Origin of the sequence: Nocardiopsis sp. NPDC049922, assembly GCF_040660275.1 — a bacterium.
Taxonomy (GTDB): Bacteria; Actinomycetota; Actinomycetes; order Streptosporangiales; family Streptosporangiaceae; genus Nocardiopsis.
Genome location: NZ_JBFAME010000001.1, coordinates 738,831 through 794,316, shown reverse-complemented (window position 1 = coordinate 794,316; position 55,486 = coordinate 738,831). Strand labels below are relative to the sequence as shown.

Sequence of the window (55,486 nt, the reverse complement as noted above, 5' to 3'; positions counted from 1 at the left end):
AACAACACCGTCCGCGAGTTCGGCGGGTCCCTGGGCATCGCCGTGATCAGCACGGTCTTCGTCCTCTTCCACCCCTCCGGCGCCGAGACCGACGCGGGTTTCGTCGCCGGACTCCGACCGGCGGTCCTGGTCGGCGCCCTGGTCACGGCGGCGGCCGCGGTCGCCGCCCTGTTCATCGCCCACCCCGCCCGCCACCCTTCGCAGTCCCCCCTTCCGACACAGGAGAGCGAGGTCCGCAGATGACGGACAGACCCGTAGCGATCGTCACCGGAGGGTCCCGCGGCATCGGGCGCGCCGTCGCCCTGCGGCTGGCCTCCGACGGCCACGACATCGCGTTCTGCTACCAGAGCGCCGGAGACGCCGCGGCGACCACCGCCGAGAAGGTCCGCGCCACCGGAGCGGCGTGTTTCAGCGCCGCCTGCGACGTGTCCGACCTGGCCGCCGCGCAGGAGTTCGTCGCCGCCGCCAAGGCGGAGCTCGGCGACCCCGAGGTCCTGGTGAACTCGGCGGGCATCCTGCGCGACGCCCCCGTCGCGATGATGGACGGCGCCGACTGGAACGCGGTCATCGACACCAACCTGACCGGTACGTTCAACCTCTGCCGGGCGACGGTGTTCGACTTCATCAAGAACAGGCGCGGCAGCGTCGTCAACATCTCCTCCGTCATGGGGGTGCACGGCAACGCGGGCCAGGCCAACTACTCCGCCGCCAAGGCCGGGATCAACGGCATGAGCAAGGCGCTGGCCAAGGAGACCGCGCGGTACGGCGTGCGCGTCAACGTGGTCGCGCCCGGCTTCATCGAGACCGACATGACCCGCTCGCTGCCCGAGAAGGTGCGCGCCAGCGCCCTGGACAAGGTGGCCCTGCGCCGCCTGGGCACCCCCGAGGACGTCGCCGACCTCGTCGCGTTCCTCGCCTCCGACCAGGCCTCCTACATCACCGGCCAGGTCGTGCAGGTCGACGGCGGCGTGGTCATCTGACCCGCGCCGCGATCCCCGCCCCCCATCCCCTTCCCCTTCCCCACCACCACCCGAGGAGACACCCCATGTCCGAGACCGGCACCGCCCTCATCGACCAGCTGCGCGAGATCGTCGCCGACGTCCTGGAGGTCGAGCCCGAGGAGATCACCCCCGACGGCCTCTTCTCCGAGGAGCACGAGGCCGACTCGCTCCAGGCCATCGAGGTCCTGGCCCGCATCGAGAAGGACCTGAAGGTCACCGTGCCGCAGACCGAGCTGCCCAACATGGGCAGCCTCAACGGAGTCCACGGCGTCGTCGCCCAGTACACGGGGGCGAACGCCTGATGCGCCGGGTCGTCGTGACGGGCCTGGGGCCCGTGTCCAGTGTGGGAACGGGGGTGGAGCCGTTCGGCGCGTCGGTGCGCGCCGGACGGTCGGGGGTCTCCCCGATCTCCTCCTTCGACGCCTCCGGGTTCCCGCACCGCAACGCGGGCGAGGTCAAGGGCTTCGCCCCCGCGGAACTGCTGGAACGGCTCGACCCCGCCGAGTGGGGACGGTCCAGCCTGTTCGCGGCGGCGGCCGCGCGGCTGGCCGTCGCCGACGCGGGGCTGGAGCCGGGGGAGCTGGCCCGCGCCGGGGCCGGGTCCGTCCTGGGCACCACCAGCGGAGAGTCGCAGATCATCGAGCGGTTGACCGAGCAGGAGGTGGAGCACGGCTGGGAGAACCAGGACGCGGGTCTGTACGGCCGGATCCCCGCGTCCCGGCTGGCCTACGCGGTCAACCGGGAACTGTCCCTGACCGGTGAGGCGATGACGCTGGCGACTGCCTGCTCGGCGGGCAACTACGCCATCGGCTACGCCTACGACCTCGTCCGCCTCGGGGACGCCGACATCATGCTGGCGGGCGGCGCGGACTCGGTGCTGCGCTGGGCGCACGCCGGGTTCCACCGCCTCGGCGCCGTCGCCGAGGACGTCAGCTCGCCGTTCGACCGCGACCGCTCCGGCATCATCACCGCCGAGGGCGGGGCGGTCCTGGTGCTGGAGACGCTGGAGAGCGCCCGTGCCCGCGGCGCGCACGTGTACGCCGAGGTCCTGGGGTACGGGCTCAACTGCGACGCCGACCACATGGTCTCCCCCAACCCCGCCGGGATCGCCGAGTGCATGCGCCGCGCGCACGCCAACGCGGGCGTCAAGCCGGAGGACGTCGACTACGTGTGCGCCCACGGCACCGGCACCCCGGCCAACGACCTGGCCGAGGCGACGGCGCTGCTGGAGGTCTTCGGCCCGCACGCGCCGCCGATCAGCTCGGTCAAGTCGATGCTCGGCCACACCATGGGCGCCTCCAGCGCGTTCGGCGCGATCGCGTCGCTGATCGGGATGCGGGACGGGTTCCTGCCGCCCACGATCAACTTCACCCACCACGACCCGGCGCTCGGCGGGATCGACCCGGTCCCGAACGAGGCGCGGCCGGCCGACCTGAACGTGGTGCAGAACAACGGGTTCGCGTTCGGCGGCAACAACGCCATCACCGTCTTCGGGAGGGTTTCATGAGCGAGACGCGGACGGCCCGCCCCGCGCTGGCGGTCACCGGATGGTCCGCGGTGTCGCCGATCGGCACGGGTGCGGACGAGTTCAGCGAGGCGGTCCGCCTGGGCCGCTCCGGGGAGGCGGACGTCGCGGACGTCGCGGCGATGTTCGACGCGCCGCTGCCGCCCCTGCGGGCGCACGCCATCCCGGGTTTCCGGGCCGCCGACCACGTGGGCCGCAAGGGCACCCGCCACCTGGACCGCAGCACCGCGCTGGCGGTGGTCGCGACCAAGCTGGCCTTGGACGCGACCGACGCGGTCGTGGACGAGGAGACCGACGCCCGCGTGGGGATCGTGCTGGGCACGACGGCGGGCAGCGTCCGCACCACGAGCGAGTTCAGCCGGGACACCCTCGTCCAGGAGCGGCCGTACCTGGTCAACCCGGTGATGTTCCCCAGCGCGACGATCAACTGCCCCGCCGGGCGCAGCGCGATCTGGCACGGGCTGCGGGGCGTCAACGCCACGGTGGCGGGCGGCCAGCTGTCCGGGCTCAACGTGCTGCGCTACGGCTCCGTCCTCATCGCGGGCGGGCACGCCGACGTGCTGCTGGCCGGGGCGGTGGAGGAGTTCAGCCCGCACACGGCCTGGGGGCACCGGGCCCGCACCGCCGGGCACGACGTGCCGGTGGGCGAGGGTTCGGCGGTGTTCGCGGTGGAGGACGCCGAGCGCGTCCGCGCCCAGGGCCGGACCCCGGAGGCGGAGGTCCTGGCCTCGGCGTTCGGCACGGGCGCGCCCGAGGACGCCGCGCGCACCCTGGAGTCGTGCCTGAACCGCGCGCTGCGTTCGGCGGGCGTGCGGCCGGACGAGGTCTGGGGCGCGGCGACGGGCGAGCACGGTGTCGAGGCGCTCGACGCGGCCGAGGACGCGGGCGTGCGCGCGGTGCTCGGGGACGGGCCCGCCCGGATCCGGATCAAGCCGCTGGTCGGCGAGTGCGAGAGCGCCTCGGGCCCGTTCCAGCTGGCGGCGCTGCTGGCGCACCACCGCGCCGACCCGTCCCTGGACGGGCGCGTGGGCGTGCTCACCTCGGTCTCCGCCGAGGGGGCCGTGGGCGCGGCGGTCGTGCGCGGCCACCGCACCGCCCGGGGAGGCGCGGAGTGAGGAAGCCGCCCCGCCTGTACTTCGCGTTCCGCAGCCCGTTCTCCTGGATGGCGCTGCGCCGCCTGGAGGAGCTGTACCCGGAGTCGGCCGAGACCGTCGAGTTCCACCCGTGGTGGGAGCCGGACGAGGACCTGCTCGCGCGGCTGCGCGCCGAGGGCGGCGAGTTCCCCTACACGCCGATGAGCAGGGCCAAGCACCTGTACATCCTCTACGACACCAAGCGGCTGGCCGCCCGGTTCGGCTACCCGATGTCCTGGCCCGTGGACGTCGACCCGTGGTGGGAGGTCCCCCACCTGGCGTGGCTGTACGCGCGCCGGGAGGGCAGGGAGCGCGCGTTCTACCGCGCCGTCACCGAGGCCCGGTGGGAGCGCGGCGAGGACATCTGCGACCCGGCGCTGGTCAAGGACCTGGCGGCCGGGGTGGGGTTGGACGGCGAGGCCGCCGCCACCGCCGCCTCCGACCCGGACCTGCGCGAGGAGGGCCTGCGGGCCCTGCTCGACCTGTACCGGGACGACGCGTTCGGCGTCCCCTACTTCCGGGTCGGCCGCCACCGCTTCTGGGGGCTGGACCGGCTGCACGGGTTCGTCGACGCGATGGGCGGGAGCACCCCCGACACGCCCGTGGCGGACCTTCCCGTCCCGGAGACCGCCCTGGACACGGACACCGCGGGCGGCTGCGGCTAGGGACGCCCGCCCCGCGCCCAGCCCCCCAGAGACCAGGAGGACGACGTGACCACGACCAGGACCGACCCCCGGACCGACCCGGGCGGGGAGACGCGGTGGTCGCTGTGCCCGGACTGCGGCTGCTACCTGTACCTGCCCAAACTGCGCCGCGACCTCGGCGTGTGCCAGGAGTGCTCGCACCACCTGCGGCTGGGCGCGGCCGAGCGGATCGAGCTGCTGCTGGACCCGGGCGGCTTCGAGCCGCGCGACACCGACCTCACGGCCGGTGACCCGCTCGGGTTCACCGACAGCAAGCCCTACCCCGAACGGCTGGCCTCGGCGCGGCGCGGGACCGGCCGCGCCGAGGCCGCCGTGTGGGGCACGGGCGCCGTCGGCGGCTGGCCCGTGGTGCTGGCCTGCCTGGACTTCGCGTTCATGGGCGGGAGCGTGGGCGGCGCCACCGGGGAGCTGATCGCCCGGGCCGCCCGGCACGCGGTGGCCACGCGCACGCCCCTGGTGCTGGTCTCGGCCTCGGGCGGGGCGCGGATGCAGGAGGGCGCCCTGTCGCTGATGCAGCTGGCCAAGACGGCGCAGGAACTGGGGCGGCTGCGCGAGCACGGGGTGCTCAGCGTCAACGTCAACACCGACCCCACCTACGGCGGGGCCACCGCGTCCTTCTCCGTGCTGGGCGACGTGGTCATCGCCGAACCCGGGGCACGGGTGGGGTTCGCCGGACCGCAGGTGATCCGGCAGACCATCCGCCAGGACCTGCCGCCCGGGTTCCAGACCGCCGAGTTCCTCCGGGACAACGGGCTGGTGGACCTGGTGGTGCCCCGGCACGAGCTGCGGTCCACCCTGACCCGCGTGCTGGCCCTGCACGCGGGCCGGGAGCCCGAACCCGCCGGCGCGGACGCCCCGGTCGTGGCGGCCCCCGCGCCGGAGGCCCGGGGCGTGCCCGAACGCGCTCCGTCGCGGATCGTGGCGATGGCCCGCGACATCGGCCGCCCCACCGCCCTGGACTACTGCGGACTGGTCTTCGACGACTTCGTGGAGCTGCACGGCGACCGCGCCACCGGCGACGACCCGGCCGTCGTGGCGGGGGTGGCCACCCTGGACGGCCGCTCCGTCGTGGTCCTGGGCCACCAGAAGGGCCACGACACCGCGGAGCTGGTCCGCCGCAACTTCGGCATGCCGCAGCCGTCCGGGTACCACAAGGCCCGGCGGCTGATGGACCACGCCGAACGGCACCGCATGCCCGTGGTCACGTTCGTGGACACCCCCGGCGCCCATCCGGGGATCGAGGCGGAGGAGCGCGGCCAGGGCGTGGCCATCGCCGAGTGCATCCTGCGCATGTCCCGGCTGACCGTGCCCACGGTGGCCGTGGTGACCGGCGAGGGCGGCAGCGGGGGCGCCCTCGCCCTCGGGGTGGGCAACCGGGTGCTGATGCTGGAGAACGCCTTCTACTCGGTGATCAGCCCCGAGGGGTGCTCCACGATCCTCTTCGGCTCCGCCGCCGAGTCGGGGCGGGCCGCCGAGGCGCTGCGGATCAGCGCCCCCGAACTGCTCCGGCTCGGCGTCGTGGACGGCGTCGTCCCCGAGCCCGCCGAGGGCGCCCACACCGACCGGGTCGCGACCGCCGACCACGTCGGGGCCGCCCTGCGCTCCTCCCTGACCGAACTCAGCCACATGACCGCCGAGGACCTGCTCGACCAGCGGTACGACCGGTTCTCCCGCTTCGGAATCCCGACGGAGGCAACGCGATGACGACCGACCGCGACGGCGCCCGTGACCCGGGCCGCACCCTGACCGCGGCGCTGCCGCCCGACCCCGAGTTCACCTACGCCCAGCTGACCCTGGGGGAGCTGCGCGAGGAGGCCGAGCGGCTCATCGCCGGGATGGGGCGCCCGGTGCGCAGGGTCCGCCTGCACACGGGCGTCAGCTCGGTGGAGGTCGACTGGGACGTGCCCGCCGACGCCCCGGTCGCCGCGCCCGCGGCGCCGGCGCCTTCGGTGGGCGCACCGCCCGAGGCGTCCGAGACGCCCGCGGCCGAGGCCGCGTCCACCGCGCACACCGTGCGAGCGCCGCTCGTGGGGACGGTCTACCTGGCCCCCGAACCCGGCGCCGCGCCGTTCGTCTCGGTCGGCGACCGCGTCCGCGAGGGCCAGCAGCTCGCCATCGTCGAGGCGATGAAGCTCATGAACCCGATCGTCGCCGACCGGGACGGCGTCCTCACCCGGGTCGTCGCGGTCGACGCCGAGATGGTGGAGTTCGACGCCGTCCTCTTCGAGCTGGGCGAGGGGTGACCGTGTTCCGCACGATCCTGGTGGCCAACCGCGGGGAGATCGCCCTGCGCGTGATCCGCGCCTGCCGCGAACTGGGGATCCGGTCGGTGGCGGTGTACTCGCGCGCCGACGCGGACTCCGCCCACGTGCGGGCCGCCGACGAGGCCGTGTGCGTCGGCCCCGCCGCCCCCGCCCGCAGCTACCTGCACATCCCCAACATCGTCGGGGCCGCCCTCAAGACCGGTGCGGACGCCGTCCACCCCGGCTACGGTTTCCTGTCCGAGAACCCCGACTTCGCGCGCGTGTGCGCCGAGGAGGGGCTCGCGTTCATCGGCCCTCCGCCCGACGTCATGGCGGCGCTCGGCGACAAGTCGAGCGCGCGGCGCCTGATCGGCGCGGCCGGGCTGCCCCTGCTTCCCGGCACGGTCGAGCCGGTCGCCTCGGCCGAGGAGGCGGCGGCCGTCGCGGATCGGATCGGGTACCCGGTGATCCTCAAGGCGGTCGCGGGTGGCGGCGGTCGCGGCATCACGGTCGTGCGCGACCCCGCCGACCTCCCCCGTGCGCTGCGCACCACCCGGGCCGACGCCCAGGCCCTGTTCCGCGACCCGTCGGTCTACCTGGAGCGCTATCTGGAGGGGGCCCGCCACATCGAGGTCCAGGTGGTGTGCGACGACCACGGGAACGCCGTCCACCTGGGCGAGCGCGACTGCTCGGTCCAGCGGCGCAACCAGAAGCTGGTGGAGGAGTCGCCCTCGCCCGCCGTGGACGACGCGCTGCGCGAGCGGATCGGACAGGAGGCCGTGCGCGCCTGCCGGGAGGTCGGCTACCGGGGCGTCGGGACCATGGAGTTCCTCCTGGACGCCGAGGGCCGCCACTGGTTCATGGAGATGAACACGCGCATCCAGGTGGAGCACCCGGTCACGGAGATGGTCACCGACATCGACCTGGTCGCGGAGCAGATCAGGGTGGCCGCCGGCGCTCCGCTGTCCTTCGCCCAGGACGACGTCCGGCTGCGCGGGCACGCGATCGAGTGCCGGATCAACGCCGAGGACCCCGACCGCGGGTTCGCCCCCGCACCCGGTCGCCTGGACCGGTTCGAGCCGCCCGGCGGGCCGTGGGTCCGCGTCGACACGCACTGCGTCGCGGGGAGCGAGGTGCCCCCGTACTACGATTCGATGATCGCCAAGGTGATCGTGTGGGGCGAGGACCGGGACGCCGCCGCCGACCGGATGCGCCGGGCGCTGGAGGAGTTCCGCGCGGAGGGGCCGGGGACGCGCACCACCCTGGGGTTCCACCTGCGGCTCATCGACCACGCGGAGTTCCGCCGGGGCCGGGTCACGACGGACTTCCTGGCCCGCCACACCGTGTGAACCGGGATAGGCTGCGGACCATGCCGGTCCCGGACTTCATCGTGGAACTGCGCCGACACGTCGGCCACGGCCTGCTCCCCCTCACCGGGGTGACGGCCGTGGTCCTCGGCGACGACGACGACGTGCTCCTGCACCAGCGCCCCGACGACGGGCGGTGGTGCACCCCCGGCGGCATCCTGGAACCCGGCGAACAGCCCGCCGTGACCGCCGTCCGGGAGGTGTGGGAGGAGACCGGGCTGACCGTCGAGGTCGAGCGGCTGACCAGTGTCGTCGCCCAGGAGCCCTACACCTACCCCAACGGCGACGTCGTGCAGATGCTCGACATCGCCTTCCGCTGCCGCTACGTCAGCGGCGAACCGGACGTCTCCGGGGACGAGACCCTGGACGTGCGGTGGTTCCCCGTGGACGGCCTGCCGGAGATGCCGCGCCGCATCCTGGACCGGATCGCCTGGGCCCGCGAGGACCGGACCGAGCCCTACTTCCACCTGGCGGCCTCCCTGCCCTGAGGGCCGGGCCCGCGGGTCGGCCCGGTCGGCCGCCGCCCACCGCGCAACACGCGACCGCCCCTCCCCCGGACGGCGGGAGGGGCGGTCGCGACGGGGTTGCGCTGCCCCGGTCTCAGTGCCAGTGGCGACGCATCGTCCAGTGGTCGGAGGAGGCGTCGCGGGTGATGTCGATGATGCTGGGCTCGCCGGCCTCCGACTCCGCCGAGACGCGCAGGAGGTGCGTCTGCGTGGCGGGCGCGCCGGGCGTCTCGGGGCGCGCGGGCCAGTCGCCGATGATCCTGCGCACCCGGTAGGTGTGGCCCCGCCACGTGAACCTGGCGGGGTGATCACCGCTCGTGGAGCGGACGTCGATCCGTTCGTTCAGAAGACTCACACGTACAGTTTATCGAACGTGTGTTCGATCCCGTCAAGTCCTTTCGGACACCGACCATCGGTCTCGGAGTCAGAGGAACACCCGGCCGCGCCGTGTGCGGTCGCGCAGCGCCGCCATCCGCCGGGTGTTGCTCGGCCGTCGGCTGAGCAGGTGGTACAGCAGCAGCGACCCCCCGCGGTCGGTGCGCGCCCGGTCCGCCATCTCGCCCATGTTCACCCGCGTGTACAGCTCCGGACCCCCGGCGAAGAGCCGCACCGCGTGCGCCCCCTCCGGATGATGGGCGTAGGCGTGGTTGTCGGCGGTGTACTCGGCCACGCGCGACAGCGCCGAGCCCAGCCCCGGCACCAGCTCCGCGCCGAGCGTGGCCACCCGTCGCCAGAACGACGTGTGCCCCGCGGCCACGTGCCCGATCTGGTGCGCCACGAGGAAGGCCAGCGCGTCCGGATCCCGGGGCCGCCCGTCGGGGCCGAACAGCTCGTGGGACAGCACGAGGTACCGTCGCAGCCGGTGGGCGGCGGCGTCCGCGGCCGCGCGGGCGCGGGTCGGTCGGACGTAGGCCTCCGGGGGGCGGGGCAGCCCCATCGCGGCGGACAGCGTCACCACCGCCCGGTAGGCCTCGGGGAACTGCGTGGGCGAGATCTTGACCGACTCCGCGCGCTCGCGGGCGTACCGCAGGCCCCGCGCCGTCCAGCACACGGCGGGCGGGCAGGCCGCCGCGACCGCCGGGCAGGCCCACGACCCCGTCACCGTCCACACCGTGTGGACGAGCGCCGCCGCCACCAGCGCCCCCACCAGCACGCACACGATCAGGAGCGGCGTCTCCCACGGGTGCGCCGGGGCCGGGACGAGCTCCTCGTCCGCCTCCCCGGCCGCGATCTCGCACGCGCCCACCGGTGGGGCGCCGTCCACGCGTGCGCGCGCGAGGCCCGGTCTGACGGTCGGTGAACAGTACGGCGGTCCGTGCGCCGTCCGGGCGCGCGCGCCGCCGCCCGGGGGCGTCGCGTGTGGCATCCTGCCTCCCCTCGGGCCGCGGTCCGTGTACAGTGGAAGCTCGCTACTCCCTGTAACGGAATATTACTTTTCGCTGCCCTGGGTATGGGGTTGCCTGGGGACGGCGTGTCCGCGGGCGGTTCAGGAGCCCTCCCCGCCCCCCTCGTACCGCCGGAGCTCCTCGGCCAGCACGTCCAGGAACCGGTCCACCTGCGCCGGGTCGTACCCGGGCCGCGCCCGGGTGGTGGCGAACTGGACCCGTTCGACCTCGGCGGCGGTGAGCGTCGCACGCTCCGGACGGCCCTGCTGGAGGGCGTCGATCGTGTACTCGGCCCGGTCCAGGAAGTCGTCGACCTCCTGCTCGTTGTAGCCCGTGGTCAGACGGGTCGTGGCGAACTGCTGCTCCCTGACGGCCGCCGCCGTGAGCCGGGGCCGCCGCCCGGCGTCGCGCCCGTACGCCCGCGCCTGGGGACCGGCGGTCGGGTAGCCGCCCCGTCCGTGGGCGGCGCCGGGGGAGGGGTGGCTCGGCAGCGGCGGCGGACCGGAGGGGCCGCCGAGTCCGCGCCCCGCGAGATCCGCGGCGACGATGTCGAGGAAGTCGTCCACCTCGTCCTCCCGGTAGCCGGGGCTGAACCGGGTGGTCCGGAACCGCGAGTTGCGCACGTCGTCGGCGGTGAGCAGCGGGCCGGTCCGGGAACCGCCCTCCAGGGCCACCAGCGTGGCCTCGACCTGGTCGAGGAGGGCGTCGACGTCCTCCTCGTTGTAGCCCGGGCGCAGACGCACCGTGTGGAACTTCTTGTTGCGGATGTCCGCCGCTGTCAGAGACATGGTCCCCATTGTGCAGTTCAGGAGGTTCTCAGGGGCCTATTGCTGACCATTCCGTGATTCGGCCGCCGCGAGGTGGCCTTCGAGGGAGTTGAGGAGGCCCTCCACCTGGGCGCGGTCGTAGCCGCGGAGGACGACGTCGATGCGGGCCGCGCGCAGCTCCCGGGCGGTGATCGGGTCGGCCCCGTCCAACCGGAGAAGGGGGTCCAGGGCGAACGTCCGCGTCGGGAGGGTCCCGTCGAGGAGGGTCGCGTACGCCCGCGAGACGAGCGCGTCCACCTGGGCGCGGTCGTAGCCGCGCAGCAGGACGTCGAAGAAGGGCGGGGGGAAGGGCACGGGGTCGGGGGAGCTCATGCCGCGATTATGCCGATCCGCCCGTCGCACGCGCCACATCCCGCACAGATGTGGCCGGGTGCGGACGCGGCCCGGTCAGCTCCGCAGGAGGTACACGGCCACGCCGCGGGCGATCGCGTCCGCGGCGCGCTCCCGCCACCCCGGGTCGGTCAGCAGCGCGGCGTCCTCGGGGTTGCGCAGGTTCCCGGCCTCCAGGAAGACCTTGGGGACGTCGGACATGTTCAGCCCGCCCAGGTCCGTGCGCTCGTCGAGGCCCTCGTCGGCGAGGTAGTCGGCGTAGGGCACGCCGGTCCCCTCCCGGTACTCGCGGCGCAGGTCCCCGGCCAGCAGACGGGAGGGCTCCACGATGTCGTCGGTGAAGCCGGGGACGTCGCCGGGCGTGATCACGTGGAACCCGCGGCCGGACTCGGGACCGCCGTCGGCGTGGATGGACACGGCGGCGTCCGCGTCGGCCTCGTTGCCGATCCGCGCCCGGTCGTCGATGCAGGGGCCCACGCCCTCGTCGTCGCTCCGGGTGAGGACGACCGTGGCGCCGTCCGCCTCCAGCCGGTCGCGGACGAGCAGGGACAGCTCCCAGTTGAACTCGTGCTCCGCGTAGCCGTCGGCGGTCTCCGCCCCGACGGTGTCGCAGGCCTTCTCCCCGGGGCCCGCGGGCACCATCGCGTTGATCTCGTCGGGGGCGTCCGCGTTGCCGCCGTTGTGTCCGGGGTCGATGACCACGACCCGGTCGCTCAGGGGGCCGTCGGGCACGTCGTCGGAGGGCCCGTCGCCGGAGCCGGAGGATCCGGTACCGGAGGCCTCACCCGAACCGCCGTCCCCGTCGTCGGGGGCGGGCAGCGGGGGAGCGGCGGTGGGGTTGTCCGAGGCGTTGGAGGGGGTGGTGCAGGCGGGGGTCAGCAGCAGGGCCAGTGCGGTCAGGGACAGCGCGACGCGCCGGCGTCCGACGGGCCCCGGCGGTGCGGGGGCGTGCATGCCCACAACGTAGCGGTTCGCGGGGGCGGGAGAGGCCGGACGAGGGGCCCGGAACCGGTGGGAAAGGGATTCGCGGGCGACGCGTTCACTGGTGAGGACGCGCGTCTCGGCGTCAGGTTTACACATTCCACAAAATATCTGGAAAAACATCTGGAATGGTTGCCTAGGGTGACGGAGTTTCTAATGTGACTATTTCGTGATGCATATTCCGGTGAATCAGACTATTCGGTCGAAGTATGATCCTCGTAAGGAATCGGGACGTGGTCCCCGTCCGGGTGGTGTGTGTCCGCGCACGTCGGAGCCACCGCCGCGACCCCCTGTTTCCCTGTGGAGACGGTCATGAGGCCCTGTCTCCCTCCCCCATCAGCCCCTGGCTCGTGCCCCGCGTTCCCATGCGTTCCGCCCTCGCGGGCGGCGGTCCGCACGACCAGGCCAGCCCGACAGTGCGGGTTGGGACGATCCGAATGAGGATTGACTTGAACGACACTGCCCGTTTCGCGGCTCGACGCATCATCCAGGGCGGCGCCACCTTCGCCGCCCTCGGTGCGCTCACCATCGCCACGGCCGTTCCCGCGAACGCCGACGTCTACCGGTACGGCTGGGCCTACGCCGACATCGCCGGTGGCTACGGTGAGGCGTCCACGTCCATCGCCACGGAGGACTCCGCCGGCAACACCTTCTCCGGCGCCGTCGACGAGTTCCTGACGGTCGACGCCGAGACCTCCGCCCGGATCGACGCGGACGGCGTCGAGGCCCTGACCATGGTGGAGAGCGCCCGCATCCAGGTCACCGCCGGTGACCTCGACGGCTTCCTCGACGAGTTCGAGGATGGGGACGACGCCGAGGAGGACTCCGAGGACGAGGAGACCGGCGAGGAATCCGACGCCGAGGAGACCCCGGAGAGCAGCGAGGCCCCCGCGGACCCCGAGGCCACCGAGGGTGACTCCGAGGAGCCCGCCGAGGACGACGCCCCGGCTGAGCCGGCCGAGCCGACCACGCAGCCGACCGAGGAGCCCGCCGTCGAGGCGGAGCAGACCCCGGAGCCCGCCGCCGCGAACACCGGCGCGGAGAACCCGGTCGTCGAGCTCGACGAGGAGAACTCCGAGCTCACCAGCGGCGAGGACGAGATCGTCCTGGACGTCACGATCAGCGGCACGATGATCAGCACGATCCAGTCCTGGGACGGCGAGGTCGTCCACTCGGTCGTTCCCGGCAACATCGCCTACAACGTCAACGAGGTCGACGCCTCGGTCGTCGTCAACGAGTACTCGGACGTCTGGGAGGTCGAGGAGGCGGGCTTCGCCTGGACCGACGCCTACACCGCCGGTGTGCTCGAACTCTCGGTGCCCGACCAGTTCGTGGTCACCCACCCGCTGGGCGAGACCATCGCCAGCGTCACCGAGGAGCTGCACGACGGTGACAACGGTGACGGCGACGGTGGCGACGACGACTCCCAGGGCGACGACCGCAACCCGCCCGCCGAGCGCGAGGAGCCCGAGGCCAAGCCCGAGCAGCGCAGCGCCGAGTCGCTCGCCCAGACCGGTTCCCCGGTCGTCGGCCTGATCGCCGCCGGTGCCGCGATCGCCGCCGGCGGTGGCCTCGCCGCCTTCTTCGCCCGCCGCAAGAAGAACGCTCCCGCCGCCGACGAGTCCAGCGAGGGCTGAGTCGACCAGCGAGAGCTGACGAGGCGTCGGGACGACTGATCCACGCCTGAGGACCCCGGGGCGACGCCCCGGGGTCCTTCGCGTTACCGTCGGCCGAGGAACTTCCCGCGCCCGTCCGCCGTTGTCCGGTCGTCGAGGAAGCGAGGACGACCCCATGCCGTATCCGGGGCGGTGGACAGGACACGCGACCGGGCCCACCGACAGCGCGGCCCCGGCGTCGCGGCCGGTCCTGGAGCCCCTCCCGAACCCGTGCGCCCCCGGCCCGGCCACCCCCCGTTCCACGCTCCCTCTCCCCGGCCGACCGGCCACCGCCGACCCCCGCCGCGGCGGCGGGCCCCGGCGGGAACCGGGCCCGGCATCCCCCTGATACGACAGGAGTGTCGTGGTGACTCCCCCCACGTTGACCGCTCGTCGGCTCCTCGGAGCCGGTGCCCTGTTCACCGCTCTCGGCGCGTTCGGAGCCGCGTTCGCGGCCCCCGCGGTCGCGGACGAACTCGTGTGGGGCACCGCCCAGGCGAGGGTGGCCGACGGCGACCTCCTCGCCGCCCACGCCACGGCCACCAGCTTCGGCGACGACGTCGAGGACACCGCCGCGACCGGGGTCCTCCTCGGCCCGCTCGCCCCCTACGCGACGGTCAGCGGAGAGGCCGGCGCGTCGATCGACGCCGAGGGCGCGCACGCGACGACCACCCTGGAGACGGCGACCGTCCGCCTTGGCGCGGCCGACCTCGTCGACCTCGGCCTGGTCGAACCCCCGGAGGGCTGGGCGCCGGTGACCACCGCCGCCGCGCCGGACGAGGGGGCGGGCGACGGCGCTCCGGACGCCACCGCCTCACCGTCGGCCACGGAGTCCCCGAGCGCCCCGGACGCCGCGCCGACCGCCGCCGAGACCGAGCCCGCCGAGCCCGCCGAGCCCGCCGAGCCCGCCGACCCCGGCGCATCGGCCGGGGAGCCGGGCGAGGAGCCCACCGGCGACGGGGACCCGCTCGACGGCGCGACCGCCACGCCGAGCACCGGGCCGGAGCCGACCGCGAGCCCCTCCTCGGGCGTCGCCGACGACGTGCTGTTCCTGGACGGCGACGTGGCCGCGACCGTGGCGGGCGACGCCGACACGGTCGGGTTCACCCTCTCCGACGTCGTGTCGACCGCCTCCGCCGGATACGACGGCCGCACGGAGGCGTCGCTGGAGTACGGGGAGGTGACCGCGTTCGGCGTCGACGTGGAGTCCGTGGAGGACAGCGACACCGGATACGTGGTGGACGACCGCGTCGCCTTCCTGGACGACGAGGGGGAGGTGATCGAGGAGTTCCGGGTCAGCGTGGGTTTCGCGGTCAACGAGTCCGCGTTCGAGGACGGGGACGAGGCCTGGGACGGACAGGGCGTGCGGTCGTGGCTGACCGTGTGGGTGCAGGTCGGCGACGAGGACTCCGCGGACGCCGGTCGGCTGGTCGTGGAGTTCGCGGAGGCTCGGGCGCTGGGTTCGACCCACGAGCCGGGCGCCACCGGCGGCCCGGGCGACGGCGACCGTTCGCCGGGCCCGTCCCCCACCCCGACGTCCAGCCCCACGTCCACCGCGACGCCGAGCCCGGACCCGACCCGTGCCCCCTCGGAGCACCGGCTGGCGACGACGGGCGGCTCGCTCGCCGCGCTCGTGGTCGCGGCGGTGGTCGCCGTCGGCGGTGGAACCGCCGCGACCCTCCTCGCGCGCGAACGGACCACGGCCCTGGACGACCGGATCGAGGACTGACGGCACACGGTCGGACGGGCGCCCACGACCCCGCGGGAGCGTGGTCCACGAGCCCCGCGACGATCAGGTCCGGGCGCCCCCGGACGGGGGCTCCGGGGGCCGGGACTCGATCCGCTCCGGGCGCACGCCGATGCCGACGAGGCGACCCGTGACCCGGCTCAGGGGCGGGAACCACCGGAACAGGCGCACGAACGAGGGGACGCGGGCCCCGTCGCCGTCCCGGTGCGCCCGCTGGGGGAAGAGCCGGTGCCCGATCGCGACCTGCAACGTCTGGGTGACCCGGGTCGGCCACATCCGCCGTGCCTGCACGCTGGCGAGGTCGCTCTCGGCCAGCGTGCCCGACACCAGCCGGGGACCGACGATGTTGGCGGTGGCGACGGCGTCCTGGACCGCCAGGTTGATCCCCACGCCTCCGGCGGGGGACATGGCGTGCGCGCTGTCCCCGATGCACAGCAGGCCCGGCCGGTGCCAGCGGCGCAGCCGGTCGACGCGGACCGCGAGGTGGTGCACGTCGTCCCAACCGGCGATCTCCTCCACCCGGTCCGCCAGGTCGGGGGCGAGCTGGGCGATCCCCTCCCGCAGCGCGGTGAGCCCCTCGCGGCGCAGGTCGTCGAAGGTTCCGGGGCGGATCAGGTAGGCCAGCTGCCAGTAGTCGCCCCGGTTGATCGCGACCAGGGCCCGGCCGCTCGCGTTGAGGAAGGGCAGGGAGTCGGTGGGCCTGCGGGACACGCGCAGCCACAGGACGTCCACGGGCGGCCGGAAGGACTCCGGGACGAGCCGGGCCTGCTCGCGGCTGGACGAGTGCCGTCCGTCGGCCGCGACCACGAGGTCCGCGTCGATCCTCAGATCGCCGTCGGCGTCCTCGGCGCGCACGCCGGTCACCCGACCATCGGTCACCACGAGTTCGGTCATGGGAGTGGACATCAGGAGCCGGAAGGACGGGAACTCCCGACCCTTCGCGGCCAGGAAGTCCAGGAAGTCCCACTGGGGCATGAACGCGACGTAGGGGTGGTGCACGGGGAGGCGCCGGAAGTCGGCGAAGGTGACCGGTCTGCCCTGGAGCTCGATCGTGATCCGCTCCACCCGGGCGTGCGGGAGGCGGTGGAACTCCTCGTCCCAGCCGAGCTGGTGGATCAGCTCCTGGGTGGAGGGGTGGATGGTGTCGCCCCGGAAGTCCCGCAGGAAGTCGGCGTGCTTCTCCAGGACGACGACGTCCACGCCCTGCCGGGCCAGCAGGAGCCCGAGGGTCATCCCGGCCGGGCCGCCGCCGACGACGCAGCATTGGGTGCTCAGTTCGCGCATGACAGCCTCTCCTCGTCTGGGAGATACCCGTCGTCGGGCCGGGGGAAGAGCCCGGTGAGGACGGCGTCCGCGCTGGCCCCGCCGTCGACGTCGTCCGTCGGGGCGGGGGAGGGCGGCCCGAGCGCGCCGGGGGAAGACTGGCGGGCGGGCCCGTTCCCCGGAAGCCCGCCCGCCATCGTGTCAGCATCAGAAGCCGGAGCCTGTCCGGCCGTTCCCCCCGGAATCGGCACAGACCGGGGAGATCACTCCGTACGCTGGTTGGGGATTCCGGCCAGCAGGGCGCGGACCTCAGTCTCGCGGTAGCGACGGTGTCCGCCCAAGGTGCGGATCGAGGTCAGCTTGCCCGCCTTGGCCCAGCGTGTGACGGTCTTGGGGTCCACGCGGAACATGGTGGCAACCTCGGCGGGGGTCAACAGGGGCTCCGCCTCGGGCGTGCGAGTTGACATGTGTACGGCCTCTCCTCCTGGATCTGTGTGCCGATCCTTGAGCCTTATTCCTGGCGCTTGGCCCGGATGTCCAATATTTCCACTGGGTCCATATTGGCATCACCCGAGGTGATAGTGCGACCACTCCAAGCAACTTTGCACGTGGGAGGCCAAGAAAGCCGCCCGTGGCCGCGTCACGCTAAGTGATTCTAGCGACACGTTTAGTGGCATGTGGCGTATTCGGTCAAAACTTCGTTCTCGGGCCTCGTTTTTCTCGATCCGGAGCGTCCGAAGTGCTAGGCGGTCGTGACCGAAACCCGGGGGCAGGGCTGGGGGAGGTGGGCTGACTTCCCTGGTCAGTCGCTGTGTCGAGGTGGTCGGACCGTGGGGGGCGGAGGGTGTCTCCGGCGGTCGCGGCCGGGGGCGGGCCGCGTGGATCCCCCGTGTGGCAAGGGTTTCGTCGTTACTCAGAGTGCGTTCTGTGATGGACTCGCTACAGTCTACGCCGATCCCTAACGGGCGTTATGCCCAGTTTCACCGGTCTTGGTGTCGTGCGGGGATGACGTCCGGGCTCGCACCGTTGTCACGTGCGGAAAGGTGATCCACCATCGAGAAGAAACCTGGCGTACCAGGTTGGCGCACGGCGTGGCGTGTCGCGGATCACTCTCTCCGATGGCGACAGACGCGGGTTCGTGTCCACGAAAACTTGGGGAACCCGTGACCGTCAGTTGGCGTGCTCCAGGGCGCGCACCGACTTCCAGCGCCGTGTGATCCGCTCGCGCAGCTCCATCACGCGAGCGGTGTCGCCGACCGAGAGCGCCTCCACCGCCTCCGACACCTCCCCCACCGACCGGTCCTCGGTCAGGTGGTCGTCGCTCAGCAGGTGCGGCAGGCCCCCGTAGTCCAGTTCGAGCAGCGCCTCCGGGTGCGCGGTCAGCGTGAGCCAGTCCACCAGCTGCTCGGTCGAGGTGGACACCGCGTGCTCGCCGATCCGTTCGCGCAGCACCGCGACCGTGCGGTCCAGCCGCCGCCGCGCCTGGGACACACGGGTGAGGTACAGCAGGGCGCGCGTGGTGTCCGTCGACAGGACCTGACAGCGCTCCCGCTCCTCGAAGGGCACGAACCACGGGACCGGGATCGTCCAGTTGCTCGACAGGATGCCCGGCCGCACCCCGGCCCCCGACTCGCGCCACTCCCGGTACCCCTCCTCGGCCCGGTTCGCCTCGCACTCGGGGACGAACGCCCCGCTCACCAGCACCGGGGTCGCGTTCGTGAACTCGGTGAACCCCCGCCACGAACGCAGCCGCGTCTGCCACGGGCACACGTACAGCCGCTCGTCCACCCGGCGCAGGTAGGCGTCGCGGCTCTCCTCGGTCGGGGCCACCACCGGGGGCGTGGTGATGAGCCGGCCCAGGCTCTCGGCGTGCTCGGCCGCCAGGGCGTTGATCCGGCGGGGTCTGTCCGGCGAGCCGGCGTACTCCTCCCAGTACCGTCGGTCACGCGGAGCGAACGCGTCGATCGGCTGGTAGACCCGGAGGTAAGCGGTGTAGGGCAGCACGATCGCATCGTGGCACACATCAACGCGGGCGGCACCCACCCCATGAACCCCTGTGGAGAGGGCGTTCGGGCGCGGACCACACCCGTCACACCCGGGTGGCGTAGGCAGGGTGGGGTGCGACCAGGTACGGTTGTACGTGTACGTACGCTGACGCTGGTCGTCAGTCGCGTTTGACGGCCGTCAGCCCGTTACCGCGGGTTAGTAAGTGATCTGGGGTTCGTCGGAACCCAATCGTTGAGGGGGTCGAGCCAATGGGGCGCGGCCGAGCCAAGGCCAAGCAGCAGAAGGTCGCCCGGAAGCTCAAGTACAGCACCGGCGGGACCGATCTTGATCGGCTGCGGTCGGAGCTGGGTGTCGCTGAGGACGAGGGGTCTCCCTCCGGATCGTCGGGTCCGGACGACCCCTACGCGGATCCTCACGACGAGCTGGTCGACCGTTACGCGGATCTCGCCGAGAAGTACTCGGACTCCGACAAGTAGTCGTTGCCGGGACTGTCAGGTCGCTCGGACAGCAACAGCAGGCCTGTACCACCCACCGGTCCCCCAGGCGGGGGCCCCGGTGGACAGGTGGATATAGCCGGTGCGAACCACGCGGGTGGTTCGCACCGGCTATGTTCGTGTGCTTTCTCACGCGGTCCGGTACGCACCGGACAGGCGGGCCCGACCCGATCCGGCCGTGACCTCGCCCAGCCGCCAGGCCGGGACGCCGCGGTCGGCCAGGACACCGAGGGCGCGTTCGGCGTCCTGCGCGGCGACGACCGCCACCATGCCCACGCCCATGTTGAACGTGGCCTCCATGTCGTCCCGCGCCACGTCCCCCTTGTCGGCCAGGTAGCCGAACACGGGCGCGGGGGCCCAGGTGGAGCGGTCCAGCTCCGCGTCCAGGTGGTCGGGCAGGGACCGCGACAGGTTCGCGGCCAGTCCGCCGCCGGTGATGTGCGAGTACGCGTGCACCTCGACGGCCCCGGTCAGGGCGACGCAGTCCTTGGCGTACACGCGGGTCGGGGTCAGTAGGACCTCGCCCAGCACGCCGTCCAGCTCCGGCACGTGCGCGTGCAGGTCGAGACCGGCCCGCTCCACGATGCCGCGGACCAGTGAGTACCCGTTGGAGTGCGGTCCGGACGAGGCCATCGCGATGACGACGTCGCCCTCGCGGACCCGGTCCGGGCCCAGGATGGCGTCACCCTCGACCACGCCCGTGCCCGCGCCCGCCAGGTCGTACTCGTCGGGTTCCATCGCGCCGGGGTGCTCGGCGGTCTCCCCGCCGATCAGCGCGCACCCGGCCTGGTGGCAGCCCTCGGCGATGCCGCCGACGATCTCGGCGATCCGCTCGGGGACCACCGTGCCGCAGGCGACGTAGTCGGTCATGAACAGCGGCTCGGCGCCGCTGACCACCAGATCGTCCACGACCATCGCCACCAGGTCGATGCCGATGGTGTCGTGCTTGTCGAGCTTCTGGGCGAGCATCACCTTGGTGCCCACGCCGTCGGTGGAGGTCGCCAGGACCGGGTCCTTGTACTTGGCCGTGTCCAGGCGGAACAGGCCCGCGAAGCCGCTCGCGTCGGTGACCTGCTCGGGTCGGCGGGTCCTCGCCACGTGCCTCTTCATCAGGTCGACGGCGCGCTCACCCGCGGCGATGTCGACGCCCGCGGCCGCGTACGCGCCCGTCGCCCCTGTGCTGTCGGCTGCCACGCGAGATCTCCTCGTGCTGTGTTCGGTGGTGGTGCGGGCACGGCGGACCCGTTCGGGGCACGCCGGAACCCGGGCACGGCGAACCCCCCGTCCGCCGTGCCGCGGCTAGGTGTCGCTCGTGGCGACCTCGGGCGTCCCGCAGGACTTCTCCAGCAGGTACTTGCCACGGGCGTCGTCGGCGACCTCGATGGGGTACACGCCGTCGAAGCAGGCTCGGCACAGCTGGTTCTTGGGCACCTCGGAGGCGGCGACGAGCTCGTCGAGGTCGACGTAGGCGAGGGAGTCGGCGCCGACCGACTCGGCGATCTCGTCCACGGAGAGGTTGGCGGCGATGAGTTCGGCGCGTGTGGCGAAGTCGACACCGTAGTAGCACGGCCACAGCACGGGCGGGCTGGAGATGCGCACGTGCACCTCGGCGGCGCCCGCGTCGCGCAGCATCCGGACCAGGGCGCGCTGGGTGTTGCCGCGGACGATGGAGTCGTCCACGACCACGAGGCGGCGGCCCTCGATGACCTCGCGCAGCGGGTTGAGCTTGAGGCGGATGCCGAGCTGGCGCAGGGTCTGGCTGGGCTGGATGAAGGTGCGCCCGACGTAGGAGTTCTTCACCAGGCCCTGGGCGAAGGGGATGCCGCTGGCCTCGGCGTACCCCACCGCGGCGGGGGTGCCGGACTCGGGCACCGGGATGACCAGGTCGGCCTCGACCGGGTGCTCCTTGGCCAGGCGGCGGCCCACCTCGACACGGGTCGAGTTGACGTTGCGCCCGGCGATGACGGTGTCGGGGCGGGCGAGGTAGACGTACTCGAACAGGCAGCCCTTGCGGCGGGCGGGCGCGAAGCGGCGGGAACGGACGCCGCGCTCGTCGATGGTGAGCAGCTCACCGGGTTCGATCTCGCGGACCAGGGTGGCGCCGACGATGTCCAGCGCGGCGGTCTCGCTCGCCACGACCCAGCCCCCGGCGTTGGAGGACTCGCCCAGGCGGCCGAGCACGAACGGGCGGATGCCCTGCGGGTCGCGCGCCGCGTAGAGGGTGTTCTCGTCCATGAACACCAGGGAGAACGCGCCCCGCACCTTGGGCAGGAGGTCCAGCGCCGCGTCCTCCATCGTGCGCTCGGCGTCGGCCCTGGCGTGGTCGGCCAACAGGTTGGTGAGCACCTCGGTGTCGGTGGTGGCGCCCCGCCGGGAGTCCGGCAGCATCGCCGCCAGCTCCGGGGTGTTGATGAGGTTGCCGTTGTGACCGAGGGCGAGTCCGCCCTCACGCGCCGAGTAGAACGTCGGCTGCGCGTTCTCCCACACCGGGGAGCCGGTGGTGGAGTAGCGGCAGTGCCCGATCGCGAGGTGGCCCCTGAGGGATTCGAGCGTCGCCTCGTTGAAGACCTGGGAGACGAGCCCCATGTCCTTGTAGACGACGATCCGCTCCCCGTCGCTCAGCGCGATGCCCGCGGATTCCTGTCCGCGGTGCTGCAGAGCGTAGAGACCGAAGTAGGTGAGCTTGCTGACTTCTTCGCCTGGCGCCCAGACCCCGAAGACACCGCAGGCGTCCTGCGGGCCGCGTTCGAGCGGATCGAGGTCCATGGAGAGCCGGCCGTCGGAGTACGACACACCCCCAGCTTAGTGCCTGCCCGTCCGGTCGGCACCACCCGGGGGATGGTCGGACCACAGGGGGAGCCACGGGGACAGGTCGGCCCGGGCGCCGCTGGCCTGGACGCCGTGGTCCGCGACGGCTTGGTCCCAGGGGATCCGGCCGGTCGCGAGACGGAGCCAGGTGAGCGGATCGGTCTCCACGACGCCGGGCGGGGTGCCTCGGGTGTGCCGGGGGCCCTCGACGGCCTGGACGGCCCCGTACGGGGGGACGCGGACCTCCAGGCTGTTGCCCGGGGCGCGGTCGGCCAACACGGCCAGGGTGGCCCGGACGGCGGCTTTCACCGCCGCTCGCTGAGGTTCGTCGGCGCGCAGGACGGCGCGGGCGCACGCCGCGGCGGCCTCCTCGTCGGAGCCCGCGAAGGGCGGGTCCCCCAGGGCGCGGAGTTGGTCGTCCAGGGCCGTGCGGAGCCGCCGGAGGGCGCTCGCGGTCAGAGCGGAAGGCATACAGCGCAGCCTAGAGCGGCGGAAGGGAACAGGCTGGTATCGGATCGGTGAAGTGGAGGGAGACTTGCCATGGCGGGCAAATGGACCGATGGTGGACATCGGAGAACTTCGGTGGACTCGTCCACCGGTCTCCACACGCTTGGGTGATTCCTGTCTCAGCGCACCGCTGGCCAGAGGGGGCCTGACACGGTAGCGTCCCGAACCGTCCCGATGTCACTGAGTCTGGGAGGAATGCGATGGAACCCCCGTGCCACGGAGTTCCGCGCACCGACACCGCAGAGATGAACGAAGGGTGAACCGGTCCGGAGACGTCCCCGCCCGCCGGTTCCCGGGCCCCTCCGCGCGGGGTCGCCGCGCCGAGCGGCTGGCCAGCACACTTACCATCCACGAAGGACGACCACCGCACCATCGGGAGAACGACGTGCGCCTGCGCTTGCGCCCGCGTGATGACAGCTACTACGAGATGTTCACCGATTCGGCGAACAACCTGGTCATCGCGGCTCGCCTGCTGGTGGAGCTGATGAGTGACGGGGCCGACCGCGAGGCCATCACCGAGAAGATGCGCGCCTGCGAGCACGCGGGCGATGACGCCACGCACGCGATCATGCGGCGGCTCAACAAGAGCTCGGCGACGCCGATCCACCGGGAGGACATCTACCGGTTGGCGTCGAACCTCGACGACGTGATGGATTCGATGGAGGCCGCCGTCGACCTGATCGGGCTGTACGGCCTGGAGCGGCTGCCCAAGGGGATCATCGACCAGATCGAGGTCCTGGAGCGCGCCGCGGAGCTGACCGCGGAGGCGATGCCGCGCCTGCGGACGTTGGAGGACCTGACCCGGTACTGGATCGAGATCAACCAGCTGGAGAACCAGGCGGACCGGATCTACCGCAAGCTCCTCGCCCACCTGTTCAGCGGCGAGTACGACGCGCTGACGGTGCTCAAGCTCAAGGACGTGATCGAGGAGCTGGAGACCGCGGCGGACGCCTTCGAGCACGTGGCGAACACCGTCGAGACGATCGTCGTCAAGAACGGCTGAGCCCTGTCCCGGGGCGCCACGAGGCGCTCCGGGACGTCGTGTGGCGTCCCCTAGACGCCGCTGAGGTCCCGTGACTGTGCCTCGGGGCGATCCATGCGCACATGCAGGACCAAACCCAGAGCATCGGCCAGTCGCTCCAGGGTGGGAAGCGTGGGCTGGGTGCCGCCGTGCTCGAAGCGGGCGATGCTGGACTGCGGCATGCCCGCCCGGCGTCCGAGTTCCGACTGGGACCAGCCGAGTTCCTCACGGCGGAGCCGGACCGCTTCGGCCAGTTCGAAACGCAGACGGGTGAGTTCGTAGGCCTCCCGTACGGCCGGGCGGCCGAACCGTTCGGACGACTTCAGATCGGCCAGGGTTCTCCTCGGGGCAGCGCTCATGGTGACTCCTCCTCCACCGTGTGGCCAGCGTTGACGCAGTCATGCATCGCCCGTAGCGCGCGTCGGACCTCGGCTGACTCCCGAGCCCGGGTCTTGTGGAACACGGTCAGCATGATGATCCGCCGTCCGTTCGCGATGTAGTAGGTGACGCGTACCTGGCGCCCTCCACAGTAGAACCGAAGTTCCCGAAGTTTGCCATCCAGCTGGCTGGTGTAGGGGAACCCCAGGCCGACGCCACGGGACTCGAGCAGGTCCAAGTGGAACACGGCCTGCGCCCATTCCTCGTCAGACAGCCCTCCCAGCCATCGCTCCACCTCTGGTTCAAGTTCGATCGTACCCCAGCTCATAGCATCGATGCTATAGGAGTCAGTGCGTCGCTGAGCGTGACGTCGGAAGAACCCGGATCACCCGGCGCGGCTGATCTCCCGGGCCGGGGCGGTCGGGGTGGCCAGGACGCCGCTGAGGTAGGAGAAGAAGCCCTCGGCGTCGATCTCCTCGATCACCGTGGCGTTCGGCTCCAGGCCGTGCACGCCCCAGGACATGGCCGAGTACCCGCGGGTCAGCTCGCCCGCCGTCTCCACGTCCACGTGGTAGCGCGCGGACCGGCGGACCAGCTCCGGGCGGAGCAGGACGGCGGCGGTGAGCGAGTCCGGGTGCGTGGTGCCGTCGATCCCCACGCTGCGGTCGAACTCCAGCGTCGCCGCGCACACGTCCGTGAAGAAACCCGACAGCGGCGTCCCGAGCGCCGCGACGCGGTCCAGCCGCTCCTGCCCGAACACGGCCTGCCGCAGCGTCAGCGGGTCCCACGGGACGACGGTGACCTCGAACCCGGCCGCGAACACCGCCTTGGCCGCCTCGGGGTCCACGTAGAAGTTGAACTCGGCCGCCGCCGTGATGTTGCCGCGCCCGTTGTTGGACCCGCCCATGACGTAGAGCGCGCCGACGTTGCGCGCGAAGTCGGGGTCCTTGGCCACGGCCATCGCGATGTTGGTCAGCGGACCGATCGCCACGATCGACAGCTCACCCGGGTGTTCGGCGGCCAGCCGGATCAGCGCGTCCACCGCGTGCTCGGACTCCGGCTCCAGACCGGTCTGGTCCATGCTCAGTCCGCCGGAGCCGTCGCCGTGCACGTTCTCGGCGCTGATCCACGCGCGGGTCAGCGGCGCCCGGCAGCCCAGGTGGACGGGCACCTCGCCGAGCCGTCCGGCGACGTTGAGCGTCAGGAAGGCGTTGCGCACCTGCTGGTCGAAGCCGACGTTGCCCGCGACCATCGTGATCGCGCGCAGGTCGGCGGCCGGGTCGAGCAGCCCCACGAGGAGGGCGACGCAGTCGTCCTGCGCCGTGTCGGTGTCGATCACCAGAGGAGCGGGCACGGGGCCTCCCTTGTCCGAGGTCAGAGCGGCAATCTACCCGAACCGGCCCCCAGTCGATCACCGGCCCCGGAGGAGTGTGCGCGCCCCGATCACCCGAACCGGCCGGTGATGTAGTTTTCCGTCTCCTTCTTCTCCGGCCGGGTGAACATCTGGTTGGTGTCGCCCATCTCGATGAGCTTGCCGGGCTTGCCCGGACCGGCCAGGTTGAAGAACGCGGTGCGGTCGGACACGCGCGCCGCCTGCTGCATGTTGTGGGTGACGATCACGATCGTGTAGTCCTCCTTCAGCTTGTGAATGAGGTCCTCGATCGCCAGCGTCGAGATCGGGTCCAGCGCGGAGCACGGCTCGTCCATGAGCAGCACCGACGGCTTGACCGCCGTGGCCCGGGCGATGCACAGCCGCTGCTGCTGACCGCCGGAGAGGCCCGAACCGGGCTTGTGCAGCCGGTCCTTGACCTCCTCCCACAGGTTGGCGCCGCGCAGCGACTCCTCCACCAGGTCGTCGGCCTGCGAGCGGCTCATCCGCTTGTTGTTGAGCCTGGCGCCCGCGATGACGTTGTCGTAGATCGACATCGTCGGGAACGGGTTGGCCTTCTGGAAGACCATGCCGACCTCGCTGCGGACGAGGACGGGGTCCACGTCGGGGCCGTAGATGTCCAGGTCGTCCAGGAGCACCTTGCCCCGCGCGTAGGCGCCCGGGGTCACCTCGTGCATCCGGTTGAGGGTGCGCAGGAAGGTGGACTTGCCGCAGCCGGACGAGCCGATGAACGCCGTCACCGACCGCGGCTCGATGGTCATGGACACGTCCTCCACGGCGAGGAAGTCGCCGTAGTAGACGTGGAGTCCGGAGACGTCGATTCGTTTGGCCACTGGATGTACCTCGTGAGTGAGCTCGACGCGCGGTGCGCGGGGCGGTTGACAGGGGTCAGCGGGTGGACTTCGGCGCGAACGCGCGGCCGATCATCCGGGCCAGGAAGAACAGCAGCATCACCGTGAGGATCAGCGTCAGCGCCGCGGCCCAGGCCCTCTCGTAGTTGACGGCACCGCCCATGCGGACCTGCGAGTAGATGAAGACCGGCAGGCTCATCATCTGGCCGTCGAACACGTTCCAGTTGATCGAGACCGCCGAGGAGCCCGCCGTGAGGATCAGCGGCGCCGTCTCACCGATGACGCGCGCGATGGCGAGCATGATGCCGGTGGTCAGACCGGCCGCCGAGGTCGGCAGGACCACCTTGGTGATCGTCCGCCACTTGGGCACCCCCAGCGCGTAGGAGGCCTCGCGCAGGTCGCGGGGGACCAGGCGCAGCATCTCCTCGCTGGAGCGGACGACGACGGGGATCATCAGCACGGCGAGGGAGATCGCACCGGCGGCGCCGTTGGTGTGGCCGGGGCCGAACAGCACGATCCACAGGGCCACCACGAACAGACCGGCGACGATGGACGGGATGCCCGTCATGACGTCGACGAAGAAGGTGATGACGCGCTTGATCCGGCCCCTGGCGTACTCCACCAGGTAGACGGCGGTCATGACGCCGATCGGCACGGAGATGAGCGTGGCCATCCCGGTGATCGCCAGCGTGCCGACGATCGCGTGGTAGACGCCGCCCGCGTCCATGCTCGGCAGGACGCCGTTCATCGACACCGACAGGAAGTAGCCGTCGAACCGGGCGAAGCCGTTCTGGAGCACCGTCCACAGCACCGACACCAGCGGCACCAGCGCGAGCAGGAAGCACCCGTACACCAGCGACGTGACGAACCGGTCCATCGCCTTGCGGCCGCCCTCGACGCGCGCGGCGGCGGTCACGGTGATGACCACGTACGACACGGCGGTGAGCAGCGCCCACAGGACGACGCCGAACGAGGAGAAGGCCAGCAGGACACCGGCCACCACGGCGGCGGAGCACGCGAGCAGCGCGGCCGGGAAGTAACGGGGCAGGGACGCGTGCCGGAGCGCGGCCCCGGTGGTCTCCGGTCCGGAGGGCTGCGTCGTCGTCGTGCTCATCAGGCCTCCTTGCTGCCGCGCGCCACGATGTAGCGGGCGCCCATGTTGACGGCGAGGGTGATCGCGAACAGCACCAGGCCCGCGGCGATCAGCGCGGACACGCCGTACCCGGTGGCCTCCGGGTACTGGAGCGCGATGTGCGCGGCGATGGTCTGGTTGCCGCTCTGGAGCAGATCGAAGGAGATCACGAGCGACGGGGACAGGATCATGGCGACGGCCATCGTCTCGCCCAGGGCGCGGCCCAGGCCGAGCATCGCGCCGCCGACGACGCCGGAGCGGCCGAACGGCAGCACGGCCAGCCGGATCATCTCCCAGCGCGTGGCGCCCATGGCGAGCGCGGCCTCGCGGTGGCCCTGCGGCACCTGCGTGAACACGTCGCGCGACATCGCGGTGATGATCGGCAGGATCATGACGGCGAGGACGACCGAGGCGGTGAGGATGGTCCGGCCGGAGGTGGAGGCGGGACCGGAGAACAGCGGGAACCAGCCCAGGTACTCCGTCAGGCCGCCGAAGACGGGGACGAGCTGCGGAGCCAGGAACCCGATGCCCCACAGGCCGTAGACGACGCTGGGGATGGCGGCGAGCAGGTCCACCAGGTAGCCGAGCACGGAGGCGAGTCGGCGGGGCGCGTAGTAGACGATGAACAGCGCGATCCCGACCGCCACGGGCGTGGCCAGCAGCAGCGCGATGGCGGCGGCGAGGACGGTGCCGAACGCGAGGGCCGCGACACCGAACGCCGGGGCCTCACGGACGTTGGCCTCCCACTCCGTGGTGGTGAGGAAGTTGACCGTGTTGGCCGAGAGCGAAGGCCAGGCCTGGATGACCAGGAAGGCGGCGACGCCGGCGAGGATCACCAGGATGAGGAGGCCTGAGCCCCGGGCGAGCCCGGCGAAGACGGCGTCGCCGATCCGGGGCCTTCCCGTTGGCGGCGGTGCCGCCTGGGGCGCGTCCGTGGTCGTCATGGATTGGCTCCGGTTCGGAAGGGGTGTCGGTGCTGGTCGTCTGGGCCGTGCCGGATCGGCGCGCGTGGTTCGCGCGGCGGCTCCGGGTGTCGTGGGTCCGGGTCGGCGGCGTTCGCCAGGGGATGTCCCCGAGGGAGTCCGCCACGACTCAGAGGTAGCCGGTCGGCGGCCGTGTTGTCACGGTCACCACGCGCGGTGTGGCCCTTCCGCGCCGAGTGCGAAGGTAGGCGCGGCAGGTGACCAGTTATCCCAGAGAAGGTGAACGGGAGATGAACGACATGTCGCACTCCCGTGGCCTCAAGGGGTTCAGGTGGTGAATGTGATGTGCCGCACCTCAGGAGGCCCCGGGGCCGACGGCCTCCGACGACGGCGCGTACATCACGTCCGTGTCCCACACCTCGAACCCGAGGGAGGTGTAGAGCCGCACGGCGGCCTCGTTGTCGCCGTCCACGTACAGGTGCACCCACGGCAGCCCGGCGTCGCGCAGGTGGTGCAGGCCCGTCAGGGTGAGCGTGCGGCCCAGCCCCGTCCCCTGCCACTCGGGGTCCACGCCCACGACGTAGACCTCACCGACCGGTTCGCCGTCGGTGAGCCCGGCCCCGTCGGCGTGCGTCTTGGTCCAGTGGAACGCGGCGACCGAACCGTCGGTGGCGGTCGCGAGGAAGAAGCCGTGGGGGTCGAACCAGTCCTCGACCTCGCGCTGGAGCAGGTCGTCGAGGGTCAGCTGGCCCTGTTCGGGGTGGTCGGCGAAGGCGCGGGCGTTGGCGCGCAGCCACGCCTCCTCGTCCTGGCCGACGACGAACGCGCGCACGCGGACCCGGTCGGCGATGTCGGGCCTGAGCTCGGCCCCGGGCAGGTCGGGCGCGGTGCGGGGGCCGCCCGGCGCGTCGGCCGGGATGTCGTTCAGCGGCATCCGCATCTTGTGCAGCTCGCGGACGGCGTGCCAGCCGTCGCCCTCGGCCACGGCCACCGCCTGCGGGGTGCGACCGTGCGCCCACACGCGCACGCCGTCGGGTCCGGCGTCGTCGCGGACCGAGCGCAGGAGCGCGGTGCCGGTCCCCCGCCCCCGGTGGGCCGGGTCGACCACGAGCTCGCCGGAGTCGGGTTCGCCCTCGACGCGCTCGACGAACGCGAAGCCCACGACCCGGCCGTCCCGGGTGACCACGTGGAACCGGCTGCTGCCCGTGGGGGCGCCGTGGCGGACGCGGAGGACGGTGTGTTCCGACAGGGGGGCGACGCCATCCTGTCGGCGGGCGGCCTCGGCGAGGGCCAGGATCTGGTCGGCCAGGTCCGCGCCGAGGTCGTCGGTGACGTGCGGGGTGCTCATGCCGAAAGCCTACGACGCCTCGGACGCGTGGCCGAGTCCGGCGTATCGGGTACGAGACGTGCCGTTCAGGTACGCCTGCGCCTTCCCTGGTACCCGCTTCCGGTCCGCACCCGGCGCGCCGGGGCGAGCGGCGTGACGAGCAGCAGGGCCAGCAGGACGGCGGCCAGGAGGACCGACGGCGCTATCGACGGGCGGAGGTCGGTGTGGTCGGCGGCGACCTCGGTCTCGCCCACGTCGCCGTCGCTCGGCGTGACGAGCGGCAGCTCGGCGAGGTCCTGGCCGCCGGGGGAGAGGTCGGGCAGGTCGGCCGTGTCGTCGGGGATGGTCGGGACGTCGCCGCCGCTGGTCGGCGGCGAGTTCACGCCGGGCCGGGGCGTCTGGGGCGAGGACGTGTCGCGGGAGGTGGGGCTGTTCGTCGGGTCCGGGCTGTCGGGGGAGTCCGTGCGTCGGCCGCCGTCGGAGCCGCCGGTCGAGTCCTCGTCCGTCCGGGTGGGGGTCGGCGAGGGGCTCTCCGACCCGGGGTCACCGGGGTCGTCGGTGGGCTTCGGGGTCGGCGAGGGCCGCACCGGCGGGCTCGGGGTGGGGCTGGGCTTCTCGGTGGGGCTGGGGCTCTCGGTGGGGTCCGGAGTGGGGGAGGGGGGCTCCGTCGGGTCGGGGCTCGGGGACGGAGGTTCCGTGGGGTCCGGCGAGGGGGAGCCCGTGGGCCGGGGGGCGATCACGGTGATCGACCACGTCCCGGTCACGGCGCTGGTCTGGGTCCCGGGGGTGGTGCACTCGCCCTGGTCGTCGGCGGCGGCGTAGGTGAGGACGGCGACGACGTCGACCGACTCCCGGGGCGCGCCGTCGACCAGACCGACGGGCACGCGCCCGCCGGGGTCGAGGCGCTGGGGCTCGAAGCCGCCGACCCGGAAGTCCGGGGCCTCCACGGCCAGGTCGACGAGGCAGACGGCCAGGTCGCCCGTGTTGACGGCGGTGACGGGGTTGGAGGGCGCGTCCGAGCCGAGGTCCACCTCGCTGGCGGGGTGCTGGAACGCGACGGCGACCGACGGGGGGTCGGCGGTGGGCTCGTCGGACGGTGAGGGCGGCGAGGGTGCGGCGTAGGCGGGGGCCACCACGGCGATGAGCGTGGACCCGACGAACGTGGTGCCGAGAGCGAGGCGCAGGGGCCGGGGCCGGGTGTGCGCGGGGAGCGGGGGTCTCGCGGCGGGGGTGGACATCGGTGCGATTCACTCCTACGGTGGCGCGCCGGAACGGTGGGCGTACGACCCGGCCAGGGGAGTGTCACCGCGCCCGCTCTCACCCGACTCGGGGTACGACACGAATCCTAGGGCGTTCGGCCGCCGAAGACGAGTGCCTTGCGCACCCGATTTCGCACGGGCGGTCACGCTGGGTGAACGGAGTACCGGATGTGAGCGGGTTCCACGCCGCCTCCCCGGGCGGACCCGACACCGCGCGAGGTCGGCGACCGGGACCCCGTCGGTCCCGGTCACGCCGATCGCGCACCCCGTGGTCGTCCTCGGTCGTCCGCACGCCCGGCGCCGCCGCCTCGGGCGGTCCGCCGCGGCCTCCCGCTACTTCCCGGTCGTCTCCGGAGTCCGGGCGGCGGGCAGCGACTCCGCGCCCCCGTCCTTGGCCGACGCCGACTTGGCGACCGGGTCCGGGACGAAGCGGTAGCCCACGTTGCGCACGGTGCCGATGAGCGACTCGTACTCCGCGCCGAGCTTGGCGCGCAGGCGCCGCACGTGGACGTCGATGGTGCGGGTGCCGCCGAAGTAGTCGTAGCCCCACACCTCCTGGAGCAGCTGCGCCCGCGTGAACACGCGGCCGGGGTGCTGGGCCAGGAACTTGAGGAGTTCGAACTCCTTGAAGGTCAGGTCGAGGATCCGCCCGCGCAGCCGCGCGATGTAGGTCGCCTCGTCGATCACCAGGTCGCCCCGGCGGATCTCGTCCGGGTCGTCGGAACCCGCGTCGGCCGACCCCACGGCCAGGCGCAGCCGGGCCTCGACCTCCGCCGGTCCGGCGGTGACGAGGATGAAGTCGTCGGCCTGCCAGTCCGGGGTGAGGGCCGCGACGCCGCCCTCGGTCAGGATGACCAGCAGCGGGCAGTCCAGCCCCGTGGTGTCGAGCAGGCGGCAGAAGTTCCGGGCGGCTGCCAGGTCGGTTCGCGCATCGACCAGAATGGCGTCGACGGGAGCGCTGGAGCTTCCGTTGGCACCGGAGGCCAGGAGCGCACCGGCTTCCGCGGGCGCCACCCGCACCGAGTGCAGGAGGAGTCCGAGAGCGGGCAGCACGTGGTCGGACGGTTCGTTCGAGTTCGTCAGTAGCAGCAGATGGCTCATGCGTCTCTTCTCGTCAACCCCGCGCGATGCGGACGAACGAAGGCGCCATTGCCCCCGGTGAAGATTTGTCGAATACGTCGCCTCCGAGCAACACCAAGGATAATCAACAGATGGCGAAGTGCACTATCAGGTACTGGGCCGCGGCCAAGGAAGCGGCCGGAACCGCCGAGGAACGGGTCGAGGCGGAGACGCTCGGAGACGCCCTGGACGCGGCCTCCCGGCTGCATCCGGACGACCGTTTCCAGCGTGTTCTCGGGGCTTCGTCCCTTCTGGTGGACGAACGGCCGGTCGGTCGTCGGCCGCACCGCGAGGTCCCCGTCACGGACGGCACTGTGATCGAGGTCCTACCGCCCTTCGCGGGCGGGTGAGGGTCGCTTGAACGGTTCGGAACACGGAGGAGACATGGGCGGAACACCGGATTGGGCGCGGCGGGCGCGCGTGGTCGTGCTCGGAAAGCCGGAATGCCATCTGTGCGAGGAGGCGTGGTCGGTCGTCGAGCGCGTCACCGACGACCTCGGCGTGACGCGGGCCGAGGTGCGGCTGGACGAGGTCGGCGAGACGGACCGCGAGGAGTACTGGGACAAGATCCCGGTGACCTTCGTGGACGGGCGTCGGCACGACTTCTGGCGGGTCGCCGAGGACCGGCTGCGCTCCGCGATCGGCGCGTGAGGCCGGCCGGACGCGGGATCCGCGCCGGGTGGCGCCCGTCGGTTCGCGGGTCCCGCCGTGGGGGGCGCGCGTGCCGTGCCCGTGCGTGGGATCGGCGTCGGTAGATCGCGCACACACCGCTTCGCGCGTTCTGCGGTGTGTCCACATGTCGCCTTTGCGATGTTATGAGGTGGGAGAGCGCGCGAGAATTCGCGCGATTCTGCACAAATCTTCTCACCGGATTCCTTCCGGCGGCCCGGAATGGGCACCTCGGCCATACCGCTTCTCCGGCATGCGGGGGCCTTCCGTTGGGGGGACGGGGAGAGCGGCCGGCGACCGGAATCCGCCTCCCCGTACCACCGGACGCCGCCGTGACCTCGCGCGGAGGAACGCGGAGCGGCTCCGGCCGCGCCGCGCGGCCCCCGCGCCCCCGATTCGTGGGAACTTATGAACGCCGTGTCACACCCGACCCCACTTTGTGCGTGCTTTCACAAGCACGTAATCTGGAGCACAGACCAGTCGGGGAAGGACGACGCACCGGCCCCCACGGCGCGCCGCTCACGGCCCGCACCCCGTCCGCACCACAGCCGCTCAGGAGCGCCCGCCTGTGACCAGTCGTCCACCTCGGCCCCGGGAGAGGGGAATCCCCGAAGCCACCGTCGCCCGGTTGCCGGTCTACCTCCGCGCACTCCAGGCGCTCCAGGACCGCGGGATCCTCACCGTCTCCTCCGAGGCGCTCGCGACGGCCGCGGGGGTGAACTCCGCCAAACTCCGCAAGGACCTGTCCCACCTGGGCTCCTACGGGACGCGCGGGGTGGGCTACGAGGTCGAGTACCTCGTGTACCAGATCTCGCGTGAGCTTGGTCTCACCCAGGACTGGTCCGTGGCCATCGTCGGCATCGGCAACCTGGGCCGCGCACTGGCCAACTACGGGGGCTTCGGGTCGCGCGGGTTCCGTATCGCGGCCCTGCTCGACGCCGACCCGTCGGTGGTCGGACGCAGTGTGGCCTCCCTCGACGTGCGGCATATTGACAGCCTGGAGGAGGTTGTGCGTTCCAAGGGCGTGTCCATCGGGGTCATCGCGACACCGGCGGCGTCCGCCCAGGGCGTGGCGAGCCGGTTCGTCGAGGCCGGGGTGACCAGCATCCTCAACTTCGCCCCCGTGGTGCTCAATGTGCCGGACGGGGTCGATGTGCGTAAGGTCGACTTGTCCATCGAACTCCAGATCCTGGCCTTCCACGCGCAGCGCAGGGCCGACGGCGACGGCCGCGAGGCGCGGCGGGCGGGACTGGAGCTGACGTGAGACCGACACCGGGGCCGTGAGGCCCGCACACGCGGCGGCGATGAGCGAGCGTGCGCCGCGTCTCGGGAGGGGCCGCATACGGGGCTGGCGAACCGTACCCGAGTATGGATGAAGCTGTGTAGGGCCCGCATAGGAGAGTTCGGATGAGTGTCCTGGCCGTGGGGTTGAGCCACCGGAGTTCACCGGTGGCGCTGCTCGAACGCGTCGCGCTGAACGGGGAGACGCGGACCAGGGCGGTCGGCGACATGCTCGGCTCCGACTCCGTGAACGAGGTCATGGTGGTCTCCACCTGCAACCGGACGGAGATCTACGCCGACGTCGCGACCTTCCACGGCGGCGTCGCGGCCATCACCGAACTCCTCTGCTGGCACACCGGCGTGCCCCTGGGCGAGCTCTCCGAGCACCTCTACGTGCACTACGAGGACCGCGCCGTGCAGCACCTCTTCTCCGTCACCTGCGGCCTGGACTCCATGGTCGTCGGCGAGGGCCAGATCCTCGGCCAGGTCCGCGACGCCCTCAAGGAGGGCCAGGACAACGCCACCGTCGGCCGCGTCCTCAACGACCTCGGCCAGCGCGCCCTGCGCGTGGGCAAGCGCGCCCACACCGAGACCCACCTCGACCACGCCGGGGCCGACATGGTCAGCTTCGGCCTCACCGAGGCCCTCCGCCACCTGGGCGCCCCGGCGGACGCCGCCGACGTCACCGTCGCCCGCACCACCCCCGCCGACGGCGTGGCGGCCCCTGCGGGCTGCCCCATGTCCGGTGCCACCGCCCCCGCCGGAACCACCGCCTCCACCGCCTCCACCGTCCCCGCCGACACCCCCGCCGCCGACGCCGAGGTCGCCCGGCCCGCGCCCGGCTGCCTGGCCGGGATCCGCGTCCTCATCCTGGGCGCCGGGTCCATGAGCGCCCTGTCCGCCAACACCGTCGCCCGCCAGGGAGCGAGCGGCGTGGTCGTCGCCAACCGCACCCAGGAGCGGGCCGCCCGCCTCGCCGAGTGCCTCACCGAGGCCTACGACACCGTCGCCGCGCACGCCGTGCCCTTCGAGACCGCCGCCGACGCCCTCGCCGACGTCGACCTCGTCATCTCCTGCACCGGCGCCCAGGGCCTCGTGCTCACCGCCGACGCCGTCGCCCCGGCCGCCGAGGGACGTGACAGACCCCTGGTCTTCCTCGACCTCGCGCTGCCCCGCGACATCGACCCCGCCGTCCGCGACCTGCCCGGCGCGCGCCTGGTCGACATCGAGGACCTGCGCCAGGCCGCCGCCACCGGTTCGGGGAGCGGCGGCGACCGCTCCGGCTCCCTCACCCTGGTCCGCGGGATCGTCGAGGAGGAGGTCGCCGAGTTCGGCGCCGTGCGCCGCGCCAACCAGGTGACGCCCACCGTGGTCGCCCTGCGCGCCCAGGCGCAGGACGTCGTCGAGGCCGAACTCACCCGCCTCCACGGCCGCCTGCCCGACGACCTCGGCGCCAAGGCCCGCGAGGAGATCACGCGCGCCATGCGCCGCGTCGCCGACAAGCTCCTGCACCGGCCCACCGTGCGCGTCAAGGAGCTGGCCAAGGCGCCGGACGGCGAGTCCTACGAGGCGGCCCTCAGAGAACTGTTCGACCTCGACCCCCAGGCGCCCGGGGCGCTCACCGCCCCGACGGCCCCGACCCACGCGGAGCCCTCCGCTCAGGAGCAGTCATGACCGGCACCACCGCCAGGCTCGGCACCCGCCGCAGCACCATGGCGACCACCCAGTCCCAGATGGTCGCGGACGCGATCACCGAGCGCACCGGACAGGCGATCGAGCTCGTGCTCATCACCAGCTTCGGCGACGTCACCAAGGCGCACCTGACCCAGCTCGGTGGCACCGGCGTGTTCGTCAACGCCCTGCGCGACGAACTCGAGGCCGGGAACATCGACTTCGCGGTCCACTCGCTCAAGGACCTGCCCACGGCCCCCGTCGAGGGCCTCACCCTCGTGGCCGTCCCCGAGCGCGACGACCCGCGCGACGCCCTGTGCGCCCGCGACGGCCTCAAGCTCGCCGACCTGCCCTCGGGCGCGCGCGTGGGCACCGGGTCCCCGCGCCGCGCCGCCCAGCTCGCCGCGCTCCGCCCCGACCTCACCTTCGTGCCCATCCGCGGCAACGCCGAGACCCGCCTGGGCAAGGTCGCCTCCGGCGAGGTCGACGCCGTGGTCCTGGCCTACGCCGGGCTGGGCCGCGTCGGCCGCCTCGACGACGTCACCGAGGTCTTCGAGCCCGAACAGGTCCTGCCCGCGCCCGGCCAGGGCGCCCTCGCCGTCGAGTGCGCCACCGAACGCGCCGAGGGCGACCTCGCCCACCTCGCCTCCGTCGACCACGCGCCCACCCGCGCCGAGGTCGTCGCGGAGCGGACCGTGCTGGCCGAGCTGGAGGCCGGATGCGCCGCGCCCGTCGGCGCCTACGCCCAGTACGGGCGGGGCCGGCTCCGCCTGCGCGCCGCCGTCGTCGCCACCGACGGCGCCGAGGCCGTGCGCCGGGAGCGCGAGATCGGGCTGGAGGATCCCGGGGACCTGGCGGCCGCCGCCGACCTGGGGCGGGACCTGGCACGGCGGATGATCGCCGAGGGCGCCGACCGCATCGTCGCCGCGGCCTTCACCGAGAGGGACGAGACACCGTAGGAGCCGGTCGGCGGGCCGCCGCACAACCCGCCCGCCGCATCGCCACCGTCCCGGAACCCGCGCCCCGGGAACAGGCGAACCACACACGAGGAGCCAGTACGTGAACGCCAACGCCAACCCCCAGCCCGACGAGTCGCGCGCCGCATCGCGGACCGGACACGTGGCGCTGGTCGGTTCCGGCCCCGGCAGCGCCGACCTGTTGACCCTGCGCGGCGCCGACATGCTGCGCCGCGCCGACGTGGTCATCACCCTCCGCGAACCGGCCGGGCAGGAGCTCGCCGGTTTCCGTGAGGGGCTCCTCGAACACTGCTCCGAGGACGTGTCCGTCATCGAGGCCGACGAGTGCGGCGGCGACATCAACGCCCTCGCCGTCGCGCGCGCCCGCGAGGGGCAGCGCGTGGTGCGGCTGTTCTCGGGCGACCCGTTCTTCGGGTGCCGGGGCGGCGACCTGGTCGCGTCCTGCCACCAGGCCGGGATCGACGTCGACGTGGTTCCGGGGGTCTCCTCGGTGACCTCCGTGCCGACCTTCGCGGGCATCCCGCTCCTGGGCGACGGCAACCCCGAGGTCCGGCTGCTGCACGCGCGTGCGCACGGCGGCGCCGAGGTCGACTGGCACGAGGCCGCCGCCAGCGACGCCACGCTGGTCGTCCTGGGCGCTGACGCCCCTCCCGGTGAGCCGCCCGCGCACCAGGGCCCCGGGATCGACGTGCTGTGCAAGACCCTCATCGCGGGCGGACGTCCGCCGACGACGCCCGTGGCCGTCGTGCGCGCGGGCGGCACCACCCGGCAGACCACGGTCACCTCGACGCTGAACCGCCTGGTCGCCGAGCTCAAGGCCAAGGACGCCAAGGGACACCACCTCACCGCGCCCGCGCTGATGGTCGTCGGGACGCCCGTGAGTCGCCAGCCGGAGCTGTCCTGGTACGAGACCCAGTCGCTGTTCGGCTGGCGGGTGCTCGTGCCGCGCACCAAGGAGCAGGCCGCCGCGCTGTCCGAGCGCTTGCGCGCGCACGGGGCCGTCCCCGAGGAGGTCCCCACGATCTCCGTGGAGCCGCCGCGCACCCCGCAGCAGATGGAGCGCGCCGTCCGCGGCCTGGTCACCGGCCGGTACCAGTGGGTGGCGTTCACCTCCGTCAACGCGGTCCGGGCGATCCGCGAGCGGCTGGAGTCCTACGGGCTCGACGCGCGCGCCTTCGCCGGGGTGAAGGTCGCCGCCGTCGGGGAGGCCACCGCGCGGGCCGTGCGCGACTTCGGGATCCAGCCCGACCTGCTGCCGCCCGACGACGTGCAGTCCAGCGCCGGACTCGTGTCGGTGTGGCCGCCCTACGACGCCGAGATCGACCCCATCGAGCGGGTGCTGCTGCCCCGCGCGGACATCGCCACCGAGACCCTCTCGGCCGGGCTGACCGACCTGGGCTGGGAGGTCGACGACGTCACGGCCTACCGCACCGTGCGCGCCGCCCCGCCGCCCGCTCCCGTCCGAGAGGCGATCAAGGGCGGTGGCTTCGACGCCGTGCTGTTCACGTCCTCCTCCACGGTGCGCAACCTGGTGGGGATCGCGGGCAAGCCGCACAACACGACGGTGATCGCCGTCATCGGCCCCGAGACCGAGAAGACCGCGATCGAGTTCGGGCTGCGCGTGGACGTCGTGGCCCCCAAAGCCTCCGTTCCGGCCCTCGTGGACGCGCTTTCGGAGTACGGTGCCGCCAAGCGGCGTGAGGCGATCGAGGCCGGCAAGCCCGTCCTGAAGCCGAGCCAGAAGCGCCGCGGCCGCCGCCGCAAGCTCTGAGCCCGCCCACATCCGACGACCACCCGGGAGCCCCGACATGACCGCCTCCAGCCACGACGCCGCGTTCCCCGCCGTCCGGCCGCGCCGACTGCGCCGCGGCGCGGCGATGCGCCGCCTCGTCGCCGAGACGCGGGTGCTCCCGGAGAACCTCGTCCTGCCGATGTTCGTCAAGGAGGGGCTCACCGAACCGGTGGCGATCTCCTCCATGCCCGGCCAGGTGCAGCACACCCGCGACAGCCTGCGCAAGGCGGCCGTCGAGGCCGCCGCGGCGGGGGTCGGGGGACTGATGCTCTTCGGCATCCCCGCGCACAAGGACGAGCGCGGCTCGGGGGCCGACGACCCGGACGGCGTCGTGCAGGCGGCCCTGCGCGACCTGTCGGCCGAGGTCGGGGAGGACATCGTGGTGATGGCGGACCTGTGCCTGTGCGAGTACACCTCGCACGGCCACTGCGGTCCGCTGACGACCGACGGGAACGTGGACAACGACCTCACCCTGGAGCGGTACGCGTCGATCGCGGCGGCCCAGGCGGAGGCGGGCGCCGCCGTCGTCGCGCCGAGCGGGATGATGGACGGCCAGGTCGCGGCGATCCGGGCCGGGCTCGACGGCGCCGGGCACACCGGGGTGCCGATCCTCGCCTACGCCGCCAAGTACGCGTCCGCCTTCTACGGGCCGTTCCGCGAGGCCGCGGAGGGCGCGCCCCGGTTCGGCGACCGCTCCGGCTACCAGCAGGACCCGGCCAACGCCCGCGAGGCGCTGCGCGAGGTCGCGCTGGACGTGGCCGAGGGCGCGGACATGGTCATGGTCAAGCCGGGCCTGGCCTACCTCGACATCGTCGCGAAGGTCGCCGAGTCCTCTCCCGTGCCCGTGTCGGCCTACCAGGTGAGCGGTGAGTACGCGATGATCGAGGCGGCGGCGGAGCGCGGCTGGCTCGACCGCGAGCGGGCCATCGTCGAGACGCTGACGTCCTACCGCAGGGCGGGGGCCGAGCAGATCCTCACGTACTGGGCGACCGAGGCGGCGCGTCTGCTCCGGTGAGGGCGCCGGGCCTTCCGCACCGGTCGCGGTCGCCGGGCGTGGGGCCGCCAGCCGCCGGCCGCGTCTCGATCACGAACGACCACCGGGGGGCTCGATGGCAGAGGTGCTCTATCGACGGAAACGGCGCCACACGACCGACAGCATGATGGAGTCCGCGCTCCGGTACGCACGGCTCGGCTGGCCGGTGGTACGCGGGGCCGCGCCCGGTGAGGACCGGGCGTGTACGTGCGACCGGATGGGCTGTCCGGACCCCGCCGCTCATCCGGTCACCATGGCCTGGGGCGTGGAGGCGAGCACCGACACCGACACCATCCGCCGGTGGTGGACCGCCTCCCCCCACGCGAACGTGATCCTGCCGACCGGCCGGGTCTTCGACGTGTTCGACGTGCCCCGTGAGGCCGGTGTGATGGCCCTGGCGCGGATGGGCCGCGCGGGCGTCCCGGCGGGGCCGGTCGCGGCGGTCGAGTCCACGCGCTACCTGTTCTTCGTGGCGACGCGCTCGCCGGTGGACGAGGACGAATGGTGGTCGTGCCACCTGGACTGCGTCCCCGAGACGGTCGAGGAGACGCCGGGTCTGCGGTGGCACTGCCGGGACAGCTTCGTGCTCGGCGCGCCGTCGGTGCTGCCGTCCGGTGGCCGGGTCACGTGGATCCGGGCGCCCTACGACGAGGGCGGATCGGTTCCGCTGCCCGATCCGATCGCGGTGCTCGACATCCTCTCCGACGCGAGCGAGGAGTTCGCCGGGGACGGACGCTGACCGGTTCCGGACGGAGGGGGTCCGACACGGGGTGCGATGACGTAGTTTCGTCCGGGTGAACGCATCGACCCCGCCCCCACCCCCGTACGCGCGACCGCCCCGCCCGGGGTCCGAAGCGCCGCCCCACGGCCGTTCGCCCGAGGGAGCGCCGCCGCGCCCGCGTCCCCGGCCTCGACGCCGGATGCCCGTGTGGCTCGTCGTCCTGGGAGCCGTGGTCCTGCTCGCCGCGGCGATCGGCGGTGGCTTCACGCTCGGCGCGGTCCGGGCCGGGGCGGACCTGGCGGCGGCCCCGGAGGACCCGGCCGGGGACTCCGGCGACGGCGGGGGCACGGACGGGGGCGGTGCCCCCGGCTCGACCGACGCGGAGGAGTCCGCCGGGGAGACCGGTGGCCCCGAGGGCGCTCCCGGCGGGGGAGCCATGGGGATCGCGGGCGGCCAGGATCTCTCCGGGTACGGGATCTCCTATCAGGCGCCGGGCGGGTGGGAACCGACGGACGAGCTGCCCGCCCCGATGTCGCTGGAGATGGACGGCCCCGAGATCGTCCACGCCCTGACGCGTGACGACGGGACGGTCGTCGCCTTCACGAGCCTGACCTACGTGAACTCGCGGGCGGGTGGGGCCCAGGGAGTGACCACCGCCGACACGGCGACGTACCTGCGGACGTTCGTCGGCCCGTTGAACGAGGGTTTCCGGGACGGCGGCAGCCGCCCCCACGAGGTCGAGGGGAGCACCGACGCGACCCGCGTGGACATGGGGTTCGGCGAGGTGAGCGTGGTGAGTCTGATCGTGGACACGGGCACCGCGGACTTCGCGGTGCTGTCGGTCGGACACAACCAGGCGGCGTCGCCCACCCCCGAGGAGTTCCACCCCCTTCTCCTCGACGCGATCCCCGCCACGGTGACGGTTCTCTAGGAGTTCCGGCGACTACACGCGCTCGGCGTTGACGACGATCCCGTCCTCGTCGCTGTACAGCCACTCGCCGGGCACGAAGGTGACGTCCCCGAAGGTGACCGGAGCGTCCAGCCGTCCCGCGGCGTCCTTGGCGGACTTGCGGGGGTTGGAGCCCAGGGCCTTGACGCCCAGGTCGAGTCCGCCCAGGGCGACGGTGTCGCGGACGGCGCCGTGGATCACCACGCCCGCCCAGCCGTTGCGCACGGCGGACTCGGCGATCATGTCGCCCATCAGGGCCGAGCGCAGGGAGCCGCCGCCGTCCACGACCAGGACCGCGCCTTCCCCGGGAGTGTTGAGCACCTGCTTGACCAGGCCGTTGTCCTCGTGGCACGCGACCGTCCGGATGGGGCCGAAGAAGCGGTCCCGGCCGCCGAACCGCAGGAACTGGGTGGAACAGCTGCGCAGCGTGTCGCCGTGGTCGTCGATGAGGTCCGCGGTGGTGAAGTTCGTCGCCATGCTGACTCCGGTCGGTGGAGAAAGGTGTACCCGACCAAAGTTACTCACTGGTAGAGGACCGGCCTCGGCCGGGACCGACCTCCCGCGCCCGCCGCCGCGCGCCGAGGCGGAGCCGCGCGTACGGGGACGATCCGCGCGACAGGACCCTTGCGGGCGTGTGCCCCCCGCCACCGACCACCGACGACACCGCGACCGGTACGGGGCGGGTCACGGTCACCGAACCGGACACAGCTGACACACTGGTGACGTGGGTATTCAACAGACTTCCGCAGAGCTCTTCCAGCGGGCCACCGCCGTCGTCCCCGGCGGCGTGAACTCGCCCGTGCGCGCCTTCGGCGCCGTCGGCGGCACCCCGCCCTTCTTCGTCAAGGGCGAAGGCCCCTACCTCACCGACACCGAGGGCCGGCAGTACGTCGACCTCGTCTGCTCCTGGGGGCCGCTCGTCCTCGGCCACGCCGCTCCGCCCGTCGTGCGGGCCCTCCACGACGCGGTCGCGGCAGGCACCTCCTACGGCGCGCCCACCCCCGGCGAGGTCGAGCTCGCCGAGCTCATCGTCGAGCGCACCCCCGTGGAGAAGGTCCGCCTCGTCAACTCCGGCACCGAGGCCACCATGTCCGCGATCCGCCTCGCGCGCGGCTTCACCGGGCGCGGCAAGATCGTCAAGTTCGCGGGCAACTACCACGGCCACGTGGACGCCCTCCTGGCCGCCGCCGGATCGGGCCTGGCCACCTTCGCCCTTCCCGACTCCCCGGGCGTGACCGGCGCCAGCGCCGCCGACACCCTCGTCCTGCCCTACAACGACCTCGAGGCGGTCGAGCGCGCCTTCGCCGAGCACGGCGACGACATCGCCTGCGTCATCGCCGAGGCCTGCCCCGCCAACATGGGCGTCGTCCCGCCCAAGGCCGGGTTCAACGCCCGCCTGAAGGAGATCGCGCACGCTCACGGCGCCCTCCTCATCCTCGACGAGGTCCTCACCGGTTTCCGCGTCAGCGCCTCCGGCTGGTACGGCCTGGAGGGCGTCGCCCCCGACCTCATGACCTTCGGCAAGGTCATGGGCGGCGGCCTGCCCGCCGCGGCGTTCGGCGGTCGCGCCGACGTCATGGACCGCCTCGCCCCCGAGGGCCCGGTCTACCAGGCCGGCACCCTCTCCGGGAACCCACTGGCCACCGCGGCCGGGATCGCCACGCTGCGCGGCGCCACCCCGGAGGTCTACGCCCACATCGACCGCGTCTCCGCCCAGGTCGAGTCCGAGGTCTCCAAGGCGCTCAGCGAGGCCGGTGTGCCGCACCGCGTCCAGGGCGGCGGCAACCTCTTCACGGTGTTCTTCACCGACCAGGACGTCCACGACTTCGACACCGCGCGCACCACCGACACCTCCGCGTTCGCGGCGTTCTTCCACGCCATGCTCGACCAGGGCGTCTACCTGCCGCCCGCGGCCTTCGAGGCGTGGTTCTTCTCCGCCGCCCACGACGACGCCGCCATCGACCGCGTGGTCGAGGCGCTACCCCGCGCCGCGCGAGCCGCGGCGGAGGCCCAGGGCTAGGCGCGCCCGCGATTCGGATCAAGAGGACGACCACGATGACGACGACCACCGTCGTGCACCTGCTGCGTCACGGCGAGGTGTACAACCCCGACAGGGTCCTGTACGGCAGACTGCCCGACTTCCACCTCAGCGACCGGGGCCAGCAGATGGCCGAGATGACCGCGGAGTGGTTCGAGGGCCACGACGTCGCCGCCCTGTTCTCCTCCCCCCTGGACCGCACCCAGGAGACGGCGGTCCCGCTCCAGAAGCGGCTCGACCTGCCCGTCACCCTGGACGACCGGCTCATCGAGGCGGCCAACCGGTTCCAGGGCATGTCGCTGTCGGCCCGGTCGGCGCGCGACCCCCGGGTGCTGAGACGCCTGTACAACCCGTTCCGCCCGTCCTGGGGGGAGCCCTACACCCAGATCGTCGCCCGCATGGTCGACGCCGTCAAGGACGCCCGCCGCGCCGCGTGGGGCCGCGAGGCGGTGTGCGTGAGCCACCAGCTCCCGATCTGGATGGCGCGCCGCGCGGCCGAGCACAAGCGCCTGTGGCACCGACCGGACCGGCGGGAGTGCAACCTGGCGAGCGTCACGTCGCTGACCTTCGTCGACGAGCGGCTGGCCAGCGTGAGCTACGCCGAACCGGCGGCGGAGCTGTACACCGACGCGATGGGTCTTCCGGGGGCATGACCCTGACCGCGTGCCCGTACCGGTAAGCTGGGGCTTCGGGTGCGGTGGGCGTACGCCTCCGTCGGCGGCCTCACCGGGGTCCGCCCCGGCCGCACGGGCCACCCCGCGCCCGGCACCGGTCGGTGCCCCGCGGGCACGGCGACCGTATCCGAGCTCCATGCCGGTAAGGCACCGCCCACTGGTGCGGCATGTCCGGCACTCCAGTCAGCGAGAGGGTGATCCCATGGGTTCCGTCATCAAGAAGCGCCGCAAGCGGATGGCGAAGAAGAAGCACCGCAAGCTGCTCAAGCGCACGCGTGTGGCGCGTCGCAACAAGAAGTAGGAAGTCGCGGCGAACGTCGTCTCTCCGCGGGCGTGGGCGGGCCCTGGGCGCGCCTTCGGACGCGGAGACACCACCCCCTCCCCGCGTGGTACCGAGCACCGCGCAGGAATTTTCCGGGTGAGTCGCTGTTGTGGTTCACGAGTCGCGGACACACTCTTCACCTTCCGGTGAACGTCCGCTGACCTCCCGGAATCTCGGCTCCCGTCTTCCAAGGAACGTCTCGCCATGGCTCGTGTCGTACTCGTCACCGGGGTCTCCAGCCCCATGGCAGCCAGGGTCGCGCAGACCCTGAGGGAGGCGCCCGACGTGCGTCGGGTCGTCGGAGTGGACTCCGCGCCGCCCTCGGGTGAGGGCTGGGCGACCTACGCCCCGGAGGCGTCCGGCGACGGCGCCCCGGCCGCCCCGACCCTGGAGTACGCCCACGTCGACCTGCACGACGAGAGCCTGCCCCAGATCGTCGCCGACTCCGGCGCCGACCTCGTCCTCCACCTGGGCCTCGACGCCGACCGCGGTCCCCACCGCGAGGACCACCTCCTGGGCGCGATGCGGGCCCTGACCGCGGCCCAGCGATCGGCGTCCGTACGGCGGATCGTGGTGCGCTCCAGCGCCACCCTGGACGCCGACGACGCGGCCGAGGTCGAACGACACGCCCGCGGACTCCAGCGACGCAGACCCGACGTCTCCGTGGCGGTCCTGCGGTTCGCCAACCTCATCGGCCCCTCCACGGACACCCCCCTCACCCGATATCTCGACTCCCGTGTCGTGCCCACCGTGCTCGGCCGCGACCCGCGGGTGCGCTTCCTCCACGAGGACGACGCCGCCGAGGTGCTGGTGCGGATGGCGTTGAGCGAGGAGACGGGCTCCTTCGACGTCGCAGCCAAGGACTCCGTGCCCCTGTCGCACTGCCTGCGCCGGATCGGCGGCCAGCGGCTTCCGGTTCCCGCCTCGGGACTGCGCGTCCTCCGCGGCCTGGCCCGCCACGGTCGGATCGCCTACGCGAGCGCCAGCGCCGCGCGTTCGGTGCGTGCGACCCTGGACGCCGCCCGCTGGGACACCGCCCCCCTGGAGCGCGTCCTGCACTGGTCGCCGTCCTACACCTCGGCCCAGGCCTTCGAGTCCTACGCCGGCAGCCGCGCCTGCGCCCAGCCGCCGCGCGGCCCCGGACTGCGCCCCATCCACGTGCTGGCGCTCTTCCGGGCGACCCTGGGCCGCTGAGCCTCCGTCCGCCTCCGTTCCGGAACCCCGGTGGCGCCCGAAGGGCGAACCCCGTGGTGACCGCTCCGGGAGAGGGGTTAGGCCCGGCGGCGGTGACGGAGCGCCCGTACCGCCATCCCCCCCGCCACGGCGCCCGCCACGGCCGCGGGCACGGCCACCTTCAGCGCCTTTCTGTGTCTGCGGAAGTCGTGCACCGGCCACGCGTGCGCACGCGCGTACCTGCGCAGGTCCCCGTCGGGGTTGACCGCGTGCGGGTCGCCCACGATCGACAGCAGCGGCAGGTCGTTGGAGGAGTCGCTGTAGGCAGAGCAGGCCGTCAGGTCCCAGCCCTCCTTCCGCGCCAACGCGCGCACCGCCACGGCCTTCGCGGGGCCGTGCAGCAGGTCGCCGTTGAGTCGGCCCGTGTACACGCCGTCGATACTCTCGGCCTCGGTGCCCAGCGCCCCGGTCAGTCCCAGGCGCCTGCGGATGATCTGCGCGAGCTCCACGGGGGTGGCCGTCACGAGCCACACGGGCTGCCCGGCGTCCAGATGGCGCTGGACGAGCCGCCGGGTGCCCTCCCAGATGCGGTCGGCCATGGAGTCGTCGTAGATCTCCTCGCACAGCGTGACCAGGTCGGCCACGTCGTGCCCGGCGACGAACGCCAGCGCCGCCTCGCGCGCGGCGTTGATGTGGTCGGGCTGCTCCGCGCCCGTCACGCGGAAGACGGTCTGCCCCCACGCGAACCGCATCAGGTCGCGCGTCGTGAACAGGTCGCGGGACGCCAGGCCCCGTGCGAAGTGGTAGATCGACGCGCCCCGCATCAGGGTGTTGTCCACGTCGAAGAAGGCGGCTCCCGGCCCCCCAGAGGGCGGGCGCGGCGCGTCGTACGGCACGGTTCTCTCCTGGCTCGGCTGGGGGAGGCGGCCCTCCATGTCCGGGGTGACGCTCCCCGCTGGTCTCGAGCCTACGGCCACCGGTGAGTCTCGTGGGATCACTGGGTCCCCGGTGCAATTCTGGTGATGAAGGTCACAATGCATCGGGTGGGTTGTGCCCCCACTCTGCGGGATCTTCCCCCAGACTGTCCCCACCCGCTGCTATGACGTGCACATCCACCCGTCGATGTGCAGCATCATTGTCGGGATGGTGACGGTAGGACTGGCATTCACAAGCGCGTTGGTGGCCTGGAGCGCCACCGCGGCGCTCGCCGCGTACGCCCAGCGTCGCCCCAGCGCCGCCGCGGTCGGTTGGCTGGTCGCCGCATTCGGCATCGCCGCGGGGCTCAGCGCCGCGGTGGTCGGCGCGATCCTCGGTTTCGGCGACGTCACCTTCCGGCTCCACCAGATCGGTGTCAGCCTCCTGGGCCCGCTCTACATGGCGTGGGGCGCGGTCGAGTACGGCGTCCGATCCCCGCGCGGCCGGTTCACCTCGCGCCTGTTCCTCAGCGCCTTCACCATCGTTCCGCTGGTGGTGCTGTTCGTCGACCGGCTGAGCGGCGGCTTCGACCGCGCCTTCCCGGCCTTCGCCGACCACTACGACATCATCCCCCGCTGGCTCATCGGCGCCGCGCACCTCGTGGTCGCCGTCTTCCTCGTCTGCGCGCTCGTCGCGGTCCTGCGTCGACGCGGCGGCGGACGCGACCGGGGCGCGGACCTGTCGGTGCTGGGCCTGGTCGCCCTGGCCGCCCTGCTCTGCGTCGTCGTCGGCCGCATGGGCCTCGGCGTCCTGGGGCCGCTGCTGGCGCTGGGCGCCGTCGCGGCCCTGTGGGGCGCCTCCGCGATGGTCGCGCGCCCCCGGCACCGGGACCGGTACGAGGACGACGACCCCTACGACGACGAGGATCCCTACGACGAGGGTCGCCACGACGACCGCTACGACGGTGACGACGACGCCGACGAGCCCTTCGAGTCCTACGACGAGCCCCAGGAGGAACCCGTGCGCCGCAGGCGTCGCAACCCCGAGCCCGACCGCCACGACGCCCCACCGGCGCGTCGGGCCCCGTCCAAGCTGCGCGGTGTGATCACGATCTACACCCTCGCCGAGGGCCAGGAGGACGGCTTCGACCAGATCGCCGACGCCGTCGTCGACCAGGTCGCCCACCACGAGCCGGACACGCTGCTGTTCGCCTGCCACACGGTGCCCAACGGGCCCCTCCAGCGCATCGTCTACGCGATCTACCGCGACGAGCTGGCCCGCGAGGAGCACGAGCGGCAGCCGCACACACTGGAGTTCGCCCGTCGTTCCTCGTCCCAGGTGGTGGCCACGAACGTCATCGAGCTCTCCCTGTCGGGCGCCTCGGCCAGCGACGGCCTCGCCGCCATGCTGATGCCCCACTGAACGCGTCCCCGACGCCGCGCGACGCGACGCCCGCAGCGAAAGGTCTCGAACCGGTGTCTTTCGCGCAGGTGGGAAACCTCACCGAGGCACACCTCGTCGCAATCCGGGTGAAGTACCCTTCCCTACAGGTTTTTCATGACCGGCCCCATCAGGTGCCGACGGCGTGTGACCTAGACCGGCGGGACGAACCGGCCGACAGGCGCGCCTGAGCGAAAGAAAGTGTGCTGGGACTCATGCGTAAGTTCCTCGTCGTCCTGTTGTTCCTCATCGGAGTCGTCGCGGTGGTCGCCGACGTGGCTCTGCGCGGCGTCGCGGAGGGCACGGTCTCGGAGCGGATGGCGCAGCAGTTGGACATGACCGAGAACCCGGACGTGGCCATCGAGGGCTGGGCCTTCCTGCCCCAGGTCGTCAGCGGCGAGTACTCGCGGATCACCATCAGCGCCGACAGCGCCGCCATGGCCGGGGTGACCGTCGAGCAGATCGAGGCGGCGGCGAGCGATGTCGAGGCGCCCCTGTCCGACCTGCTCGAACAGCCCTCCGTCGTCGCGGGGACGATCGACGGCTCCTTCGTGGTGCCCTACTCCTACTTCAGCTCCCACCTGCCCGAGGGCATGACCGTCACGACGGAGGGCGGGGAGCCGCGCATCACCGGCGAGCTGGCCATCCCCGAGCTGGGTCTGAGCACCTCCGTGTCGGCGGGCGGCGAGTTCACCGTCGAGGGCGACACCGTGCGGCTCACCCCCGTCGACGTGCAGCTGGGCAACACACCGGTCGACGTCACGTCCATGGTCGAGGGCATGCTCAGCTTCAGCGTGCAGGCGCCCGCACTGCCCTTCGGCCTGACCGTCACCGACATGGAGGCCGCGTCCAACGGACTGCGGATCACCGGGGTGGGCCAGGACGTCCCGCTCATGGGCGCCGAGGCGGCCTGACCGGCTCTCAGGGAGGATCCGTGACCGCGTACGAGACCCGCGGGGGAGACCGGGACCGGGCCGCGCGTCCCTGGGACGGTCAGCTGCTCGGCCGTGAGGACCTGGGCGCCGACCTGGGGGAGCGGGCCACGCTCGTGCAGTTCTCCACGGCGTTCTGCCAGCCCTGCCGTGCCACCCGGCGCGTCCTCGACGACGTCGCGGGCATGGTCGGGGGCGTCGCGCACGTGGAGGTGGACGCCGAGTCCCGACTCGACCTCGTGCGCCGCCTGGGCCTGCTCGGCACCCCCACCGTGCTCGTCCTGGACGCCTCCGGGCGGGTCGTGCGCGGCGGCGGAGGACAGCCCCGCAAGGCCGACGTGATCGCCGCGCTCGGCGCCGCCCTCCCCTGAACCGGCCCCGCGCACCCTCCCCACCGGCGCTGACGCACCCAGCTGTGATCCAGCCCACCCGTGACAAACACCTCGACCGGCCTGTAGCGTCTAGGACGTGACTTCCTTGACGAGCGCGTATCTGACGAAGCGACGGGCAGTGGACTTCTGCCGCGTCGCCGCCGCGCTCTGTCTGTGTCCCTAGGGCGGACGGGCTTCCCAGCCCACGTCCCCTCCGTGCGACCGGTCCGTTTCCGAGCACGAGGTCGGGGACTCCACGCCATGCGGGTCGGCCCTCGCGGGCGGCGTCGCGCCGTCTCGGCACCCTTCCCTTCCGTGATCCACGGCTCCTCCGTCGTGCCCGGCGCCCGCCGGGCCCCGGAGACGGGTCGGGCGGGAGCGGATCGGGAGTACGGGCCCGCCGCATCGCGTACCACCGTCCCCGCGAGGCCGTGCCGATCCTGGACGCCGCGTCCGCCCGCACCCTGATCGCCTGACCCCCGACCCCCGGGCTCCGCATGCCCGGAGGGCACCGACCAGCACACGCGACACCGCACCATGAATCACAGGAGGTTCCCCATGAGCCGCTCCGACGTCCTTGTGGACGCCGACTGGGTGGAGGCTCACCTGGACGATGAGCACGTGGTCCTCGTCGAGGTCGACGAGGACACGTCCGCCTACGACGGGGGGCACATCCGCGGCGCCGTCAGGATCGACTGGAAGAAGGACCTCCAGGACCCGGTCCGCCGCGACTTCGTCGACCGCACCGGGTTCGAGAAGCTGCTGTCCGCCAAGGGCATCGCCAACGACGACCAGGTGATCCTGTACGGCGGCAACAACAACTGGTTCGCCGCCTACGCCTACTGGTACTTCAAGCTCTACGGCCACGACAACGTCCGTCTCCTGGACGGCGGCCGCAAGAAGTGGGAGCTGGACTCCCGCGAGCTCGTCAAGGAGGTCCCCGAGCGGGCCGCCACCTCGTACACGGCCAAGGAGCAGGACCACGGCATCCGCGCCTTCCGTGACGAGGTCGTCGCCGCCATCGGCGCCAAGGACCTGGTCGACGTCCGCTCGCCCGACGAGTTCACCGGCAAGCTGCTGGCTCCGGCGCACCTGCCGCAGGAGACCTCGCAGCGTCCCGGCCACATCCCGACCGCGCGCAACATCCCGTGGGCGAAGACCGCCAACGAGGACGGCACGTTCAAGACGGCCGACGAGCTGCGGGAGCTCTACACCGAGGCCGGTGTGGACCTCGACAAGGAGATCATCGCCTACTGCCGCATCGGCGAGCGCTCCTCGCACACCTGGTTCGCCCTGCACGAGATCATCGGGCTGGACAACGTGAAGAACTACGACGGTTCCTGGACCGAGTACGGCTCCCTCGTGGGCGTTCCGGTCGAGCTCGGAGAGGCGGAGGCCAAGTGAGCGACAGCTGCGGAGCTCCGGTCGGGGGCGTGGCCCTCGCCGACGTGGACGCGGGTGACCAGGCGGTCATCCAGGGCACGGTGACCCGGGACGGCGCGCCGCTGCGCGGCGCCTACGCCCGGCTCCTGAACGAGAACGACGACTTCGTGGGCGAGGTGGCCACCGGAGACGAGGGCACCTTCCGCTTCTTCGCGGCCGACGGGTCGTGGAAGGTGCGGGTCCTCGCCTCCCAGGGCTTCACCGGGGAGTACACGGTGAACGCCGAGGTCGGCAAGGTCATCGACCTCCAGGTGCAGGCCTGACGCTCGGGTACCGGACCGGCGCGTGAGCGCGGGACCGGCCAGCGCGTGTGCGGGGCGCCGGTGTCGACGGGACGACCGTCGGCACCGGCGCCGTGCCGTGTCCGGGCCTCGCGCGGTGACGGCGGGAGCGGGTGCGCGGGGCGCCGGTTGTCCACAGGCGGGGGAGAGAGGCTGGCAGCCCGTGGCCTGGCCTGCTTGACTTGGTTCGGCGGGCTGGTGACGGCCTCATGCCCCACTCCGGGCGCGCCCGGAGCCCTCACCGAGGCCGGTCAGGAGGTGTTCGGACGGTGCCCCACCCACGGACAGACGGTTCACCCCGAGGCGAGGCCGGACGGACCTACCTCGGTTGGCGGCACGCCGTGCTCCTGCCGCATCCGGGTCCGGCCCCGCGCCGTCCGGCGCCCGACGACGCGCGGACCCTCAGCGAGGAGTGGATCGCGGGCCAGCGCGACAGCGAGGCCCAGACCAACCGTCCGCTCCACGTCGCCCTGGTCGGGCTGACCCTGTTCGCCGTCCTGTTCGTCCTGCTGTGGTCACAGCGGATCCTGCCCGCCGCCCTCGCCGTGGGCGGCGTGTTCGCCTGCGCGGCCATCGCCGCGCCGGTCGGGTTCGCGCTGGTGCAGAGCCGACAGGTCATCGCCCAACGCCTGGCCAGAGCCGAGGAGCGGCTGGCGGCCGAGCGGGAGGAGCGCGACCGCGCCCTGCGCGACCGCCAACGCGACCACGCCCGCAGACACACGGAGTGGCGGGCGGCCAGCCGTGCCTACGAGGCCCAGCCGCACTGGTACGGGGTCACCGTGCCGGCCGACCGCGAGGCGGTCGTCGTGGTCGGCGGCACCGACGCCGGGTGGTCCGCCCTGCTCACCACGGTCGGAGTCTCGCGGTTGCGCGGCGGCGGCGACCTCACCGTCGTCGATCTCACCGGCCGGTCGGTCGCCCGGGAGCTGGTCCGGCTGGCGCGCCGGTGCGCCGTCGCCCCGCGCCGCTGGGTGCTCCCCGCCGACCTGCCCCGGATGACCCTCGGGACCAACCTGGACGCGGGCCAGCGGGCCCGGGTCCTGTCCGCGGTCGCCGCGGCGTCCGGCTCGGCGGAGGACGTCGACGCCGACGAGACCCTCCTGCTGCGGTTGTTGGAGGTGCTCGGCCCCCGCGCCGGGATCGCGGAGCTCATCGGCGGCCTGCGCGCGCTGTGCACACCGGAGGGCGACGCGGCCGAGGACGACCCGGCGCTGGTGCGGCTCACCGCGGACCAGCGTGCCCGGGTGCGTCGGCGCTGTGCCGACACCCCCGGGGTCTGGGAACGGGCCTGGGAGCTGGAACGGCGGCTGAGCCCCTTCGAGACGGTCGGCACCCGCGTCGAGGACGGCGCCTACGCGCAGATCAAGATCATCTCCACCGACCGGGCCTCCGGTGAGGTCGCCGCCCGGATGTACGGGACCTACACGGTGGCGGCGCTGAGCGAGCTGTTGGAGGACGGCCCGCGCGAGGGGCCGGAGCGGGCCGCGGCGCGACGGCCGCGGCCGCGCCCCGAGCGCACCCGCACGGTCGTGGTCTGCGGGGCGGAGAGCCTGCCGGACGGGGAGGTGGACCAGGTGCTGCGCGCCGCCGCCGACGGGGGCGTGGAGGTGGTGCTCATGTTCCGCGCCCCGACCCCGGCCGCCCTGGCCAGATTCTCCGACCCCGCCTGCCTGCCGGTGGTCATGCGCCAGCGTGGTGGGTCCGCGGACACGGTCGAGCGCGCCGTGGCCTCGATACCGGGTGTGAGCGGACGTGGGGGTGCGTCCGCGCCGGAGGCGGGCGGGTGTGGGGAACCGGCCGCGTCCGGCGCGGGCGGGCGGGGCGCCGGAGGACTCACGGTGCACCGGCTGACCGAGGTGATCGGTGAGGCGGTGGGCGCGACGGTCACCGAACCCGATCCGGACCCGGAGGCCGAGGCGGAGGCGGACGACCGGTTCTTCCCCTCCCCGCACACCGAGTCGGGGGCGATGATCCGCAACGCGGCCGCCGGGATCGCGCCCCTCGACCTCGTCCGCCATGTGAGATCGGCCACCGCCTGGGGGCGGGCCACCGCCCAGGCCGAGGAGATCGACGCGCCCGCCGCGCCCGGTGCGGAGGGCGAGGGGCCGTCGCGGCCGATCGGCCTGGACGCCGGGTCGCTGCGGCGGCTGCCGTGCACGGCGGCGCTGCTCCTGGGCGACGACGGGCCTGTCCTCACCGACACCAACCCGGGTATCCTCAGCCTGTCCACAGCCACCCTGGCCACGGTGGAGGACGCCCGTGCCACCGGACACGGTGCCGACCCGGCGTCCGAGGGGGACGGGCGGACCTCCGCGCCGGGGAGCCGCGCCGACGGAGCACGGCCACGGAGCGCGCTCCCCGACCCGCCTCCCGCCGAGGAGGGCGCGGCGCCGGCGCCGACGCCGTCCGGGGCTCCCGACGGCGCCGAGGTGCCCGACCGGGTGCCGCCCAACCTGGGACCGCCCCCCGAGCGCCTGGACTGGCGGGTGTGACCCGAGGTGGACACTAGGCTTGGCCCCAACACGTCACCCGCGACCGCCACGTGGTGGCGCGGGCGATCCAGCGACCTGGAGAGTAGATGAGCGAGCTTCCCCTGCGCGCCCAACTGGCATCGGTACTGGGTAGGAGCGCAGCCAGTCTGTCGCGCGCGACCGGACGCGGAGACGGCTCCGTGATCGGTGGCCGGGTCGCGCTCAAGGTCGAGCCCGACCTGCTCGCCAAACTCGCCCAGGGACGCCGCCTGGCCCTGGTCAGCGCCACCAACGGCAAGACGACCACCACCAAGCTCATCACGCAGGCCCTGCGCGAGCTCGGTGACGTCGCCACCAACGAGTTCGGTGCGAACATGCCCACCGGGCACATCACGGCGCTGTCCAGCACCTCCGCCGTCAACGGCGTGCTGGAGGTCGACGAGAAGTACCTTCCGCAGGTCCTGCGCGCCACCCGCCCGGCGTTCGTCGTGCTGATGAACCTGAGCCGCGACCAGATGGACCGCGCCTCGGAGATCAACCTGCTCGCCAAGAAGTGGCGCACCGCGCTCGCCGAGACCGACACGCACGTCATCGCCAACGCCGACGACCCCCTCGTCGCGTGGGCGGGGCTGGGTGCGCCGAACGCCACCTGGGTCTCGGCCGGTCAGCGCTGGAAGGAGGACTCCTGGTGCTGCCCCGAGTGCGGCGGCCACCTCAAGCGCGACGTCGACCCGTACTGGGAGTGCCCCGAGTGCGGACTGGCCCGGCCCCAGACGACCTGGGGGGTGGACAACGACACCGACTCCCTGGTCTGCCCCGACGGCCAGCGCGTGCGGCTCCAGCTCAACCTTCCCGGTGACGCCAACCGGTCCAACGCCGCCATCGCCGCCGCCACCGCCGCCGGGTACGGCATCCACCCGGTGCGCGCCGTCGAGCGGCTACGCGAGATCACCTCCGTCGCCGGACGGTACACCTCCGTGGTGACCATGGGCGTGGAGGTGCGCCTGCTGCTCGCCAAGAACCCGGCCGGATGGCTGGAGTCCTTCGCGGTCCTCGACCCGCCGCGGGTCCCGGTCATCCTCTCCGTCAACGCGCAGATCCCCGACGGCAAGGACACGTCCTGGCTCTGGGACGTGGACTACACCGTGCTGCGCGGGCGCCGCGTGTTCGTCATGGGTGAGCGCCGCACCGACCTGGCCCTGCGGCTGGAGACCGACGGGGTGGCCTTCGAGGTCGCCGACCGGGTCGACCAGGTCCTGCAGCGGCTCAAGGCGGAGCAGCCCGACATCACCAAGGTCGACGTCATCGCCAACTACACCGCGTTCCAGCAGATCCGCACGGCCTACGGCCGCGTCCAGTAGGGGAGAGACTCATGACGGACACCAGCAGCGCCCTGCGGATCGTGTGGATCTACCCCGACCTGCTGAGCACCTACGGCGACCAGGGCAACGTCCTCATCCTGCGTCGACGCGCCGAACTGCGCGGGATCCCCACCGAGATCGTGCACGTCCACTCCAGCGACTCCGTGCCCGAGCAGGGCGACATCTACCTGCTCGGCGGCGGTGAGGACCGCCCGCAGATACTCGCGGCCGAGCGCCTGCGCGCCGACGGCGGCCTCGCCCGTGCCGCCGCGCGGGGCGCCTGCGTGTTCGCCGTGTGCGCCGGGTACCAGATCATCGGCGAGAGCTACGGCGACGACGAGGCCAACCCGCTGCCCGGCGTGGGCATCCTCGACATCCGCAGCGGACGCGGCCAGACCCGGGCCGTCGGCGAGATCGTCGCCGACGTCGATCCCTCCCTGGGGGTGGGCCGCATCACCGGCTTCGAGAACCACCAGGGCCGCACGGCGATCGGCCCGTCCGCCCGCCCGCTGTCCACCACGGTGCACGGCATCGGCAACGACGACCGCACCGAGGGCGCCTACCAGGGCCAGATCCTGGGGACCTACCTGCACGGCCCGGCGCTGCCGCGCAACCCGGCGCTGGCCGACCTCCTGCTGCGCTGGCGCGTGGGCCAGCTGCCCCCGCTCGCCCCGTCCTGGGGTGAGCGCCTGCACGAGGAGCGCCTCGCCGCGGTCCTGAGCAGCTGACGCTTCCGCACGCAGGGGGCTCGTCCGCACGCGGTGGACGGGCCCCCGGCGTGCGCCGCGGCGACCCGGCCGCTACCTCGGGCGGCGGCGCAGGTCGATCTGGGCGTTGGCGCCCGTGTCCGGGTCCACGACGACCTCCTGGCTCGCCGCGATCCCCTCGACCACGAGGTCGGCGTCGGTGGGCGCGGCCCGCTTCACCACGCCCAGCGCGATCGGGCCCAGCTCGTGGTGGCGCGCGGACGACCCGACCCGGCCCACGGCGCGGCCCTCCAGCTCGATCGCGGCGCCCACCTCCGGCAGCCGCTCGGCGGTCCCGTCCAGGTGCAGCAGCACCAGACGGCGCGGCGGCCGACCCAGGTTG

The 55,486-nt window shown here is 72.8% G+C and carries 59 protein-coding genes (2 of these 59 only partly in view); 36 read left to right on the top strand and 23 right to left on the bottom strand.

The genetic code is table 11. From position 1 onward, the window contains the following. The 10 genes from AB0I72_RS03785 to AB0I72_RS03740 all read left to right on the top strand — a co-directional run. Nucleotides 1–243 carry the end of an MFS transporter gene (locus tag AB0I72_RS03785; protein ID WP_358562620.1) on the top strand. It extends 1,179 nt beyond the left edge of the window, so only the last 243 of its 1,422 coding nucleotides appear in the window; its start codon lies beyond the left edge, outside the window; it ends in the stop codon at nt 241–243. After that, nucleotides 240–980 carry a 3-oxoacyl-[acyl-carrier-protein] reductase gene (fabG, locus tag AB0I72_RS03780; RefSeq protein WP_358562618.1) on the top strand — a complete coding sequence of 247 codons (741 nt, stop codon included), beginning with the start codon at nt 240–242 and terminating at the stop codon, nt 978–980. Before AB0I72_RS03785 ends, fabG begins: the two co-directional genes overlap by 4 nt. Nucleotides 981–1,045: 65 nt before the next feature. Continuing rightward, entirely contained in the window at nt 1,046–1,303 is a 258-nt protein-coding gene (locus AB0I72_RS03775; RefSeq protein WP_358562616.1) for an acyl carrier protein, read from the top strand. Further along, nucleotides 1,303–2,508, top strand: coding sequence for a beta-ketoacyl-[acyl-carrier-protein] synthase family protein (locus AB0I72_RS03770; protein ID WP_358562614.1), 1,206 nt, complete (start codon nt 1,303–1,305; stop codon nt 2,506–2,508). Before AB0I72_RS03775 ends, AB0I72_RS03770 begins: the two co-directional genes overlap by 1 nt. Further along, complete coding sequence (locus AB0I72_RS03765; protein WP_358562612.1) at nt 2,505–3,641, top strand: beta-ketoacyl synthase N-terminal-like domain-containing protein; 1,137 nt, start codon at nt 2,505–2,507, stop codon at nt 3,639–3,641. The genes AB0I72_RS03770 and AB0I72_RS03765 overlap by 4 nt, the downstream gene beginning before the upstream one ends. Continuing rightward, nucleotides 3,638–4,324 (top strand): DsbA family protein, encoded by a 687-nt coding sequence (locus tag AB0I72_RS03760; RefSeq protein ID WP_358562610.1) that lies wholly within the window; start codon nt 3,638–3,640, stop codon nt 4,322–4,324. The genes AB0I72_RS03765 and AB0I72_RS03760 overlap by 4 nt, the downstream gene beginning before the upstream one ends. 45 nt (nt 4,325–4,369) lie before the next feature. Continuing rightward, nucleotides 4,370–6,067 (top strand): acetyl-CoA carboxylase carboxyltransferase subunit alpha, encoded by a 1,698-nt coding sequence (locus AB0I72_RS03755; RefSeq protein ID WP_358562608.1) that lies wholly within the window; start codon nt 4,370–4,372, stop codon nt 6,065–6,067. After that, a complete protein-coding gene (locus AB0I72_RS03750) occupies nt 6,064–6,606 on the top strand; it encodes an acetyl-CoA carboxylase biotin carboxyl carrier protein subunit (RefSeq protein ID WP_358562606.1) in 543 nt (180 codons plus the stop codon). Before AB0I72_RS03755 ends, AB0I72_RS03750 begins: the two co-directional genes overlap by 4 nt. A gap of 2 nt (nt 6,607–6,608) precedes the next feature. After that, nucleotides 6,609–7,955 carry an acetyl-CoA carboxylase biotin carboxylase subunit gene (gene accC, locus AB0I72_RS03745; RefSeq protein WP_358562604.1) on the top strand — a complete coding sequence of 449 codons (1,347 nt, stop codon included), beginning with the start codon at nt 6,609–6,611 and terminating at the stop codon, nt 7,953–7,955. 20 nt (nt 7,956–7,975) lie between these two features. Then, entirely contained in the window at nt 7,976–8,461 is a 486-nt protein-coding gene (locus AB0I72_RS03740) for an NUDIX domain-containing protein (protein WP_358562602.1), read from the top strand. A gap of 112 nt (nt 8,462–8,573) precedes the next feature. Here the strand turns inward: AB0I72_RS03740 and AB0I72_RS03735 are convergent, their stop codons facing one another. The 5 genes from AB0I72_RS03735 to AB0I72_RS03715 form a co-directional block, all read right to left on the bottom strand. Beyond that, nucleotides 8,574–8,834, bottom strand: a complete 261-nt coding sequence (locus tag AB0I72_RS03735) for a DUF6504 family protein (RefSeq protein ID WP_358562600.1) — start codon at nt 8,832–8,834, stop codon at nt 8,574–8,576. Nucleotides 8,835–8,903: 69 nt separating this feature from the next. Next, nucleotides 8,904–9,845, bottom strand: a complete 942-nt coding sequence (locus AB0I72_RS03730; RefSeq protein ID WP_358562598.1) for a peptidase M48 — start codon at nt 9,843–9,845, stop codon at nt 8,904–8,906. Nucleotides 9,846–9,965: 120 nt separating this feature from the next. Further along, nucleotides 9,966–10,661, bottom strand: a complete 696-nt coding sequence (locus tag AB0I72_RS03725; RefSeq protein ID WP_358562596.1) for a DivIVA domain-containing protein — start codon at nt 10,659–10,661, stop codon at nt 9,966–9,968. A 27-nt stretch (nt 10,662–10,688) separates the two neighbouring features. Continuing rightward, nucleotides 10,689–11,003, bottom strand: a complete 315-nt coding sequence (locus AB0I72_RS03720; RefSeq protein WP_358562594.1) for a hypothetical protein — start codon at nt 11,001–11,003, stop codon at nt 10,689–10,691. A gap of 75 nt (nt 11,004–11,078) precedes the next feature. Next, nucleotides 11,079–11,975: an N-acetylmuramoyl-L-alanine amidase gene (locus AB0I72_RS03715; protein WP_358562592.1), complete on the bottom strand. Its 897-nt coding sequence runs from the start codon at nt 11,973–11,975 to the stop codon at nt 11,079–11,081. 476 nt (nt 11,976–12,451) lie between these two features. On the opposite strand from AB0I72_RS03715, the gene AB0I72_RS03710 reads away from it, so the two are divergent. Both AB0I72_RS03710 and AB0I72_RS03705 read left to right on the top strand, forming a co-directional pair. Beyond that, nucleotides 12,452–13,639: an LPXTG cell wall anchor domain-containing protein gene (locus AB0I72_RS03710; protein WP_358562590.1), complete on the top strand. Its 1,188-nt coding sequence runs from the start codon at nt 12,452–12,454 to the stop codon at nt 13,637–13,639. A gap of 385 nt (nt 13,640–14,024) precedes the next feature. Then, the gene (locus tag AB0I72_RS03705) at nt 14,025–15,386 is read left to right on the top strand and encodes a hypothetical protein (RefSeq protein WP_358562588.1); all 1,362 of its coding nucleotides are present in this window, start codon (nt 14,025–14,027) and stop codon (nt 15,384–15,386) included. Nucleotides 15,387–15,449: 63 nt separating this feature from the next. On the opposite strand, the gene AB0I72_RS03700 is transcribed toward AB0I72_RS03705, so the two are convergent. The 3 genes from AB0I72_RS03700 to AB0I72_RS03690 form a co-directional block, all read right to left on the bottom strand. Next, complete coding sequence (locus AB0I72_RS03700; protein ID WP_358562586.1) at nt 15,450–16,688, bottom strand: FAD-dependent oxidoreductase; 1,239 nt, start codon at nt 16,686–16,688, stop codon at nt 15,450–15,452. Between the two features lie 242 nt (nt 16,689–16,930). After that, a complete protein-coding gene (bldC, locus tag AB0I72_RS03695) occupies nt 16,931–17,134 on the bottom strand; it encodes a developmental transcriptional regulator BldC (protein ID WP_017600591.1) in 204 nt (67 codons plus the stop codon). 703 nt (nt 17,135–17,837) lie between these two features. Further along, on the bottom strand, nt 17,838–18,671 hold the full coding sequence (locus tag AB0I72_RS03690; protein WP_358562584.1) for a hypothetical protein: 834 nt from the start codon (nt 18,669–18,671) through the stop codon (nt 17,838–17,840). A gap of 251 nt (nt 18,672–18,922) precedes the next feature. On the opposite strand from AB0I72_RS03690, the gene AB0I72_RS03685 reads away from it, so the two are divergent. Further along, the gene (locus AB0I72_RS03685) at nt 18,923–19,150 is read left to right on the top strand and encodes a DUF3073 domain-containing protein (protein ID WP_358562582.1); all 228 of its coding nucleotides are present in this window, start codon (nt 18,923–18,925) and stop codon (nt 19,148–19,150) included. Nucleotides 19,151–19,297: 147 nt separating this feature from the next. On the opposite strand, the gene purM is transcribed toward AB0I72_RS03685, so the two are convergent. The 3 genes from purM to AB0I72_RS03670 form a co-directional block, all read right to left on the bottom strand. Further along, nucleotides 19,298–20,362, bottom strand: coding sequence for a phosphoribosylformylglycinamidine cyclo-ligase (gene purM, locus AB0I72_RS03680; RefSeq protein ID WP_358562581.1), 1,065 nt, complete (start codon nt 20,360–20,362; stop codon nt 19,298–19,300). A gap of 105 nt (nt 20,363–20,467) precedes the next feature. Further along, nucleotides 20,468–21,961: an amidophosphoribosyltransferase gene (gene purF / locus AB0I72_RS03675; RefSeq protein WP_358562579.1), complete on the bottom strand. Its 1,494-nt coding sequence runs from the start codon at nt 21,959–21,961 to the stop codon at nt 20,468–20,470. A 9-nt stretch (nt 21,962–21,970) separates the two neighbouring features. After that, nucleotides 21,971–22,447: a sterol carrier family protein gene (locus AB0I72_RS03670; RefSeq protein WP_358562577.1), complete on the bottom strand. Its 477-nt coding sequence runs from the start codon at nt 22,445–22,447 to the stop codon at nt 21,971–21,973. A 421-nt stretch (nt 22,448–22,868) separates the two neighbouring features. Between AB0I72_RS03670 and AB0I72_RS03665 the strand changes: the two genes are divergently transcribed. Further along, complete coding sequence (locus tag AB0I72_RS03665) at nt 22,869–23,486, top strand: DUF47 family protein (RefSeq protein WP_358562575.1); 618 nt, start codon at nt 22,869–22,871, stop codon at nt 23,484–23,486. A 50-nt stretch (nt 23,487–23,536) separates the two neighbouring features. On the opposite strand, the gene AB0I72_RS03660 is transcribed toward AB0I72_RS03665, so the two are convergent. The 9 genes from AB0I72_RS03660 to AB0I72_RS03620 form a co-directional block, all read right to left on the bottom strand. Then, nucleotides 23,537–23,863: a helix-turn-helix transcriptional regulator gene (locus AB0I72_RS03660; RefSeq protein ID WP_358562573.1), complete on the bottom strand. Its 327-nt coding sequence runs from the start codon at nt 23,861–23,863 to the stop codon at nt 23,537–23,539. Then, entirely contained in the window at nt 23,860–24,210 is a 351-nt protein-coding gene (locus tag AB0I72_RS03655) for a type II toxin-antitoxin system RelE/ParE family toxin (RefSeq protein ID WP_358562572.1), read from the bottom strand. Before AB0I72_RS03655 ends, AB0I72_RS03660 begins: the two co-directional genes overlap by 4 nt. A gap of 57 nt (nt 24,211–24,267) precedes the next feature. Then, nucleotides 24,268–25,236 carry a nucleoside hydrolase gene (locus tag AB0I72_RS03650; RefSeq protein ID WP_358562570.1) on the bottom strand — a complete coding sequence of 323 codons (969 nt, stop codon included), beginning with the start codon at nt 25,234–25,236 and terminating at the stop codon, nt 24,268–24,270. A gap of 89 nt (nt 25,237–25,325) precedes the next feature. Continuing rightward, nucleotides 25,326–26,105 (bottom strand): phosphate ABC transporter ATP-binding protein PstB, encoded by a 780-nt coding sequence (gene pstB, locus AB0I72_RS03645; RefSeq protein ID WP_358562568.1) that lies wholly within the window; start codon nt 26,103–26,105, stop codon nt 25,326–25,328. 55 nt (nt 26,106–26,160) lie between these two features. Next, nucleotides 26,161–27,237 carry a phosphate ABC transporter permease PstA gene (pstA, locus tag AB0I72_RS03640; protein WP_358562566.1) on the bottom strand — a complete coding sequence of 359 codons (1,077 nt, stop codon included), beginning with the start codon at nt 27,235–27,237 and terminating at the stop codon, nt 26,161–26,163. After that, nucleotides 27,237–28,199: a phosphate ABC transporter permease subunit PstC gene (gene pstC, locus AB0I72_RS03635; RefSeq protein WP_358562564.1), complete on the bottom strand. Its 963-nt coding sequence runs from the start codon at nt 28,197–28,199 to the stop codon at nt 27,237–27,239. Before pstC ends, pstA begins: the two co-directional genes overlap by 1 nt. 334 nt (nt 28,200–28,533) lie before the next feature. Then, nucleotides 28,534–29,526: a mycothiol synthase gene (gene mshD, locus AB0I72_RS03630; RefSeq protein ID WP_358562562.1), complete on the bottom strand. Its 993-nt coding sequence runs from the start codon at nt 29,524–29,526 to the stop codon at nt 28,534–28,536. A 65-nt stretch (nt 29,527–29,591) separates the two neighbouring features. Further along, nucleotides 29,592–30,743: a hypothetical protein gene (locus AB0I72_RS03625; protein ID WP_358562560.1), complete on the bottom strand. Its 1,152-nt coding sequence runs from the start codon at nt 30,741–30,743 to the stop codon at nt 29,592–29,594. Nucleotides 30,744–31,097: 354 nt separating this feature from the next. Then, nucleotides 31,098–31,865, bottom strand: coding sequence for a response regulator transcription factor (locus tag AB0I72_RS03620; RefSeq protein WP_358562558.1), 768 nt, complete (start codon nt 31,863–31,865; stop codon nt 31,098–31,100). A 110-nt stretch (nt 31,866–31,975) separates the two neighbouring features. On the opposite strand from AB0I72_RS03620, the gene AB0I72_RS03615 reads away from it, so the two are divergent. From AB0I72_RS03615 to AB0I72_RS03575, 9 genes are all read left to right on the top strand, one after another. Beyond that, on the top strand, nt 31,976–32,233 hold the full coding sequence (locus AB0I72_RS03615; RefSeq protein WP_358562556.1) for a MoaD/ThiS family protein: 258 nt from the start codon (nt 31,976–31,978) through the stop codon (nt 32,231–32,233). A 34-nt stretch (nt 32,234–32,267) separates the two neighbouring features. Beyond that, the gene (locus AB0I72_RS03610) at nt 32,268–32,534 is read left to right on the top strand and encodes a glutaredoxin family protein (protein WP_358562554.1); all 267 of its coding nucleotides are present in this window, start codon (nt 32,268–32,270) and stop codon (nt 32,532–32,534) included. Between the two features lie 586 nt (nt 32,535–33,120). Next, nucleotides 33,121–33,816, top strand: a complete 696-nt coding sequence (locus AB0I72_RS03605) for a redox-sensing transcriptional repressor Rex (RefSeq protein ID WP_358562552.1) — start codon at nt 33,121–33,123, stop codon at nt 33,814–33,816. A 143-nt stretch (nt 33,817–33,959) separates the two neighbouring features. Then, on the top strand, nt 33,960–35,507 hold the full coding sequence (locus AB0I72_RS03600; RefSeq protein ID WP_358562550.1) for a glutamyl-tRNA reductase: 1,548 nt from the start codon (nt 33,960–33,962) through the stop codon (nt 35,505–35,507). Next, complete coding sequence (hemC, locus tag AB0I72_RS03595; RefSeq protein WP_358562548.1) at nt 35,504–36,463, top strand: hydroxymethylbilane synthase; 960 nt, start codon at nt 35,504–35,506, stop codon at nt 36,461–36,463. The genes AB0I72_RS03600 and hemC overlap by 4 nt, the downstream gene beginning before the upstream one ends. 100 nt (nt 36,464–36,563) lie before the next feature. Further along, entirely contained in the window at nt 36,564–38,252 is a 1,689-nt protein-coding gene (locus AB0I72_RS03590; RefSeq protein WP_358562546.1) for a uroporphyrinogen-III synthase, read from the top strand. Nucleotides 38,253–38,289: 37 nt separating this feature from the next. After that, the gene (gene hemB / locus AB0I72_RS03585) at nt 38,290–39,288 is read left to right on the top strand and encodes a porphobilinogen synthase (RefSeq protein ID WP_358562544.1); all 999 of its coding nucleotides are present in this window, start codon (nt 38,290–38,292) and stop codon (nt 39,286–39,288) included. Nucleotides 39,289–39,430: 142 nt separating this feature from the next. Further along, nucleotides 39,431–40,045: a bifunctional DNA primase/polymerase gene (locus tag AB0I72_RS03580; RefSeq protein ID WP_358562542.1), complete on the top strand. Its 615-nt coding sequence runs from the start codon at nt 39,431–39,433 to the stop codon at nt 40,043–40,045. Nucleotides 40,046–40,226: 181 nt separating this feature from the next. Further along, entirely contained in the window at nt 40,227–40,958 is a 732-nt protein-coding gene (locus AB0I72_RS03575; RefSeq protein ID WP_358562540.1) for a hypothetical protein, read from the top strand. 12 nt (nt 40,959–40,970) lie between these two features. Here the strand turns inward: AB0I72_RS03575 and rraA are convergent, their stop codons facing one another. Next, complete coding sequence (rraA, locus tag AB0I72_RS03570) at nt 40,971–41,453, bottom strand: ribonuclease E activity regulator RraA (RefSeq protein ID WP_358562538.1); 483 nt, start codon at nt 41,451–41,453, stop codon at nt 40,971–40,973. A gap of 247 nt (nt 41,454–41,700) precedes the next feature. Between rraA and hemL the strand changes: the two genes are divergently transcribed. The 4 genes from hemL to AB0I72_RS03550 all read left to right on the top strand — a co-directional run bounded on the left by hemL (nt 41,701) and on the right by AB0I72_RS03550 (nt 45,204). Further along, complete coding sequence (hemL, locus tag AB0I72_RS03565) at nt 41,701–42,996, top strand: glutamate-1-semialdehyde 2,1-aminomutase (protein ID WP_358562536.1); 1,296 nt, start codon at nt 41,701–41,703, stop codon at nt 42,994–42,996. Between the two features lie 35 nt (nt 42,997–43,031). Continuing rightward, nucleotides 43,032–43,667, top strand: a complete 636-nt coding sequence (locus tag AB0I72_RS03560) for a histidine phosphatase family protein (protein ID WP_358562534.1) — start codon at nt 43,032–43,034, stop codon at nt 43,665–43,667. Between the two features lie 223 nt (nt 43,668–43,890). Then, the gene (locus AB0I72_RS03555) at nt 43,891–43,989 is read left to right on the top strand and encodes an AURKAIP1/COX24 domain-containing protein (RefSeq protein WP_013155353.1); all 99 of its coding nucleotides are present in this window, start codon (nt 43,891–43,893) and stop codon (nt 43,987–43,989) included. A 225-nt stretch (nt 43,990–44,214) separates the two neighbouring features. Continuing rightward, the gene (locus tag AB0I72_RS03550) at nt 44,215–45,204 is read left to right on the top strand and encodes an epimerase (protein ID WP_358562532.1); all 990 of its coding nucleotides are present in this window, start codon (nt 44,215–44,217) and stop codon (nt 45,202–45,204) included. Between the two features lie 77 nt (nt 45,205–45,281). On the opposite strand, the gene AB0I72_RS03545 is transcribed toward AB0I72_RS03550, so the two are convergent. Then, nucleotides 45,282–46,079 carry an HAD-IB family hydrolase gene (locus tag AB0I72_RS03545; protein ID WP_358562530.1) on the bottom strand — a complete coding sequence of 266 codons (798 nt, stop codon included), beginning with the start codon at nt 46,077–46,079 and terminating at the stop codon, nt 45,282–45,284. 247 nt (nt 46,080–46,326) lie between these two features. On the opposite strand from AB0I72_RS03545, the gene AB0I72_RS03540 reads away from it, so the two are divergent. The 9 genes from AB0I72_RS03540 to AB0I72_RS03500 all read left to right on the top strand — a co-directional run bounded on the left by AB0I72_RS03540 (nt 46,327) and on the right by AB0I72_RS03500 (nt 55,125). Beyond that, nucleotides 46,327–47,520: a hypothetical protein gene (locus AB0I72_RS03540; protein WP_358562528.1), complete on the top strand. Its 1,194-nt coding sequence runs from the start codon at nt 46,327–46,329 to the stop codon at nt 47,518–47,520. A gap of 233 nt (nt 47,521–47,753) precedes the next feature. Further along, complete coding sequence (locus AB0I72_RS03535; protein ID WP_358562526.1) at nt 47,754–48,452, top strand: DUF2993 domain-containing protein; 699 nt, start codon at nt 47,754–47,756, stop codon at nt 48,450–48,452. An 83-nt stretch (nt 48,453–48,535) separates the two neighbouring features. Then, nucleotides 48,536–48,841, top strand: a complete 306-nt coding sequence (locus AB0I72_RS03530) for a thioredoxin family protein (RefSeq protein WP_358562819.1) — start codon at nt 48,536–48,538, stop codon at nt 48,839–48,841. 97 nt (nt 48,842–48,938) lie between these two features. Continuing rightward, on the top strand, nt 48,939–49,025 hold the full coding sequence (locus AB0I72_RS03525; RefSeq protein WP_352983320.1) for a putative leader peptide: 87 nt from the start codon (nt 48,939–48,941) through the stop codon (nt 49,023–49,025). A gap of 374 nt (nt 49,026–49,399) precedes the next feature. Then, nucleotides 49,400–50,245 (top strand): sulfurtransferase, encoded by an 846-nt coding sequence (locus AB0I72_RS03520; protein WP_358562524.1) that lies wholly within the window; start codon nt 49,400–49,402, stop codon nt 50,243–50,245. After that, nucleotides 50,242–50,547 carry a DUF1416 domain-containing protein gene (locus tag AB0I72_RS03515; protein ID WP_358562523.1) on the top strand — a complete coding sequence of 102 codons (306 nt, stop codon included), beginning with the start codon at nt 50,242–50,244 and terminating at the stop codon, nt 50,545–50,547. The genes AB0I72_RS03520 and AB0I72_RS03515 overlap by 4 nt, the downstream gene beginning before the upstream one ends. A gap of 359 nt (nt 50,548–50,906) precedes the next feature. After that, complete coding sequence (locus AB0I72_RS03510; RefSeq protein WP_358562817.1) at nt 50,907–53,057, top strand: hypothetical protein; 2,151 nt, start codon at nt 50,907–50,909, stop codon at nt 53,055–53,057. An 86-nt stretch (nt 53,058–53,143) separates the two neighbouring features. Continuing rightward, a complete protein-coding gene (locus AB0I72_RS03505) occupies nt 53,144–54,397 on the top strand; it encodes a MurT ligase domain-containing protein (RefSeq protein ID WP_358562521.1) in 1,254 nt (417 codons plus the stop codon). A gap of 11 nt (nt 54,398–54,408) precedes the next feature. After that, a complete protein-coding gene (locus tag AB0I72_RS03500) occupies nt 54,409–55,125 on the top strand; it encodes a glutamine amidotransferase (RefSeq protein ID WP_358562519.1) in 717 nt (238 codons plus the stop codon). Between the two features lie 72 nt (nt 55,126–55,197). Here AB0I72_RS03500 and AB0I72_RS03495 read toward each other — a convergent pair whose 3' ends face one another. After that, nucleotides 55,198–55,486, bottom strand: the 3' portion of a protein-coding gene (locus AB0I72_RS03495; protein WP_358562517.1) for a folate-binding protein. The gene runs 740 nt beyond the window's last position; the window shows 289 of its 1,029 coding nt (coding positions 741–1,029); the start codon falls outside the window, past its right edge; it ends in the stop codon at nt 55,198–55,200.

Coding starts and splice junctions, on each gene's coding strand:
- hemC (WP_358562548.1), top strand. CDS start 35,504: ATGACCGGCACCACCGCCAGGCTCGGCACCCGCCGCAGCACCATGGCG.
- pstA (WP_358562566.1), bottom strand. CDS start 27,237: ATGAGCACGACGACGACGCAGCCCTCCGGACCGGAGACCACCGGGGCC.
- AB0I72_RS03685 (WP_358562582.1), top strand. CDS start 18,923: ATGGGGCGCGGCCGAGCCAAGGCCAAGCAGCAGAAGGTCGCCCGGAAG.
- AB0I72_RS03670 (WP_358562577.1), bottom strand. CDS start 22,447: ATGCCTTCCGCTCTGACCGCGAGCGCCCTCCGGCGGCTCCGCACGGCC.
- bldC (WP_017600591.1), bottom strand. CDS start 17,134: ATGTCAACTCGCACGCCCGAGGCGGAGCCCCTGTTGACCCCCGCCGAG.
- AB0I72_RS03505 (WP_358562521.1), top strand. CDS start 53,144: ATGAGCGAGCTTCCCCTGCGCGCCCAACTGGCATCGGTACTGGGTAGG.
- AB0I72_RS03540 (WP_358562528.1), top strand. CDS start 46,327: ATGGTGACGGTAGGACTGGCATTCACAAGCGCGTTGGTGGCCTGGAGC.
- AB0I72_RS03500 (WP_358562519.1), top strand. CDS start 54,409: ATGACGGACACCAGCAGCGCCCTGCGGATCGTGTGGATCTACCCCGAC.
- AB0I72_RS03700 (WP_358562586.1), bottom strand. CDS start 16,688: ATGCGCGAACTGAGCACCCAATGCTGCGTCGTCGGCGGCGGCCCGGCC.
- fabG (WP_358562618.1), top strand. CDS start 240: ATGACGGACAGACCCGTAGCGATCGTCACCGGAGGGTCCCGCGGCATC.
- AB0I72_RS03720 (WP_358562594.1), bottom strand. CDS start 11,003: ATGAGCTCCCCCGACCCCGTGCCCTTCCCCCCGCCCTTCTTCGACGTC.
- AB0I72_RS03520 (WP_358562524.1), top strand. CDS start 49,400: ATGAGCCGCTCCGACGTCCTTGTGGACGCCGACTGGGTGGAGGCTCAC.
- AB0I72_RS03625 (WP_358562560.1), bottom strand. CDS start 30,743: ATGTCCACCCCCGCCGCGAGACCCCCGCTCCCCGCGCACACCCGGCCC.
- AB0I72_RS03715 (WP_358562592.1), bottom strand. CDS start 11,975: ATGCACGCCCCCGCACCGCCGGGGCCCGTCGGACGCCGGCGCGTCGCG.
- AB0I72_RS03775 (WP_358562616.1), top strand. CDS start 1,046: ATGTCCGAGACCGGCACCGCCCTCATCGACCAGCTGCGCGAGATCGTC.
- AB0I72_RS03600 (WP_358562550.1), top strand. CDS start 33,960: ATGAGTGTCCTGGCCGTGGGGTTGAGCCACCGGAGTTCACCGGTGGCG.
- AB0I72_RS03535 (WP_358562526.1), top strand. CDS start 47,754: ATGCGTAAGTTCCTCGTCGTCCTGTTGTTCCTCATCGGAGTCGTCGCG.
- AB0I72_RS03575 (WP_358562540.1), top strand. CDS start 40,227: ATGCCCGTGTGGCTCGTCGTCCTGGGAGCCGTGGTCCTGCTCGCCGCG.
- AB0I72_RS03655 (WP_358562572.1), bottom strand. CDS start 24,210: ATGAGCTGGGGTACGATCGAACTTGAACCAGAGGTGGAGCGATGGCTG.
- AB0I72_RS03770 (WP_358562614.1), top strand. CDS start 1,303: ATGCGCCGGGTCGTCGTGACGGGCCTGGGGCCCGTGTCCAGTGTGGGA.
- AB0I72_RS03765 (WP_358562612.1), top strand. CDS start 2,505: ATGAGCGAGACGCGGACGGCCCGCCCCGCGCTGGCGGTCACCGGATGG.
- hemB (WP_358562544.1), top strand. CDS start 38,290: ATGACCGCCTCCAGCCACGACGCCGCGTTCCCCGCCGTCCGGCCGCGC.
- AB0I72_RS03750 (WP_358562606.1), top strand. CDS start 6,064: ATGACGACCGACCGCGACGGCGCCCGTGACCCGGGCCGCACCCTGACC.
- rraA (WP_358562538.1), bottom strand. CDS start 41,453: ATGGCGACGAACTTCACCACCGCGGACCTCATCGACGACCACGGCGAC.
- AB0I72_RS03615 (WP_358562556.1), top strand. CDS start 31,976: ATGGCGAAGTGCACTATCAGGTACTGGGCCGCGGCCAAGGAAGCGGCC.
- AB0I72_RS03730 (WP_358562598.1), bottom strand. CDS start 9,845: ATGCCACACGCGACGCCCCCGGGCGGCGGCGCGCGCGCCCGGACGGCG.
- AB0I72_RS03620 (WP_358562558.1), bottom strand. CDS start 31,865: ATGAGCCATCTGCTGCTACTGACGAACTCGAACGAACCGTCCGACCAC.
- AB0I72_RS03580 (WP_358562542.1), top strand. CDS start 39,431: ATGATGGAGTCCGCGCTCCGGTACGCACGGCTCGGCTGGCCGGTGGTA.
- pstC (WP_358562564.1), bottom strand. CDS start 28,199: ATGACGACCACGGACGCGCCCCAGGCGGCACCGCCGCCAACGGGAAGG.
- mshD (WP_358562562.1), bottom strand. CDS start 29,526: ATGAGCACCCCGCACGTCACCGACGACCTCGGCGCGGACCTGGCCGAC.
- AB0I72_RS03725 (WP_358562596.1), bottom strand. CDS start 10,661: ATGGGGACCATGTCTCTGACAGCGGCGGACATCCGCAACAAGAAGTTC.
- AB0I72_RS03560 (WP_358562534.1), top strand. CDS start 43,032: ATGACGACGACCACCGTCGTGCACCTGCTGCGTCACGGCGAGGTGTAC.
- AB0I72_RS03660 (WP_358562573.1), bottom strand. CDS start 23,863: ATGAGCGCTGCCCCGAGGAGAACCCTGGCCGATCTGAAGTCGTCCGAA.
- AB0I72_RS03550 (WP_358562532.1), top strand. CDS start 44,215: ATGGCTCGTGTCGTACTCGTCACCGGGGTCTCCAGCCCCATGGCAGCC.
- AB0I72_RS03555 (WP_013155353.1), top strand. CDS start 43,891: ATGGGTTCCGTCATCAAGAAGCGCCGCAAGCGGATGGCGAAGAAGAAG.
- AB0I72_RS03740 (WP_358562602.1), top strand. CDS start 7,976: ATGCCGGTCCCGGACTTCATCGTGGAACTGCGCCGACACGTCGGCCAC.
- AB0I72_RS03610 (WP_358562554.1), top strand. CDS start 32,268: ATGGGCGGAACACCGGATTGGGCGCGGCGGGCGCGCGTGGTCGTGCTC.